Genomic DNA, 57,671 nt, shown 5'->3' with positions numbered 1-57,671 from the left:
GAACAACAGAATACTGAATTCATCCGTCGCCACATTGGACCCACTGAATCTGAAACCCGCCAGATGCTGAAAGCTATCGGCGAAAGCAGCCTCGATGCGCTGATCGATAAAACAGTGCCGGCTGGTATTCGCATGGAGGGAGACCTGAACATTCCGCCTTCCATCAGCGAATATGAATACCTGCAATTGATCAAAGACATTTCGCTAAAAAATAAGGTCTATAAGAACTATATCGGCCAGGGTTATTATGATACCATTACGCCCAGCGTCATTCTGCGTAACGTATTTGAGAATCCGGGCTGGTATACCCAGTATACGCCTTACCAGGCTGAAATTTCACAGGGCCGTCTCGAGAGCCTATTGAACTTTCAAACCATGGTAAGCGATCTTACTGCCCTGCCGCTGACCAACGCGTCCCTGCTCGATGAAGCCACTGCCGCCGCCGAGGCCATGACCATGTTCTTCAACACCCTGAATAAGGATCATGAACATATCACGCGGCCGAAGTTCTTTATCGATATCGATACATTCCCCCAAACGAAAGATGTAGTGGTTACCCGCGCTGAACCCGTAGGAATTGAAGTAGTGTTTGGCGATTACCGAACTGCCACGATCGATCAGCAGTTCTTCGGTGCGCTGGTACAATACCCCAACGACAAAGGCGCCATAGAAGACTATCGCGACTTCATCAATAAAGTACACCAGGCAGGCGCTTATGTAGCCATGGGTACCGACCTGCTGGCCCTCACGCTGCTGACACCGCCCGGCGAACTGGGCGCCGATGTAGCCTTCGGTTCCGCCCAACGCTTTGGCGTTCCTTTAGGTTTTGGCGGTCCGCACGCAGCATTTTTTGCCGCTAAAGAAGAATTCAAAAGGAATATTCCCGGCCGGATCATCGGGGTGAGCATCGATGCGCAGAACAACCGCGCCCTGCGGATGGCCCTGCAAACCCGCGAGCAGCATATCAAACGCGAGAAAGCCACCAGCAATATTTGTACGGCCCAGGCCCTGCTGGCGAACATGGCCGCCATGTACGCGGTTTATCATGGTCCCGACGGACTGAAGAACATAGCCAAAAGAGTCACAGTGCTTGCCAATGCACTGGCCGAAGAACTGGAAGCGGAAGGATATGAGCTGGTACATAAGAACTTCTTCGATACGATCGTATTCAGGGCAAAGAATGCCAGCAGCATTCGCAAAAAAGCAGAAGCCGCTCAGATCAATTTCCGCTATTATGGCAATAACGAGGTAGGGATATCACTCGATGAAACCACTACCCTGAGCGATGTGCTGGATATTCTGTTACTGCTCGATCATCCGAACGATCAAAGTGTAGCCACATTCAGCCTGAGCGAAGACGCCGTACTGTACAATATTCCAAATACGCTTACCCGCACCAGTCATTATCTAACACACCCGGTGTTCAATACCCACCGCAGTGAAACAGAAATGATGCGGTACATCAAACAGCTTGAGAATAAAGACCTGTCGCTGAATACATCCATGATCTCACTTGGCAGTTGTACTATGAAACTGAATGCCGCCAGTGAAATGATCCCCCTGAGCTGGCAGCACTGGAGCAAAATACATCCCTTTGCGCCGGCCGATCAAACGGAAGGGTATAAACAGATCACCGATGAATTGAGCAAATACCTCTGTGAGATCACCGCCTTTGACGCCTGCAGCCTGCAGCCGAACAGCGGCGCCCAGGGCGAATATGCAGGTCTGCTCGTGATCCGCGCTTACCATGAAAGCCGCAACGAATCACATCGCAACGTGATGCTTATCCCCATTTCTGCCCACGGTACGAACCCCGCGAGTGCTGTTATGGCCGGCATGAAGGTCGTGGTCGTGAAGGCGCTGGAAAATGGTTATATCGATGTGGAAGACCTTAAGGCTAAAGCGGAACAACACAGCAAGAACCTCGCAGGGATCATGATCACTTACCCCAGCACCTATGGGGTTTATGAAGAAACCGTAAAAGAGATCACAAAGATCGTTCACCAGCATGGCGGACAGGTATACATGGATGGCGCCAACATGAATGCCCAGGTGGGTTTAACCGCCCCCGGTTTAATAGGCGCTGATGTATGCCATTTGAACCTGCATAAAACCTTTGCTATTCCACATGGCGGCGGCGGTCCCGGCATGGGCCCCATTTGTGTAAAGGAACACCTTGCCAGATTCCTGCCCGGTAACCTGCAAACAGAACATGTTACTATCGAGAGCAGCCGTGGCCGTGATAAATCTACCAGCCTTACCACCATCAATTCGGTAAGTGCAGCTCCTTATGGTTCAGCCTCCATATTGCTTATCAGTTATGCCTATATCAGGATGCTGGGCGCCGAAGGCGTTCGCAAAGCCAGTGAATATGCCATCCTGAATGCGAATTATATGCGGGCCCGCCTGGAAGGACAATACGAGATCCTGTACACGAACCATAATGGTGAATGTGCGCACGAATTTATCGTTGACCTGCGCCCCTTCAAGAAGAGTGCTGAAATTGAAGCGGAAGATGTGGCCAAACGTTTGATGGACTATGGCTTCCACGCGCCTACAATGAGCTTCCCAGTACCGGGCACTATTATGATAGAACCTACGGAAAGCGAAGACAAAGCCGAACTCGATCGTTTCTGCGATGCGCTGTTAAGCATCCGCGAAGAGATCCGCGCGATTGAAGAAGGCAGGGCCGATAAAAAAGACAATGCATTGAAGAATGCGCCGCATACGCAACATGTTGTGATCAGTTCCCAATGGTCACACAGTTATACCCGCGAACAGGCAGCATTCCCGTTACCGTATATACGTGAGAATAAATTCTGGCCCAGTGTGGCAAGAGTGAATAACACCCATGGTGACCGGAACCTGATCTGTACCTGCGAACCGGTAAGTTCGTATGTTGAAGCAGAAGCTTAAATAATTACCCGTGCCGCGGTTTAAAACCGTGGCACGGGTTTATCGTTAATCATTCTGCGCCTGGTCAAGCGCACTACGCAGGTCTTTAATATCGTCTATAAGCCATTTCCCGTCCTGTTTGGTGATCCTGTACTTCAATCTTCCTGCAGAAGGCAGTCCAACCGTAATAGAGCCCTTATCTTCGGCAACGCTCACATATTCCACCGTTGATCTTTCGATACCCGTAAGGTCTTCTTCATACTCTTTCGCGAGCATTACCAGGTCAAAATCGAGTCCCTGAACCGGCGCTTCGCTTTGCGGGCTCTTACGCAGGTTCTCGTTACATTTTCTGAAATACGCGCGCCAGTTGGTAATGTAGGTATCGCTTACAAAACCGCTCTGCTTCAATGCCTCCAGGTATTGTTCCGTTCCGGCATCATTCACAACATAATAGTTTGAAGAATCAGGATGGGAGGAATGTTTCACCATATCGATCTTTTTAAGCTGCTGCACATTGGAGCGGTACCATTGCAGAAAATGGAGGATCGTGCCCGCCGGTTGTTTTTTAAATCCTTCGTCTGTGGGTTGTGGTGCATTTGCTGCATATTGATTGCTGATGGGCGGTATCTTGGTTTTATCGGCCGATGAGCAGGCTGCCAATAATGACCATACGCAAATACTGAGGTGTGTGTGGAGTTTCATATGGTAGGGGGTTTTAGGAATTGTCGTATGTGAATATAACGATCTAAAAACGGAGATGCAAACACCCGTTCGTTTTATTTTAGTATGCAGACAGGCCTATTTTCCTGATTAAAATCATAAATTGCTCTGTTCAAGCAGCTTAGGGGACAATATTTTTGACCAGCTCTTGCAATATCCCTACATTAGCTGCTTTGAGCCTCTTCCTTTTAATCCCGCTAAAGGTTCTGCAAACAGGTCCACTCCCATTTTTTAACCCATAAACGATTGATTTATGAGAAACATCTTTCTAGGAACGCTCATCCTGATGCTGGCTGCTGCCTGCCAGAACGAAGCAGAAAAAAGTACTCAGTCTGTAGTCGCCGGTGAATCCACCAAAACACCCCCGCCCGTAGAATTTGCCGATCAGAAATATATTGACATCGGGAAAAAAGCCTGGGATCAGTTTGCCCGTGGAGATATCGAGGGCTGGGCCAGTAATTTTACAGATAATGCCGTATACCGCTGGTCTTCGGGCGACAGCCTTGCCGGAAAAGCCGCCATCATAAAATATTGGAAAGAGCGCAGGATGAATGTCATTGATTCGCTTCGCTTCAGTAATGATATCTGGCTGCCCGTGACCGTTAATGAACCACAGGGCCCGGAAAAGAAAGGCACCTGGCTCTTATATTGGCAAAAGGTGAATGCAACCTATAAAAATAAGGCGAGTCTTACATTCTGGGTGCATACCGATCTGCACTTTACAAACGAGAACCAGATAGATGAGCTGATACAATATATCGACCGCGCGCCGATCAATGCTGCTCTTGGGAAGAAGTAACTATACGATTTTCGATTCGGGATTTTGAGATTTTGTGATTTTGCGATTTTGAGATTTTGCGGTTTATCAGACGTCAAATCAAATGAGATCTCGAAATCTCGAAATCTCAAAATCAGAAATCAGAAATCAGAAATCAGAAATTGCCCTGGTCATGAACCAGCGGCCAAAGCCTTTGTATAATACTGGTTCGCCCTGCGCACCGGAGAGCGTCGTTATGATCTCCCATTCTCCTTCAAACCGGCCATCGATGAATTTTCCTGAATAACAAACTTTCTGGGAAGGTAATTTAGGCAGAAAACGCGGTCCGCCTTTTTCGTGTTGCCAGTAGTGGGGATACTGTTTTATAAAACTGATGGAATTGTCATGCACTGATCCTTCAATGGTGGCGGGTTGCTGAAAATGAGCAGCCGCTTCGGCGTCGGTACACGCTCCTTTTAGCAAACCATTAACAACTGTCAGCTCCATTTCAAAAGAAACCGTTTTGCCTCTTACAGGTTCATCATATTCCTCACCATACGTATACGCACCCACCCATTTGCCACTGATATGCTGGTCGTTCATAGAACTCAAATTAAATTAATTTGACAGACGATAAAAATAACCATAAACATCCTTTATAAAAAGATAAAATCCAACCGGTTGATGCAACAGCTTCCTGATCCTGGTCCTCCGGTGCCATTTGTTATTGAAACGTTATACTTAATATTTCAGATTAACCTTTGCGTACTATTTGACGTCTTATAGATGAAACTTTAAAAATTAGTAAGATGAAAACGGTATCATTAATAGCAATCTTTGCATTGGGATTAACCCTCCATGCATCGGCCCAAAAGGTGATACGACCAGTGCCCCGGTTTTATCCTCGATCCCATGTCGCTGTTGGTATTGGATTAGGCGGCTGGGGACCCTATGCTCCTTTCTACTATAGTCCATGGTATGCTTATCCTCCGGGATATTATTATCATTCGCGGCCTAGTAAACTGGACCTTGAGATCCAGGATATTCAAACCGATTATAAAGACAGGATCTGGTCGGTACGTCATGATGAAAGCCTTACGCGGAAGGAAAGAAGAAAACAGGTGCATGCACTGAAGATCGAACGTGACAGGGAGATATTGCAGGCAAAGAAAGATTATTACAATAGTCGCAGACGGTAATAGTGGATGTTACTGGTAGTTGTATAACTTTTCTACAAAAGATTGCGAAGTACGAGATAGGAAGCAGGAAGTAAGAAACTCGCAAATTTCTTACTTCCTGCTTCTTTTTTAACCACAATTTATTGAAGAAGTATTTGTGGCAGAATCAAGAACACACAATATTCAATAAAACAAAGTGACAGTACTAAATAGCAGGGTCTGGTAAAATTTTAGGTTCCATAATGCTACGCGTATCTACAGGCGTTATATTCAACCGGCCGCACCACTGCGTAAAACTATCGTAAATACCTTTTAAAACGTCTTTCTGCGCCGGCGTCAGTTCCTGCACGTAGGCCCGGCTGATGGTACGAACCGGTAAACCGCGCAATTGCAGGAAATATTTGGCGCTCATCGGGTAAGCCTGGTGAATGAGCGGATCAACCCGCGTAAGCTCCGACTGCAGCCATTCTACCTCTGCCTGTTTAGCCGGATCATTGGCGTTATTACACATCCATACCAGTATCTCGGGATAAAAATTACCGCTGATAGATGACATACCGCGGGCGCCCATTTGTAAACTATGCATGGCATTAGGCGTATGCGCATCGAAAAAGTCGAAACCCGGCACATTCGCTATCTGCAATTTTTCTTTTACTTTTTCCAGATCGATGCTCGTGTCTTTGTGATATTTCAATCTGCCGGTCGCCAGCAGTGTTTTAAACACATCGGCAGATAAAATACGCTTATAGGGCGCCGGGCACTCATAGGTACCCATCGGAATATTGGGCGTTAATGAGAACATCTTTTCGAAACGTTTCAACAGCACATCGTCCCCATCATCCACATTGGCATAATGCCCGGTGATGAGCACCACGGCATCGATGCCAGTATCATAGATCTTTTTACTGAATTCGGCTTTATCTTCAATGGTCAGTCCAAAAGACCCGGTAGCCACCACCGGCACCCGGCCATTTACATAACGCACAATGTGGGCTGTTAATTCAAGCCGCTCATCTTCGCTGATGCTGTACATTTCACTGCTCAGGCAATTGGCAAAAAAACCACTTACACCGGCTGCCAGGTAAAAATCGATCAATCGTTCCACCATATCGAAATCGATCTTTGCCTTCAGGTTGAACGGTGTGATCATTACCGGAACAAATCTTTTTTCCATCCGATTTATTTTGATTGTTGTAGTTAAAAATGTCAGGCCTTTTCGCCCTTTAAAATTAAAAAGGAAATATTGTTTTACAGACAATTATCGCATAAAATCTATTATTTAATACGATGTTGGTAGTCTCTTGAAAATGAGGATTTAATCTGCTCTGATCGGCGGGTCAGCTGCTTTTTCGCAAACCGGCCAGGAACTTGCCTGTTAAAAAGATGGTGAGGGTTCCAATGACGATGGTCATGTTTGCATGCAGGTTGGTGCGCAGCCAGGCATAGTTATCGGGCAATTGCCGCGAAAAAGTGATCCAGATGATCACCAGCACCCCGATAATGACCGCAATGGCCGCTTCCACATTTTTAGCTTTCCGCGCCAGCAATCCCAATAAGAATAGCCCCAGGATGCCGCCGGAAAATATGCCTGCCAGTTTCCACCAGGCATCCAGCAAACTTTTTACCCCTATCATGCCAATGCCAAAACTGATGGCCAGGATGCCCATGACCCCTGTAGCAATATAGAGCACCCTCATTTGCGCTTTTGCCGAAGCATCTTTGTTAAAATACCGCAGGTATATATCTTTCAAAAAGACCGTAGCGGAACTGTTCATGCCACTGCTCATGGTGCTCATGGCGGCAGATAAAATGGCGGCAATGATCAGTCCCAGCAAACCGCGCGGCACTTCATGGCGCATGAAAAAAGGCAGTACCCGGTCGCCATAATCAGCAGGCGTCAGGCTGGCCAGCGGAATGTTCTTCTCTGCCGACACCTGTTGCTGTAAGGGCATAATGAGATCGGGATGCTGTTGATAATAAGCATATAAGGCAGTGCCGATAAAAAAGAACAACATGCTCACCGGTACATAGAACCAAACACACATCCAAATGCTGCGGCTGGCATCGCGGGTATTACGGGCAGTGTGGTAGCGTTGAATGTAATTCTGATCGATCCCGAAATTATTCAGGTTTATAAAAAAGCCGTAGAGAAAGATCACCCAGAATGTTGACATCGAAAATTCAGATACTTTAAAACTGCCCAGGCTGAATTTATCGTGGGCCCTGCCGGTTTCAATGATATAGTTAAACCCACCGTCGAGCTGCGAAACGATCAGGTACAGGATCAATAAAGCGCCCACGGTTTTGATCACAGCCTGTACGACTTCCGTCCAGATCACCGCCTTCATGCCACCCATCATGGTATAAACAACGATACAAATGCCGGTGGTGATCATGATGGCCGGCATTGAAAATCCGGTAAGGGCTTTCAGGGTAAGGGCAATGGAATAGAAAATGGTTCCCATGCGGGCCAACTGGATCAATACAAAACAGATCATGGCATAGGTGCGTGCCCAGGCGCCGAAGCGTTCTTCCAGGTGGGTATAGGCGCTGATGGCTTCGCTGTTGCGGTAAAAGGGAACAAAAAAACGGGAAGCAATAAAGGCGGCAAACGGCATAGAGAGACTGAATACAAAAGAATTCCAGTTGGCGCCGAAAGATTTGCCCGGATCGCCTAAAAAAGTGATGGCGCTTAGAAAAGTAGCGTAGAACGACATACCCAGGGCCCAGCCCGGAATGGCGCCGGAAGCTACGGTATATTGTTCGGATCCTTTATTTCTGCCGCTTAAAAAGATACCTACGGCGATCATGGCCGCAAAGTAGATGAGAATAATTGTTAAATCTACAGTTGGTAAATGATTCATAATACAAGCAATCTATCCCTTCAGGTAAATGTATAAATAAATCAGCAATAACCAAGTTTGCAGTTCGCAGTTGGCAGTTGGCGGTTCGCAGTTCGTAGTTCACAGTTCGCAGTTTGCAGTTGGCAATTCGTAGTTCACAGTTCACTGTTCACAGTTCAAAGTTCACAGCTCGCAGTTGGCGAAATGGAATACTAATAGAACAAATGTAAAACGGACAGTTACAGATGCATATACTGTCCGGGCGGTTGCATGCGGAACGAAAACCAGCAATCTTAAAATGCCATTAAAAGCTGGTGAATATGTTGAGAATGGTCCATGGGTAACCGGAAACCAGCAATTGGCGACTGGTAACTGGCAACTGATGCAACTGGTAACTGGCAACGGGTGACTGGTAACCGGTAACCGGTAACTGGTAACCGGTAACCGGCAACCGGCAACCGGCAACTGGTAACCGGTAACCGGCAACTGGTAACCGGCAACTGGTAACTGGTAACCGGTAACTGGTAACCGGCAACTGGTAACCGGTAACCATCCCAACAATCTGCTTTTTTGTCTATTATTTCCGGGCTTTCGCAGATTATAACGTTTCCCATGAATGTCCGGCAAATACATTTGATTCGACCTTCACATTATGCTATTCAAACCATCACGTTATATGACAAACAAGCCCTTTATCAAATTCCGTATTATGAAATGTATTATGCTATGCACCATCTTGTTGTTTACCCTGTTAGTCCATGCACAGAAATTTCATTTTGGTGCCAAGCTCGATGCCAGTTATAGCGCCCTGGACGGTAAGGGCGTGCAGAACAAATATTCGCCCGGTTTCCAGGCCGGTGGATTTTTCGAATATAATATTACTAAACACTGGGCCATTCAACCGGAACTGTTATATACCTGGTCGCAATACAAAAAGAGCAGCGATTTCATGACCTATTACAATAACTATGGCAGGAGCTCGGCGAATGAAAAAATTAAACTGGCTTACATTAGTATACCGCTGCTGGTTCGATTCAATCTGAATAAATTGATCAGTGTAATGGCCGGCCCGCAATACAGCCATCTTGTGTTCGATGACGAGAACCTGTTAAAGAGTGGCCGGCAGGCTTTCAAGAATGCAGCATGGAGCGCTAACCTGGGCGCCCAGGTGAATTTGAGCAGTGTAGGATTTTATGCACGCTATAATAGAGGATTATCTGACATCAACAATATAGATAACCGTTATGAATGGAAATCAGATCAAATCCAGGTAGGAGTAGCGGTGAGGATAATGTGATAATGGTGATAATGTGATAATGTGATAATGTGATAATGTGCTAATTAGCTAATTGGCTTTAATTAGCACATCAGCACATCAGCTAATTAGCTAATCGGTTAAATTAGTTGCCAGGCAAAGGCGGGTCGTCCTGAGCAAAAGACGCCCACCCTTTGCACTGGCGATGGGTACGAATCACAATAGGATAAGATAATGTGATAATTTGCTTATGTGCTAATTTGCTAATTGCCTTTAATGCACAATGTCCTTTATAATTTAAGTAATACGATATGCGATCACTAACGTTCGCATCAGCGAATTACTTAATGCAAAATGTTCTTCATAGTTCAAGAAGTGATTATGCGATTTACATCGTTTCCCATCAGCACATCAGCTCATCAGCACATTAGCACATTAGCTAATTAGCCAATTGACCATTGGTGAGTACAACATCACTGAAATAACCGGAGCAGATCCCTTTAACAGTGATCTTATCACCGGGTTTTACAGATAAATTATGTTCTTTATTAAATCTGCAAGAAACGGTGCAGGTCGGATCGCCGGTATATAGAACAACGGTGCTGCCTGCATATCGGCTGTTCTTAATGTTTAGTACCCGCCCGCTCACCTGCAACACTTTATTCAAATAGGCCTGGTTAGCCTGAAGCTGATCGGAAGTGAATTGAGCATATAATTCAGTAGCAGTAATTGGAATGCCGGTTTCAGCAGCCAGGTTCCTGGGTTTATTATAGAAGTAAATTAACAGGCCGGCCAGAAATGCTACAAGGCCGCATCCCAGGGTGAATACGATGTTCCTCATAAGGCGAATATTACGGTTACAAATAGGCCCTACGATTGTAAAGTAAAGGGGAATATATAGGAATACTGGTAAAAGCGGTTACTTATGGCCGTTCAACAACAACCATACTGTAAGGATAAGGTAACATCATGAATTCAGACTTATCAAAGGTGAAAGCACCTTTCAGGTGCGTATTGGAAGTGATAGGAAAAATTCAAAAATAATGCCTGAAAAATCCATCCATTTATTCATGAATAGCTATAGCAGTTATAATCAGCCAGTAAAATATTATAAGTGGGGATAACTGGGCCTGGTGATAAAAAATAACTACAAACCTGTAAGCCGGATTCTGTATCCCGGTCATAAACCGGGAGGCTATCATTTATCTTGTCCAGCCATTACTGACTGGATCATTCTGCCTACCCACCCAACGTTCCTGCCCGGTGAACCGGGAAGGATCGGACGAGCCGCCCTTCAACGCTGGTATACATGGCATTTCAGCATGCAAGGTTTACCCGCCCTGCCGGTCACCCGGTCAGAGCCGTGGGCTCTTACCCCACATTTTCACCATCACCCTCCCGAACTTAATCGGGACTAATCCGGCCGGTGGCCGGAATGCAGGCTGTAATTTTCTGTGGCACTGTCTGTTCCCATGCTCCCGGTTGGCCGGAAGAACAGGACCCGGCTATTCACCGGTACATTGCCCTATGCTGTCCAGACTTTCCTCCCCGAAGATCGAGGCGATAGCCCGGTTTGTAGTTATTGCAAAGTTATGAAATAGTTATCAGGACTTGGCAGGCGGCGGGTGGGTCAATGGTGAATGGTCAATAGTAGAAAAAAAGCCGCTCTTAAAGTTATGCATGTTGCAGTTGGGCTTTATGGTCAATGGTCAATGGTCAATAGTAGAGAAAAGCCGCTCTTAAAGTTATGCCTGTTGCAGCTGGGCTTTATGGTCAATGGTGAATAGTCAATGGTCAATGGGCAATGGTCAACTGCCACCCGGCAACCGGCAACTGGCAACCGGCAACTGGTAACCGGCAACTGGTAACCGGCAACTGGTAACCGGAAACTGGTAACCGGCGACTGGTAACCGGTAACCGGTAACTGGTAACCGGAAACTGGTAACCGGCAACCGCCCTGTAACTTGCAACCTGAAACCTGGAACTCCATAATACTGCAACCGGTAACTGGTAACTGACACCCGGCGACTGGTAACCGGTAACTGGTAACTGGTAACCGGCAACCGGCAACTGGTAACCGGCAACTGGTAACCGGTAACCGATAACCGGCGACTGGCGACTGGTAACTGGCACTCGGAAACTGGTAACCGGTAACCGGAAACTGGTAACCGGAAACCGCCCTGTAACTTGCAACCTGAAACCTGGAACTCCATAACACTGCAACCGGTAACTGGTAACTGACACCCGGCGACTGGTAACCGGTAACCGGAAACTGGTAACCGGCGACTGGTAACCGGTAACCGGCAACCGGCAACGCTGTATTAATATTGAAAATAGATCTCCGTAGCCCCATACCCATAGGCGGGATGATAGCGATTGGCAAAGCTCTTGACCTCTTTACGCAAGCGCAGCACTTCATGTATTTCGTCACGAAGTTTACCACTGCCCACGCCATGGATCACGATCAGCCAGGGCTGGTGGTGCGCTATCGCCAGATCGAAATACTTTTCAAAGGTTTTCAACTGTAATGATAATATTTCCAGGTTGCTCATCGACTCCCAGGCAGGTGTAAGCTTTTCAATATGCAGGTCAAGCTCCTGTTTCGCGGGCTCCAGGTGTTGCCGCACTTTGGAAGCATCATAGATCTTAAAACCGGCTTTCGACAGACCCGAAAGGTCAAGTCCTGCTGGTTTATCCTCATACGGCCGCGGTGGGTACTCTTCGAACAGCTTATAGGAAAAAGTAGCTTCTCCTTTTTGCCGCACCTCTTCGATGCGATTGAACACCTGCTTTGGCTTCAACTTAACGGAAGCCTCAAAATATTCAGCCTTGTTCTTATCAGGCGTAGCCAGGGAAAATTCGAACCAAAACACCGGACTGTCATTCAAATTCTCAAACGGCACATCATGCAGGTAGAAATCTTCAAATGCATGGATCTGGTTCACCAACTCAAAATCAGTATTGCCAAAATAGGTGAGTTTATACGTGAATTTATAGCCCTGTTCAGTCCGGTTAACCAGGTGAACTTTTAGCTCGGTCACAATATCGTCGCCAAATTCATCATTTACGGTCACGGGAATGAAGGTGATCCAGACACCATCCACCACCCGCTGGGTGATCTTTTTCTTTTCCCGCGGCACATCGTCAACGAACTTTTTCTCTTTTTTGGGCGGGAAAAGCTTTTTCTCCGTAAACCGCTTAAAGTATGGAAAATCCAACTGATCAACGTAGGCGGGAAATTTCACACCCCGCACGTCTATCATAACCATTTTATTATTAATAATATCAATCACCTCCCCTTCTTCATTGGTCTGAATGACCACAACCTTATCGCCGACCTCAAATTTCATGGATAATTATTTGATTGCTAAATCACAGCATATTGCTGTTTTAATTTTTATCAGCTGCAAAGGTACGGTTGGAAAAGGAAGCCATAAGCACCGATCACACACCTTTTTTGATCATTTGACCCCAACCTGCTCAGTTTTCTCATTCCTACCTGAACAGCCTTGCCCCACCCTGGCCGGTTTTTCCAATAACCGCATGGAACGCCACATGCTTAGACAGATAGGGCATAAAAGAGCCATTACCGTTACCCTTTCCTCGCTTCAACGGCCTTTACTCCGGCCTGGGTCAGTTTTCTCACATCCCTGCCTGGCTGGCCCTTTCCGGGCCCTGCCTTATCGATATTCCGACTTTGCGGGGCTCTGCTTGCTATCGCTTCATTAGTCTCGTACTATACCCAGTACTACATCTGGATCGGGTTTGTTCCGGACCAGCTGCAGGGATTTCCCGTAGATATTCCGTAGATGTCTCGTATATCTCCCGTATATAAGCCGTTCCTTTAAAGGGACGAGACATCCTCGTGACATGTATGAGAGTCCTGCCTGATATCGGTGAAAAATTATCGGATCTGACCCGCCACTGGGGTGATACTGGTGTATTCCTGCGGTAGTCCAGGTAGCACTTGGGTAGCTTTAAGTTGCCGTTCGGTAGTCCTCGGGTAACTGACAGCCCTCAGGTAGCCGCGCGGTAGCGGTGGGTAAATCTGCGTTAGCCCGGTAGCGTTGGGTAGTTCTGGGATTGCAGTTCAATAGTGCTTAGATGGGCCGTGGAATAGCCCTGGGAAAACTGTGCGGTAGCAAGTGCGTAACTGTTCGGTAGGCCGTAGCCCTGCGGTAGCCCTCAGGTAGCCGCGCGGTAGCATTGGGTAAATCTGCGGTAAGCCGGTAGCGTTGGGTAGTTCTGGGATAGCAGTTCGATAGTGCTTAGGTGGGCCGTGAAATAGCCCTGGGAAAACTGTGCGGTAACCATGTGGCTAACTGTTCGATAGGCCGTAGCCCTGTGGTAGCTATTGAGGTAGCCCTGCTGTTATCTGGAGGCGGATAAAACCTGAAGGATTGTATAATTGGATGGGTAAAGGGGTGAGAAACCAGCTTACAGTTCAAAGTTCACGGCATAAAGTTGTGAAAACCACAAACAATAAACTACAAACAAAAAACCATAAACCACAAACCGTAAACCATAAACTACAAACCATACTTGTCTAATTCCCGGGCCATATTTGTTCTGGCCTTCGCCTCATACAATTCCTGGAAAATGGCGGTTTGAAAAATATGTTCGGCTGCTAAACATGATTGCAGGAATTGCTTGCGGCCGGGATAATACAAGTTATCTGGATATATGCGGTATTCCCGGCGCACCTGGCGGGCATAGGCTTCATACTGATCCAAATCAGCGGCGAGGATCGACATATCGAAATCCAGGAAGAATTGCAGGTCCCTGGGATGGGTAACCGAAACAGTAAGCGCATGTGTTTTGGTAGCTTCGATATATATTTTAACCTGCTCCATTTTATCAGCAGGAAACTTCAGCGCTTCTAACCGCTTCACCGCCACGCCTGCACTGCGCAATTCATTGTCTTTTCGCAGTACGTTGTAAATGATATCATGGTAAAAAATGGCAAATTCCACCACATCGCGGTCATTCAACTGAGCCGCATAGATTTCACAAAATTCCAATAAAGCCTGTATGTGCTGCAGGTTATGGTAGTGCCGCCGGGAGCTTGTGTATTTTTTGACTATTTCCTGGAAAAAGCGGTCAGCCAGATCGCGACCGCCAGCGTACTTAGCGGTCAATTGATCCCATCCAGCGCGTACCTTATTTGGTACGGGCGAGTTTGCTTTTTCTATAACCATAAAAAATATAAATAACCAGTCCCAATAAGAGCCAGCCGAGGAACCAGGCCCAATTGCTTTTTGTCATTCCCGTTAACAGGTACAAACATGTCGTAACGCCCATTAAAGGGATCAAGGAATACTTTTTAACAAGGGCCAGCAAGCTTAAAATGATACAGGCGATCCAGAAAACGATCGCTGAAATTTTGGGTGTGGCCAGATCCATAAAACTGACCGTATTGGCTGAATAGCCAGGATCAGCGGAGAAATCAAAATTGAACATATCTGTAAAATATCCCGGCGCCCATACCGTCAAAACGGTCAATGAAGCCAGTATCAACAAGGGAAAGATAAACTGGGCATTGATGTAAGGCATATTAAACCGTCCGGGTACTTTTTCTTTACGGGGGATCAACAACACACCGCCACAAACAAGTACAAACGCAAATAAGGTGGCAATGCTGGTAAAGTCGAGCACAAATGATTTATCGGTAAATAATATAGGCAATCCTACCACCATACCGGTAAGAATGGTAGAAAATGAAGGGGTATTGTATTTTTTATGAATGCGCTGGAATACGGGCGGTAATAATCCATCGCGGCTCATGCTCATCCAGATGCGGGGTTGGCCCATTTGAAAGACCAGTAAGACACTGGTCATGGCTATTACGGCACAAACGGAAACCAGTAATTGCATCCAGCCTACATTTTTCACTTCAAAGATCTTGGCAAGCGGATCGCCTACATTTTCAAATTGCTTGTAATGTACCACACCGGTCAGTACCAGGGCCAGCAGAATGTACACTATGGTGCAGATCACCAGGGAATAGGTCATACCCCGGGGCAGGTCGCGCTGCGGATTTTTACTTTCCTCGGCAAGTACGCTTACCGCATCGAAACCAATATAAGCAAAGAATACACCCGACACGGCCGCCATTACACCGCCAAAACCATTCGGCATGAATGATTTTGTACCGGCTTCGTTAACCGGTACCCAGTTGGCCGGATCGATATAATAAGCGCCCACAATGATCACCAACGCTACCACGGCCAGTTTCAGCACCACCATGGCATTGCTGAAATTGCGCGATTCTTTTATACCTATATATACGAGGGTGGTAATGAGAATATTGATGATGAGCGCCGGCAGGTCGAAGATGATCTTCAGGGAACCCAGGACCGGACTGTTATTCCACGCATTTAATAGTTCTGCATTGGCCTGGTTCTTCACAAATTCAAGCTGATCGGCTGGCGCCTGCGCCGCATAATTGAGAAATGTTTTTTTCGCTTCCTGGTAACTGCAGCTCAGGTAATCGGGTATATGTACATTTATTTTGTGCAGAAAAGAGGTAAAATAATCGCTCCAGGAAAAAGCTACATAAATGTTCCCGATGGAATACTCCATGATCAATGCCCAACCGATGATCCACGCAAACAATTCGCCGAAGGAAGCATATGCATATGTGTAAGCGCTACCCGCTACAGGGATGCGGCTGGCAAATTCTGAATAACAAAAAGCTGTAAACGCACAGGCAATCCCGCACATGATGAACAATACTACCACGCCGGGACCACCTTTAAAACAGGCATCGCCTAAACTGCTGAAGCTGCCTGCGCCAATGATGGCTGCAATGCCAAAAAAGGTAAGATCACGTACATTCAACACCCGCTTTAGCCCGGTTCCATGTCCCTCATCACTTCCTTCTTTTAAGATCGATTCTATCTTTTTAGTGCGAAACAGAGAATTTGGCATGCTGACGGGGTTTTTAAGCGGGGAAAATTATGCAAATTCTCTAAAAATACCATCGGGGATCTTTGATTTCTGATTTTGCGATTTCTGATTTCGGGATTTCTGATTTCGGGATTTCTGATTTCGGGATTTCTGATTTCGGGATTTCTGATTTCGGGATTTTGAGATTTTGAGATTTATCGGAACGCTGAACCATTAAATCTCAAAATCAGCAATCTCTAAATCAGAAATTGCCTTCGCGTTAGTGTTCTCTTTGAACGAGGAAATGCGCCAACTGGCGCAATGGCTCTTTGCGGGTAGACACCACCGCTATTTCTTCCAGGTGCTCAAATGCTTCGGCAATATATTTTTCCTTCAGATCAGCGGCCCATTTATTAACCCCACAATCATCAAAAACCGATAATACCCTGGCCACTTTATCGTCAGGGTTTTCCTGCATCAGCCGCTTCAATTCCTTTAACTGCGCCGGGTTTGCCGACTCCATGGCTTTGATCATTAAAAAGGTTTTTTTATTGGCCATAATATCGCCACCGGGTTGCTTACCAAACTTGGCAGGATCGCCATAAGCGTCGAGGTAATCGTCCTGTATCTGAAACGCAATGCCCAGGTTGCGGCCAAAAGCGTAGAGGTGTTCCTGGTTGCTTTGTCCGGCCCCGCCTAAAATAGCGCCCAGGCGCAAGCTGGCGGCAAGCAGAACGGAGGTCTTCAATTCTATCATACGGATATAAGCATCCATTTTCACCTGTTCCTGCTTTTCAAAATCCATATCCAGCTGCTGGCCTTCGCAAACCTCTTTGGCAGTTTGGTTGAATAACCTGATCACTTTATGCAGGTAATCGGTGCTGATCTTGTTCAGATGATCATATGCTACAATAAGCATTACATCCCCTGCAAGCAGGGCGGTTGACTCGCCATATTTAGCATGAACGGTTGGCTGATTCCGGCGCAATGGCGCCTTATCCATAATGTCGTCGTGAATGAGGGTGAAATTGTGGAACAGTTCAATTGCGGTGGCTACCGGCCAGGCGTCTTTGTTGATCTCATCAAATAATTCATTGCCCATTAAACACATTACCGGCCTCACGCGCTTTCCACCAAGGCTCAGGAAATATTCGTCGGCATCATATAAACTGGCGGGTTCGTTGGGAAAATGCCGAACGTTGAAATACTCAGTGAACTGTTTGGATAGATCTTGAAAGCTTTGCATATATTGATAGAATACGGCTTTGATTTAGAGATCTCGGGATTTCGGGATTTTGAGATTTAGAGATTTTGGGATTTCAAAATTATTGAAAGGTTGAAGGCGCAACAAACCTCGAAATCCCGACATCAAAAATCAGAAATCATTTTTTGCTTCCTTTCTTTTTAGCAGGAACATTTTTTCTGGCTCCAGGCTTTTTAGCGCTGCCGGTCTCTTCTTTCATACTGGCAGTGATCACCCACTCATAATCCAGCTGGCGTTTGGTAAGGTTGGCCGCCACTACTTTTATGCGCACTTTATCGCCCATCGCAAATTTGCGGCCGCTGCGCAAACCAACCAAACTGTAGTCGCTTTCTACATGGCGGAAATCGTCGTATTCGAGCAGACTATTAATGCTTACCAATCCTTCACACTTGTGCTCGATGGTCTCTACCCAGAAACCAAAAGAAGCCACCCCGCTGATCACCCCTTCAAATTCTTCCCCCAGGAATTCTTTCATATATTCCACCTGCTTGTATTTATTGGCAGCGCGTTCCGCTTCCATAGCGGCGCGTTCCTTTTCACTGCAGTGTTTACATTTCGATTCCAGCTTTTTCTGCGGCTCGGGATCACCATCTATCACTTCCTGTAAGATCCGGTGCACCATCACATCGGGATAACGGCGGATCGGAGAGGTAAAATGGCAATAGTGTTTAAAGCCCAGTCCATAGTGACCAATATTCTCCGTGGTATAAATGGCTTTCGCCATGGTGCGAATCCCCAGCTGTTCCAGCACATGCTGTTCGGGTTTACCCTGTACGTCGAGCAGCATCTGGTTAAAGGAAGCAGCAATTCCCTCCGGTGTTTTGGTATCGAAGGTATGTCCGTATTTCTTGGCAAATTCAACAAAGGGCAGGAGTTTCATTTCATCGGGCGTATCGTGTACCCGGTATGGGAAGGGCAGGTCCTTTTTATTGACCTTTACCTTACCTACGTTTTCTGCCACCACGCGGTTGGCCAGCAGCATGAACTCTTCGATCAGTTGATGGGCTTCCTTGCTTTCCTTGACCATGATGCCAATTGGCTTTCCTGATTCATCGAGCTTGAAGCGCACTTCCTGTGAAGAAAAATTGATGGCGCCTTTCTTGAAACGTTTGGCCCTAAAGCCCTGCGCCAGTTTATTCAACAGCAATATTTCATCGAGGTACAAGCCCTCGCCTTTTTCAATGATCTCCTGCACTTCTTCATACGTGAAGCGGTGATTGGAATGGATCACCGTTCTGCCCAGCCAGTATTGTTTTACTTCGCCGGTATCGGTTATCTGAAAGATCGCTGAGAATGTAAGCTTGTCTTCGCGCGGCCGTAAAGAACACAATTCATTCGAGATGCGTTCGGGCAGCATGGGTGCTACACGGTCGGGCAGGTATACGGATGTAGCGCGGTCATAGGCTTCTTTGTCAAGCGCTGAATCGGGCTCTACATAATGGCTTACGTCGGCAATATGCACGCCTATTTCATAAATACCGTTCTTCAGCAACCGAATACTAAGGGCATCATCAAAATCCTTCGCATCCACCGGGTCGATGGTGAATGTCAACACGTCGCGGCAATCTCTTCTTTTATTGATCTCGTCGGGTGAAATAGTATCGGGAATACGTTCTGCTTCTTCCAAAACATTCTCCGGGAAAAATAAGGGAAAGCCGTTTTCCATGAGGATCTCTTTCATGGCCATATCACCTTCGTTACCCGGCTCCATTACCTGTACAACAGTACCTACAGGTTTCTTTTGCTTTTCCCATTCGGTGATGCGTACAATTACGCGGTCACCGTCTTTAGCGCCATTCAATGCCGATTCGGGAATGAAAATATCGGGCATGGGCTTTTCGGTATCTGCGGCGAAAAAAGCGGCAGTCTTGCCTATTTCCAGTTTTCCGAGGAATTCCGTTTGTTTACGCTGCAATACGTCAACGATCTGTCCCTGCTGGCGGCCGCTTTTTTTACCGGAGCCGCCGAGTACGCGAACGCGCACGGTATCGCCATGTAACGCAGTATTAAAATCCGCAGGCCGCACGAGTATGTCACTGGGAAGATTTTCAACAACTACATACCCGATGCCTGAGCGGGTAATATCTAAAACACCTTTGAGCGTATGTGGCTCAGCAGCTCCTTTTTTCTTTTTCTTCTTGGCTTGTTTTCTGCTCATTCAAACATTTTAATTCGTGATACTGAATTCAGTAATGAATTTACTGATTATATCAGTAAACTGATGCCCCTCATTAAAAAGGAATTGGATCTCGATCGGAATTACATATACGGGGTAATCTTGCAAGGTCTGTCCAAACTTTATCAGGCGAACGGCATCTTTTTCAGTAGTAAGTATGATTTTATTTTGGGTGGGGATGTTCTTGAACCGGTTTACGATATCCTTCCAGTCGTCGATGGAAAAGATATGATGATCGCTGTACAATATTTCATAGTAGGTTTTTGTAGCATCCTGCAAATATTTTTTCAGGGGCAGCGGATTTGCAATACCGCTTACCAATAATACTTCAGTGCTTGTACTCAGGGAAATTTCTTTTTTACTGATAATGTGGTAAGGAAATCCATACCGGATGGTGGAGAAAAACACCTGCTGGTGCGGCAGCGGTTTTATTTCCCGTTTAATGGCTTCTTTTTCTTCTACCGGCAAACCGGCGGGGCATTTGGTAACAACAATCACATCTGCCCGTTTATAGGATCTCCGTTCATCGCGCAGGTCGCCTGTAGGCAAGGTCCAGTCGCGGGTGAACAAATTATCATAATTCGATAGTACGATGTTCAGCCCTGCTTTAATGGAGCGGTGCTGAAAAGCATCATCCAGGATAATGACCTTTGTGTCGGGCCGGTCGTGCAATAATTGCGGAACCGCCACGATCCGTTCTTCGCCCACGGCTACTGCTACATCCGGAAATTTAATATGGAATTGCATAGGTTCATCTCCAATATCAAGGGCAGTTGTATTTTCACCAGCGAGTGCATACCCCCTGGTGCGGCGTTTATAGCCCCGGCTTAATACAGCCACCTTCATTTCACTATGCAAGTATTTTACCAGCCATTCGACCATGGGCGATTTACCGGTACCGCCTACAGAGAGGTTGCCGATGCAGATGATGGGCAGGTTAAACCCGGTAGATCTGAGGATACCTTTGTCATACAATCGGTTACGTATCCAAATCGCTGCGCCATATAACAGGGAAAAAGGGAACAATAATATGCGGAAAGGCCGCAGCAACGGAGCATTAAAATTCATATATACGATGCGGTGTAATGCAAAAGTTTAAAGGTACATCAAATTCGTCGATGTCCTCAATGTAATTGACTGCATCGAAAAAGGAGAAACCGATCTTGATAGCAGCCGGGCGGCACTGCGCCAGGTAACGGTCGTAATAGCCTTTGCCATAACCAACCCGGTACCCGCGTTCATCAAATGCTACCAGCGGTACAAAAATGACATCGAAGTGTTGGGGCGGAATTATGGCCCCTGCGATCGGTTCCAGTATATTGTATTTGTTCTTGATAAAAAGGCCGTCTTTTTCAACCTGTACGGCCTCCATATCATGCAGGTCGATATGGATCTTTGGCCATGCCACGCGCAGCAGCAGATGCCGCTCCTTCAGGATGTCTTCACATACTGAAACGTCAAATTCATTGCGGCTTGCGAGTGGATAATACGACAACAGATAATTTACCTGGGGAAGGGTCAGTTTTTGGAAGTTAGCGGCCATTAATGCGGTTAGCCGTTGCAGCTCTTCTTCCTGAATGTTCATCCTGCGTTGCAAAAACTCTTTTCTAACGGTATTTTTTATCATAATAATTCTTTCAGTTGCGCTCTTATAGCAGCTGCCTGAGTGTTGATAAATGTCCCGTTTATATTTTCAGAATAGGGAATTGATGCTATCCTGGGAAAGTTGCTCCATTGTACGATCTCTTGCTCATAATCGAGGTACTGGTCATTGAACACCCATCCGATCACCGGTATTTGCATTTCCTTACAAACGCGTGCCGTTAATAATGAATGATTTATGCTTCCCAGGTAATTTCGGCTGACGAGGATCACCTTAGCGCCGATCGCTTTGATGAGGTCTGCCACAAAGGTGGAATTGTTCAATGGAACCAATAATCCCCCTGCGCCTTCAATGAGTAAGGTACGATTATTTATGGGAATACGCTTAACAATATTTTCAATATCAATGGTTATGCCTTCCTCCCGGGCAGCAATATGTGGGGATGCGGCTTTGGCCAGGCGGTATACTTCGGGATGCACAACCGAACCGGTATCTTTCAGCCATTGCGCCACGAACTCACTGTCGGTGCCATCGGCAAAACCTGCCTGTACCGGTTTCCAGTAATCGGCATCCAGCGCTTTCGTCAGGATCGCTGAAACGACCGTTTTTCCTATACCTGTTCCTATACCTGTGACAAATATTCGTTCCACCCTCTAATAATTTCGGATTTTGGGATTTTGAGATTTTCAGATTTTGGGATTTCAGGATTTTGAGATCTATCATTAAGCTGAAGGAAAAGAGATCTCAAAATCTCTACATCCCGAAATCAGGAATTTTTATTTACGAAAATGCTGAAGATAGTAGTTCCATAATTGCGCGAAGTGGCGAACAACGGATATGTTTCGTAACTATTCCTGGGCGTATGTTCCAGCACAAACCAGCCGCCGGGTTGCAGCAATTGTTTTTCTACAATCAATTTGGGCAGTTCATCAATGGTGCCCAGGGCATAGGGCGGTCCCGCAAAAATGAAATTGAATTTGCTGGTGCACTGGTTAATGAATTTGAAAACATCCATCTTCACCACGTTGAAGTTTTCGAGTTGCAGAGAAGCTGCCGTTTTTTTAATGAATTCATACATCGCAGCATCTTTCTCCACGATGGTGCAGGCGACAGCGCCGCGTGATTTAAGCTCATAGCTGATGCTGCCGGTACCGCCAAACAGATCGAGGGTATGTAAGGCAGTTATATCAAGATTGTTCTGGATGATGTTAAAAAGTCCTTCCTTGGCAATATCCGTGGTAGGCCGGGTATGCGGCATCTTACCTGGCGGATTGATCTTTCTTCCTCCCAGTTCCCCTCCTATTATACGCATAATGCCATTTTCAAAAGCGGTGAAAAGTAATGCGATGGAAACGTATTGAACGTTGCGTCGAGTTTGACCGTCTCAGGCAAACGATCCCATTGTACCTGCAGGAAATATTTCAGCAGCTCCTGGTACAGGCGCGACTGCTCGTCGAGCAAACCGGAAACGATCAGGGTAACTTTATCCTGGCTTATATTAAAGCGGTTACAGATCGCCAGCAGGTAGTATGATACATCATCGGGTGTTTGATAGGCATAAGACTGTATCAATTGAATGGTGGCGCCTTTATAAACGGCCACCAGGAACTGATCGGCCCGCATAACCATTTTAATTACCTGTTCATCTTCGGAAGGCTGCACTTCATTATCATAGAGCAGGAGCGTATAATAATGCCAGTAGTTCCCGGAAGAGAATTTCCGCTGCAGCAGCGCATGGATCTCGCGGGGAACGCGGTAAATGTTATACATTTTCCAGCCGATCACTTTCTCACTTAAGAGCAGCCCTTTTTTGGCATTTCCATATACCACCTCTGTTACGGGCTGGGTTAGTTCAATATGAAATACCTTTTCGGGTAAAAAGTTGCTGTCGGTATAATTGTAAATGATAAATGCTTCTTTGAACTGGGTTTGCAACACCTCGTCGTTGGTAATGATCTCCAGCAGGTTTTCGAGCATGGTTTTACCAGGCGTATAATCGAGATTGTACTGCCGCAGTCCTATAAAACGGCGTTGCTCTTTATGGTAGATCACAAAGCTGAATGTCTTTTCCCCCACTTCAACCAGCAACTGACTGTTTCGAAGCTCTTCCGAATCTCTCGTTTCAGGAACAATATCAAAATTAGCCTTAAGCATATGTTATCAAAAGCTGCAATGTTACGAAATAAGTTACAAGTTTCAGTCAGTTGCCGGTTGCCGGGTACCAGTTGCCGGTCAGTTTCCGGTTACCGGTTACCAGTTACCGGTTACCAGTTGCCGGTTACCGGTTACCGGAAAATACAGTTACAGGCAATCATAAGACAATGTTCGCCACGCGCCTGGCAACCGGGAACTGGCGACTGGTAACTAATTTAAATATTCCCAGTTACCATTTACCCTTCGGCATTCATCACTAGCTCGTATCTTTGCCCCCTTTTTATGACCGCCTTATCTAAAAATACAGGATTTCAGGTAGAACTTTCCAACCGCCAGATCATTAAAATGGCTGCTCCCATCAGCTTTGCCATTTTGATACCACAGATCAATTTTGTTACTAATAATATCTTTTTAGGGCATTACAGCAAACAGGCGCTGGCCATTGCCGGCCTTACGGGTGTTTATTATCTGATCTTTTCTGCCATCGGTTATGGCTTGAACAATGGCTTGCAGGCGCTGATCGCACGGCGCGCCGGCGAGAACCGGCCTGAGGAAATTGGCAAATTATTCAGCCAGGCGGTATTTATCGGCCTGTCGATATCCCTGCTTGGCATCCTGATCACCTATACGGTCACCCCTCATCTATTCGGATATTTTATCACCGACCCCGATCGTTTACAACAGGCCGTTTCTTTTTGCAAGATCCGCATCTGGGGCCTGCCCTTTTTATTTGTTTACCAAATGCGCAATGCGCTGCTGGTAGGCACCAATCAAAGCAAATACCTGGTGGGCGGCGCTTTTGCCGAGGCGGTCACCAATATCCTGCTCGACTACCTGCTGATCTTTGGCAAAGCGGGTTTCCCTGAAATGGGCCTGAACGGGGCTGCTATTTCTTCGATCATTGCCGAGATCACCGGCCTGCTGGTGATCTACCTGGTGATCCTGCAGAAAGGCATCGGCAAGCAATTGCATCTGTTCAAGAACTTCAGGTGGGACACCTATAATTCGCGGCTGATATTTTCGATGTCGGCCCCGCTGATCTTTCAGCACGGCATCAGCATTGTAAGCTGGGAATATTTTTTCCTGCTCATCGATGCGCATGGTGAAATAGCGCTGGGGGTTTCCAATACCATGCGCAATATCCTTGGTCTCGCGGGTATTGTAACCTGGGCTTTTGGCTCCACTACGAATGCCATGGTGAGCAATATCATTGGCCAGGGGCGGCAGGACCAGGTTTGGGTGCTTATCCGCAAAATGATCAGGTTGAGCCTGGGCTCGGCCATTGTCATTGCCATACTGCTTAACCTGTTTCCCGAATGGTTGTTTTCGTTGTATGGCCAGTCGGGCGAATTTGTGGCTGCGGCTGTACCCGTTGTACGGGTGATGTCGCTGGCGATCATTATCATGTCGTTCTCCGTGGTATACCTGAATTCCGTTACCGGATCGGGTAATAGCCGGGTTTCTTTACTGATCGAACTATTCGCTATTGTTCTTTACTGCGTGTACATATACCTCGTATTAGATAAATTCTTCTTATCAATAACCTATGGCTGGATGAGTGAGTGGCTGTACTGGGTGTGTTTGTTCTTACCGTCGTTTTTGTATATGCGGAGCGGGAAGTGGAAAAACAAAGTAATTTGATAATTAGCTGATGTGCTAATGTGCTGATGTGCTAATGAAATCCCAATTAGCTGATGTGCTGATGTGCTGATGTGCTGATGAAATCCCAATTAGCTGATGTGCTGATGTGCTAATGAAATTTTGATAATGAATTAATCAGCTAATTAGCACATTAGCAAATTAGCACATTGATTATTTGTATTCCTCCAGTAATTTCTTCCCCTTTGCCTTGATATGTCCATCGTCACCGATTTTGTTAGGCATTTTAAGCATGGTCTCGAGCAGTTCCACGGCTTTTTTATCGTTGTTCTTACGATGGTAGGCTTTAGCCAGTTCGAGGTAATTCAATAAAAAGGAAGGATTGAGCGAGCGGCTTTTCTCATACAATCTGATGGCATCGTCTAAACTGGCTTTTGGCAGCGCTTCATAGGCTACTTTTACCAGCCATTTTTCAACGGAAGTGAGATCGCTCACTTCATAATGCCATCTGGCCAGTACATGGTAACCCTTAAAATTGGTGGGATCGAGCTGGATACTTTTTTCGGAATAGGATTTTACGTCCTTTACCGCTTTGATCTTGTCTTCGCCGGAAGCAATAAGCGCCATACGGCCCATGGCCAGCGACATGACCACATTGGCGTCGGAACTGTTGGGATTCACCTGCAGCGCTTTCTGAGCATATACGCGGGCGTTACGATAATATTCACGCTGTTTTTCTTTTGTGCCCTGGTGTTTTCCTAAAATGCTGTATAATTCGCTTGTTTTAATGAGGGCGGTCAAATTATTGGGCTGGTGGCGGATGACGGCGAGGTATTTCTGTAAAGCTTCGGGTTCCTTAAATGCGCTTTCCAGCTGTTGCGCTTCCTTCAACAGCGTATTGATATCCTGTGCATTGTTTTCGAATGGCAGGATTAACAAAAAAAGCAACAGCCCTATTGTACTTCCTATTTTACCCATCAAACTTCTTATGCAATGTAACGCCTATTTTCCCCTGAAAATTTTCAACAGGGGCTTCTAATTTATAGATCGAAAAATTGATCTCTGTGGTGAAAGGATACTGGTCCCGGATCCTGCGGATAATATCATTGGCCACCTTCTCTAAAAGACCCGACGGTATCCGCATTCGTTGCTTTACAATTTCGAGTATTTCAACGTAATTGATCGTATTTTTTAAATCATCAAATGTACTGTCACCTTCTTCATAGGCTACCCGTACATTGATCTCGTAGGCACTTCCGGTAAGCTTCTCGCCCTCATAAACACCATGAAATGCATGCAGCCTTACCTGATTTAATTCAATAACAACCATAGCTCTGTTTTGTTTTGCTAAAATAATGCCACAAAAGACGTTAAAAGCTGAACGCTAAACCCCTAAGGCTGGTCCACGGAAACCGGAGACCTGCATTAAGTGTTCAGCGTTCTGTTTATACATGCGCACCGCAGTTCGGCGATGCTTTTCTTATTCCTGTTTTAGTGTAAGCGTTCCGCCTTAAAGCCCGCTAAGCGATAAGCTTTATACGAGGCCTTTGGCCGAAAGGTACCTTTCGGCATCCAGGGCCGCCATACATCCGCTGCCGGCTGCAGTAACCGCCTGGCGGTAGATCTTATCCTGAACGTCACCGGCGGCAAAAACACCTTCGATATTTGTTTTGGAGGTACCGGGGATCGTTTTCAGGTAACCGGCTTCATCCATTTCGAGCCAGCCTTTGAAAATCTCCGAGTTAGGCTGGTGGCCGATGGCTACAAAAAAGCCGCTGATGGGGATCGTTTGCAACTCGCCGGTCCTGGTATTCTTGATGCGCACTGATTCTACCTTGTTCTCACCAATTATTTCATCAGTGGTCGTATTCCAGTACACTTTGATATTCGGGGTGCGTTGTACCCTCTCCTGCATCACCTTGGAGGCCCGCATTTCATTACGGCGAATGAACATATGTACGGTAGTACATAATTTAGACAGGTACAAGGCTTCTTCGGCAGCGGTATCACCGGCGCCTACGATCGCCACTTCCTTGCCGCGGAAAAAGAACCCATCGCAAACGGCACAGGCGCTTACGCCAAAGCCATTGAGACGTTGCTCGCTTTCCAAACCGAGCCATTTGGCCGATGCTCCGGTTGCAATAATAACCGAATCTGCTTCTACCAGCTTCTCTTCGTCTATCCAGACTTTGAAGGGGGGTGCTGAAAAATCGACCTTGGTAGCCAGCCCAAAACGAATATCGGCGCCCATGCGAACGGCCTGCTTTTCAAAATGAACCATCATTTCGGGTCCCTGTACCCCATCGGGGTAACCGGGGTAATTTTCCACTTCCGTAGTAATTGTTAACTGACCTCCGGGCTGGATTCCCTGGTATAATACCGGTTTCATGTTTGCTCTGGCTGCATAAATAGCGGCGGTATATCCTGCGGGTCCGCTTCCAATAATCAGGCAATGTATTTTTTCGATTTCCATATTGTCTATATTCTAAAGAAAAGTTGACAAATTTACCTGAAAATGAGTTACGAAAATGATAAAGGCGGGATACCTGCATTGAGTGTGAATAACAGCAGCCGAAGAAGGGGCCTCACCAAACTATTTAGGAATCACAATTGTTTTGTACTGCGCCGCATAACCGCCAAAATAACCCAGGCCGCCGCCTTCAATATTACTAAGCACCTTATTGGGCGCGGCAAAGGGATTGCCGATATTGGCGTAACTGTATTCCATGGTGCGCCAGAAGTCAAAAGTGGCTTTATCGATATTACAGTACTTCACTACTACCGAATCGCCATGGTCGAAAAAAGCATATTCTTCGAGGTTGATGCCATTATTGCGATCAACGCCTTTTTCTATTTGCAGGTTATAAGTAACTCCATCTGTTAACTGGTCATCAAAGACCGAATTGAAACCGGGATAGAATTGCAGTCCGTCTACCTGGGTGTAATAGCGGGTATAGTTTCCTAGTCCGGGCGGGTCAACGAAACGTCCCATCAGAATGACCTTAACCGGATCGGGATTGTTAGGCGCATCCTGCCACCATAAGGAATCTATTTTTTTGGTGAGCATGGGAATGGTGGTGGTAGCCGTGTATTCCCGTTCGTCGACCTTTATACTTAACGAATAGGTCTTACCGAACTCCCCTGCAAAGGCGGTATTCTGGTTCGTTGTGGAGTCGTTGGAATAGTAATAAATGGAATACCCGTTGGCTACGGGTTGTGCATATTCTTTCAGGATATGGGTTCGGCTGCCGTTGGAAATGGTGACTACTGCATTGCGCACAAAAGAATTGGCCAGCAGCTCGGCGCTGATCTGGTTGAAGTAATTAAAACTCCGGGATAATATAACTACCGGCGCCTGGCCGTTCTCAATAGAAGCTTCCACAACCAGAACAGGCTCCGCATTATCAGGCCTGAACGTAATTGTTTTTTCGCAGGAAGCAAAAATCATCCCCATGACGATTGCTACTAATCCGATACGTTTCATTATTGACCATCACCAGCATTCAAATAACGAACCAGATATATGATGGTTCGATTATTTATGTGTGTAATCAACAAAAAACCCCGGCAGGCGCTAAGCCAACCGGGGTTCGTTTCTTTTTATAGTACTGTACTAACCTAAATAAGCTTTTAAAGCATTGCTGTAGCGTGCTTTCTGCAAACGCTTGATGGCTCTTTCCTTGATCTGACGGATACGTTCTTTGGTAAGATCGTATTTCTGACCGATCTGCTCAATGGTAACGCCATTTTCGCCATCGAGGCCAAAGTAGGCATTCACGATCTCTGCTTCGCGGGGGCTGAGTGATTTCAATACGCGGCGGATCTCGTTACGTAAAGAATCTTTCATAACATCATCATCGGTATCATCTCCACCTTCCAACAGATCACCCATTGCCACGTCTTCCGCTTCGTGCACCGGAGCGTCGAGCGAGGTATGACGGGTATTGCTCTGGAATATGTTATTGATCTCTGTTTCACTCATTTCCAGCAACTCGGCCAGTTCTTCTGTACTTGGCTCACGCTCATGTTCCTGTTCAAAAGCCATGTACGCTTTATTAGCCTTGTTATAGGTGCCAATTTTGTTTTGAGGCAGGCGGACTAATCTACCCTGCTCTGCCAACGCTTGTAGAATGGACTGGCGGATCCACCATACGGCGTATGAAATGAATTTAAAACCCTTGGTTTCATCGAAACGCTGGGCAGCTTTTATCAAACCGAGGTTACCCTCGTTGATCAGATCGCTAAGAGAAAGACCCTGGTGCTGGTACTGCTTAGCAACAGATACCACGAAACGCAAGTTGGCCTGCACTAACTTATCCAATGCCTTCTGATCACCCATTTTGATCCGCTGGGCCAGTACTGTCTCCTCTTCGGGAGTGATCATCGGAATTTTAGATATTTCCTGAAGATACTTTTCTACTGCCTGCGAATCTCGATTCGTGATCTGGGTCGCAATTTTGAGCTGTCTCATATTACTTTATAAAAATGACTTTAATCGTCGATTATAAATCGCCTTTCTGTTGTTAAGGGTACTATACTAACATTTGCAAGACTAACTATGTTCGGGGGAGGTTGCAAATCAGGTGCTAATAACCTGTTAATCCATCCGGTACTGTCTGCAAAAGTAACACTCAATCTCCAAACCTCATAGCTTTTGTGGATAAAATCGAAGCTGTAATAGACAATAATTGATTAGTAGTTAGTCACGAATACATATTTTCTATTATCGTTTACCGGCCCCTGACCGCTCCCATTGGCTAAAATGCCCGCCAGCACAGCATGTCCTTCTAATATTAGTACCATTTTTCATACCAGCGTAACCTTTATTAGAAATATTTTGAAAAAAATCAAGGCAAATACTCTGCAACTAAATAATTAGTTATACATTTGACGAACAACTAAAAGATTAGTTATAATGAAGTCCCTTACAAAAGCCGAAGAACAGGTCATGCAGATCCTGTGGCTGTTAAAACAAGGTTTCTTAAAAGAGATCATGGACAAGATCCCCGAGCCAAAACCGCATTCGAATACGGTGGCCACTATACTTAAGATATTGATTGAGAAAGGTTTTGTAACGTATGAAGTGCAGGGCCGCAATAACCTGTATAAAGCTGCCGTAAGCAAGAGCGAGTATGGGAAGAAAAGCATCAATCAGCTTGTGAAAGGATATTTTGAAGGTTCGCCCGCCAAATTGTTGTCGCATTTCGTAAGCGAAAACAAATTGAGCCAGGAAGAGCTCGAAGCTTTGCTGGAACAGATCAAAAACGCCAAAAACCAACAACAATGATCTTTTTGCTGTACCTGGGGAAAGTTATGCTGTGCTCCGGCATCCTGCTGGGCTATTATTGGCTCTTCTTACGCAACAGGCGGTTCCACCATTATAACCGGTTTTACCTGCAGGCCACCCTGCTGCTCTCGGTGATCCTGCCTTTTATCAGGATCCCGGTATGGTATACACCGAAAAACCGCGTGAACCAGGTCATGTACCAAACCCTGGAAGTACTGACGGTGGATTATGGCGAAACAGAGGGCCTGCAAGCCGGCCCGGGCGTATTGGCAAAACTGTTTACCCTGGAAAACATGCTGTACCTGCTTTACGGCGCCGGTATCATCGTGCTGCTTTGGACGCTGTTGCGGTCGCTTATCTACATAAAAAAGATCTCAAAAAAATATCCGTTTGAACGCATCGGTGACCTGAAATTCTTCAGTACCAGCGAACCCAACACACCCTTCTCCTTTTTCCGCTCGATCTTTTGGAATACTGACCTGCCCTTCAACAGCCGCGATGGGCAGCAGATCTTCCGTCATGAACTGTTCCATGTACAGCAAAAGCATACTACCGATATAATACTAGCCGAGATCATTACCGCTTTCTTCTGGTTCAACCCTTTTTTTCATTTGCTTAAAAAGGAATTGAAAGCTATTCACGAGTTCCTGGCCGATCAATACGCCATCTCTGATAACGACCGCTATGCTTATGCCGAATTACTGGTGCTGCAAACACTGCGGGCAAAACAGGTTTCCATTACCAACCATTTTTTTCAAAACCATATAAAAAGACGTATAGCCATGATCACCAACAACCAGTCAACCCGTTCCAGTTATCGCAGCCGCCTGATGGCTCTGCCCGTATTGGCCCTGGTATTCTGCACCGTTGCCTTATATGCGCAACGGTCGGCCAACACCTTTGCCAACTTTAGGCTTTCCGATCCGGAGCGGAAGCCTGTAACCGTAATTATCGACGCCGGTCACGGCGGACCGGATGCCGGCGCTTACAGTAAAGACGGAAAGGTGGCCGAGAAAGACCTCACCTTACAAATAAGCCGGAAGATCCAACAGCTTGCCCCGGCGTATAATGTAAAGGTTGAAATGACCCGCACCGATGATAATCTGCCCGGCAGCACAGGCGATAAAAATGAAGGCCTGAAAGCCCGCACTATGATCGCAGAAAAGGCAAAGGCTGACCTCTTCATTGCCATTCATATAGCTGCTGCAGAAGAACAGCAAACTGCTAATAAAGGCTTTGAGGTTTATGTGTCGAGAAATGAGAACAATAACACCGAGGTGGCCCGGCAATATGGTACAGGCATTGTGCAGGAACTGGGTAAATTATACGAGACGAATACAGCTTTATTGCAACGGAAAAGCAAGGGCATCTGGGTGCTTGACAACTCCCCTTGCCCGGCCCTGCTGATCGAATGCGGCTATATTACCAATGAAAAAGACCTGGCCTTTGTGAGCAAGAGCAGCAACCAGGAAGCCATTGCCAAAAAGATCCTGGAAGGCATTGTGAACAGTAAGCACAAAACAACTGCTGCCGTTAGTGAGCCGGCGCCTTCGCCACAGCCACATGCCTAGGCTGCACCGGCTGCCACCAGGCAGACAGCCAGCAATGCAAGGCAGGCATTGCAAACAAACAAACACCTGACAGCAAACACGGGTAAGGATTCAAAACACATTGACGAAGATTCCACTCTTTTCAAAATTGCATGGCATTACCGCCGCAACGCCCGGTACCCGAAAAAAGCCATGGACAATCATGTAGAAGGCGTTGTTTATTTTTCGCTGGCCGTAAATAAAAACGGTGAGGTGAATAATATAAAATTTTATGATCAGGCGCCCCATGAAATAAAGACCATAACAAGTTTCACTTCCGTAGGACTGGAAGCAGACAAAGGTGCCGCCATTGGTGAACCGCTTACCCGGGAAGAAATGCGAAGACTACTGGAAGACGAAGTGAAACGGGTTTTTGATAAGAAATTAAAACTGTCCAGCGACGAACGGCCACCGGCTCAATACTATTTTGAGGTTGATTTCCGCATTCAAAAAAAGAAACAGCCAGCCGTTTAAATAATGAAATTAACATATAAGCAAAAGGGCCTTCTATAAACAGTAGAGGCCCTTTGTTTTAATAGTGGCAGCACTTGACAGTTTCAGCGAAATTTTTGCAAATTTTATACAGGATTTTCTATAGCTTTCCCATTTTAACCGGCACCGGAAATATTATACCCTTCAACGAACATGTTAAAGAAAGAACGACAAGCTTACATCCTGCACCAGGTGAACCTGCACAATAAAGTAATGTCATCGAATCTCAGCAGGGATATGAATGTGTCGGAAGACACGATCCGGCGCGACCTGCAGGAACTGGCCGATGAGGGAAAGATCATTAAAGTACATGGTGGCGCCCTGTCACACTCCTTCAGCCAGGTGCATTATTCCGGTTCCCATATCTATTCACACGACCATAAAAAGACCATTGCGCGTAAAGCTGCGTCGCTTATACATGACGGCATGTTCGTGCTTACTACGGGCGGTACCACCATTATAGAAATGGCGCGGGCTTTACCACCGCGGTTGAAAGCTACTTTTGTTTCAGGCAGTATACCGGCCATCCTGGAATATATGCAGCACCCTTCCGTAGAGGTGATCGCCATTGGTGATAAAGTATCGAAAAACGCTAAGATCACCACCGGTGGCGAGGCCATTACCCAGATCAAAAGGATCAGGGCCGATCTGTGCTTTTTAGGCGTTAACGCCATCAGCCTGAAAGACGGTATTACCGATAGCGACTGGGATGTAGTTCAGTTGAAAAAAGCCATGATCGAATCTTCCCAAAAAGTGGTTTGCCTGAGTATAGCGGAAAAGATCAATAGCCTGCAGCCTATACATATTTGTGAGATCGGTAAAATACAAATGCTGATCACCGAGCTGCCGCCCGATGATCCTATCTTAAAACCTTACCGGGATGCGGGGATTGACGTTATTTAGTTCACAGTTCAATGTTCATAGTTGACAGTTGTTGGTTAGAAGTTATTCAGTTCGCAAGTTGTCGCGAGACCTAATGGTTGAATAACCATAAACGATAAACCACAAACTCTAAACTATAAACAGTATCAATAAACTATTTCTTCACCGTCTACTTTCAAAATCAGTTCTTTTTTATCACTTGCTTCTACGCGGCCTACGATCTGCGCTTCAATGCCGAGCTTTTGAGCCGCCTCGATGAATAAGGGTGCAGAAGAGGCATGGGTAAATAACTCAAGCCGGTGGCCCATGTTAAACACCTGGTACATTTCGCGGTTATTGGAACCGGAGGCTTTTTGAATGAGCTGGAAAATAATGGGTGGTTCGAACAGGTTGTCTTTCACTACGCGGAAATTGCCGGGGAGGTATTTCATACATTTGGTTTGCCCGCCGCCACTGCAATGAATGAGGCCATGAATGGCATCAAAATAATTATCGAAGAACAGGTTCAATAAAGGAGCATAGGTGCGCGTGGGCGATAAGAGCAGTTTACCCACCTGGTGCTTTTCAGCGCCCACTGTATCTGTCAAACGATGGGGCCCGATATACACTACTTCATCGGCCAGGCTGTTCTCATATGATTCTTTAAATTCCTTTGCGTAAAACTTGCTTAACACATCGTGGCGGGCGCTGGTAAGTCCGTTGCTGCCAATACCGCTGTTGTATTCCGTTTCATACACGGTTTGTCCAAAGCTGCTGAAACCCACTATTACATCGCCTGCCTGGATCTTTTCATTGGTCACCAGCCGGTTTTTGGGCCAGCGGGCCGTCATGGTGCCATTCACCGCAATGGTGCGCACTACATCGCCTACATCGGCTGTTTCGCCGCCCAGGTAATGGATATTCACCCCGAACTGTTTCAGGGAATCGAAGAGTTCCTGTGTTCCATTGATCACTGTTTCCAGCACTTCGCCGGTCACGAGCTTTTTATTGCGGTCGATGGTTGAAGAAAATAAGAGGTTGTCAGTGATGCCTACACACAACAGGTCGTCGAGATTCATCACAACGGCATCCTGGGCAATACCTTTCCAAACAGAAAGATCTCCGGTTTCCTTCCAGTACAAATAAGCCAGGATGCTTTTGGTGCCGGCGCCATCGGCATGCATTACATTCACCCAATCGGAGTGGCCGGTAAGGTAATCAGGATAGATCTTGCAGAAAGCATGGGGATACAACCCTTTATCCAGTTTTTCCGTTGCCTTGTGAACTTCCTCTTTCTGGGCAGAAACACCCCGTTGTGAATATAAACTCATTACTGAAAATTATCTTATGACTGTCTTATGAATCGGCAAAGGTAAGGCGGAAATTTCTGATTTCTGATTGCGGGATTTCGAGATTTACACCAATCCCAATTTTTGCGTAAATCATGGAATCTCCCATTTCAGCGGAAATTGCTGATTTCTGATTTTGGGATTTCGAGATTTACACCAATTCCAATTTTTGCGTAAATCATGGAATCGCCCATTTCAGCGGAAATAGCTGATTTCTGATTGTGGGATTTCGAGATTTACACCAATCCCAACTTTTGCGTAAATCATGGAATCTCCCATTTCAGCGGAAATTGCTGATTTCTGATTCAGGGATTTAAGGATTTACCAGCTCAATCTCAAATTCTGAAATCCCGAGATCTCAAAATCCAAAATCCGGAAATCCCAAATCGATTTCAGATTGTATTTTCGCACCGCATTTATGAAAGTTTACTTTTCAACAGATACTATCCCGGCCTTTCAAAAGGCAGTAGTGACGATCGGCACATTCGATGGCGTACATACCGGCCACAAAAGCATCCTGGAGCAATTGAAGCGGGAAGCAGCACGCATCGGTGGCGAAACGGTCATAATCACTTTCCATCCGCACCCGCGCAAAGTGATCGTCAGCGGCCAGCCCGGCATCCAGCTGATCAATACGATCGACGAAAAAATTGAACTGCTCGATAAGAACGGCATCGATCACCTGGTGGTTGTTCCCTTTACCGATGTTTTTGCACAGCAAAGTCCGTCGGCCTATATCGAACAGTTCCTGGTTGAAAAGTTCCATCCGCACACCGTTATTATCGGCTACGACCACCGTTTTGGCAAGAACCGCGAAGGCGACTACAAATTACTGGAAACATACAGCGACCGGCTTGGCTTCCGCCTCATGGAAATTCCAGCCCATGTGATCAATGATAATACCGTAAGCTCCACCCGCATCCGGGAAGCTGTTCTGCAGGGGAATATCGATAGGGCCAACACCCTGCTGGGTTATGATTTCTTCTTCGAAGGCACTGTTGTAGATGGCAATAAACTGGGCCGCACGCTGGGTTACCCTACCGCTAACCTGCACATCGAGAACGAGGAAAAACTTATTCCGGGCAATGGCATTTATGCTGTCAGGGCAGAGATCAGAAGCCGGAGACCGGAACACGGAAGTCAGAGGCCGGAAGGCGGAGCTCAGAAGACGGCCGAGGCCGGAGGTCAGAATACCGGAGATAAGACATCAGCCCTCGGACTTCAGGCCTCAAACTTTGCCCCTCAGACTTTAACCCTCCTTGCCGGCATGATGAGCATTGGCATAAGACCCACTATCGGTGGCACCGACCGGGTGATCGAAGTAAACCTCTTTGATTTCAACGAAGATATTTACGGCAAATCGCTGCGGGTGTATGTTAAACAATACCTGCGCCCTGAAGTAAAGTTCAATGGGCTTGAGGCATTGGTAGAACAACTGGCGAAGGACAAAGAGGATACATTAAAAGTACTGGGCCTTAAATAGTTCAAAGTTCTAAGTTCAAAGCGTTTAATCAGCACATTAGCTAATTAGCACATTAGCTAATTAGTTTACCATTTTCACCACCATTTCTTTTAACAACGAGGCATCGGGTGTTCCTGTATCGTTGACCCCAACACTGCGCAGGTTGTAATGATGCAGCAGCAACAACGCTTTCTCTACACCGTTATAACCATAGTTACGCGCCACTAACATATAATCTTTCACAAACCAGGCGTTCACCCCGATATTGGCGGCAATGGTCTTGTCATCCTTTGCACTTTGGCCAAAGATCATATACGTCTTACTGAACAGATTGTATAGTGTAGGTAATACCAATTGTATGGGAGCCGCTTTGGGATTCGCCTCAAAATACTGTATTATACGCATGGCTTTGGGCAGGTCTTTGGCAGCCATGGCAGCTTGTAATTCGAATGGATTGTATTCCTTGCTAATGCCCACATACTTTTCAATATCATCTTCGGTAATGTTGGTCCTGCTGCCCAGGTTCACCAGCATTTTATCTACTTCATTATCGATGCGGCTAAGATCATTACCGATATGATCAACGAGTAATAAAACTGCTTTCTGGGATATCGTGTATCCCTTGCTTTTAACCAGTTCATTTGTCCATTCAGGTAACTGGCTATCGTACATTTTCTTGGTAGTAAATAACTCAGCCTTCGACTTAAGCAGCTTGGCCAGCTGCGTACGGCCATCTACCTTTTTTTCTTTGTAGGCTACTACGAAAACGGTGGATGATAAAGGCTGTGAAATATACGATTCCAATTTGTCGATATCACGCATATGTTGCGCTTCCTTTAGTAAAACTACCTGCCGCTCGGCAAACATTGGATAACGCTTACAGGCGTTGATCACCTGGGTCCAGTCTGCATCCCTGCCGTAGAAGACGGTGAGGTTAAAACCGGCCTCAGCCTCCGTTAAAATGTTATGCTCGGCATAATGCACAATTTTATCGATAAAATAATCCTCTTCACCCTCCAGCCAGTAAACAGGTTTAAAGAGCTTTTTCTTCCAATCGGATATAATTTTTTCTGCAGACATGAATAAAATCGTGGTTTAAACTTTGCAATATTACCACAAAAAAAGCGGTGACATATAATGAATTATACACAACTGTAACACAATACTATACTACGTTTCATCGTTTTTCCCCGTCCTATGGAAAGGATAATTGCCAAATTCTGGCATGCTTTTGGTAAAACCCATATGCGAAACCCAGTTAGGAAAGTACTAACCCTTTAATATCACGAATACTGAACCCGATTTTATAACCTTTCAAAATAAACATACACTTATTATGAGTACAACCAATTATCCATCCGCAAGTCCACAAGGAACACCCCCAAAACGCGATTCAAAGAACCTGATCATCGGTTTACTGGCCGTAGGTATTCTTGGAACATGGGGATACTTTTTATGGGACAAAAACAAATCTGATCAAAAGATCACGCAACTGCAAACACAATACGTGGCAGTAGATTCATCAAAGAATGAATTACAAAAAAGCTTTGATGCTGCTTTGACCCGTTTAGATTCTTTAACCGGTTATAACAACGAACTGGAAGGAAAAGTAAACGACAAAACAAGCGAAATTCAAAAGCTGAAAGGTCAGATCGGAAGCATCCTGAAAAAACAACGTTTGTCTGAAGGCGAGAAGAAAAAAGCCCAGGCTTTGATCGGTGAGCTGAATGACAAGATCGCTAACCTGGAAGCAGAAGTAGCTCGTTTGACTCAGGAAAATCAAACCCTGACTACTGAAAAAACACAGTTGACAGCAGACAAAGAAAAACTCACCAGCGACCTGCAAACTACTACTCAACAAAAAGATGAGTTAGCCGGTAAAGTAGATATCGCTTCTACGCTGAATGCATCTAACATCTCTGTTACTCCTGTTAACGAGAGAAAAGGTGGCAAAGAATCAGAAACAACCTCTGCAAAGAAAGTTGACAAACTGGTAATTGCAATGGATGTAAGCAACCGCATCGCTCAAACAGGCTCTACTGATGTTTACGTTTGCATCACTGGTCCTGATGGCCAACCAATCGCTGTTGAAGCTTTAGGTTCTGGTAAATTCACTACTCGTGAAGAAGGTGAAAAATTGTTCACTGCTAAAGTTCCTGTTGATTTCGAACAAGGCAAAACCAAACATGTTGAATTTGCCTGGAAACAAAACAGTGCTTTCAAACAAGGTAACTACAAGATCGAAGTATACCACAACGGTTTCAAGATCGGTGAAGCTACCCGTTCACTGAAAAAAGGCGGAATCTTCGGATAATCTTTCATTATACTATATTCGAAAAGGGACTGACCCAAAAGGTTGGTCCCTTTTTTATTTTCCTGATGGCCGAGTTGGGGTCAATGGTCAATGGTGAATGGGCAATGGTGAATGGTCAATGGTGAATGGTCAATGGTGAATGGTCAATGGCTCGCCGATTCTGAGAATAATAGCTGACTTGCGCTGCTTACAATGCTGCCTATTGCATATTGCTTATTGCCTATTGTCTTTTTGCCTTTTCCCTTTTGCCTCTTGCCTCTTGCCTATTGCCTATTGCCTGATTTGCCTGTTGCCTTTTATAACAGCGCCCGTATGGCAGCCCTGCCTATATGAACGATCCGCGAGGTACCCGGTTTACGGCCCTCATACTGCATGCTGAATTCAAGATTGTTCGAAAGTCTTTTGGTAAGATCAAGCGTCCACAAAAAGTTTTTTCCCGGCATTAATCCTTCCAGTATTATATACCCCGACGATGAATTCACATTCGGTATACTATCAAGCGATGTAAAACTGATATCGGTATACGTGAATTTAGCCATGATGGACGTGCTCTGTAAAATGTTATATTTTATATCGCTATTCAATGAGTTGGCCCTGGATCTTTCCTGGCTGCCCTGGGTATTTTCCTTATCGCTGTATTTGTAACCTACCCCCACCCTGAAATTGGATCCCCTGGTAAACGTAAGCCGTGGTTCAGCCGAATACTGGTTGATCCTGTAATTGCGGTTATTGAATTTCGGATTGGAGGAGGTCAGCTGATTGACACCGGTGCGGCCGGTTGTTTCAATCGCAAACATTTTGGTGATATTCCAGCGGGTGCGCAGGGTCCAGTCGTCGAGCTTATGACTCTCATAACCATAGGTGAGCAATGATTTCGTTTCATTGCGTGCATTGGTTATATCGAAGCCCCATTTTGGACTGAACCGGTTAAATGAAAAGGTATTTACAAAATTAGCAGTAAGGGTGATCAGGGAGGTGTCGTTTAACGGCGACTTGAATGGGTTGAACTGAACGATCTTATCGGCCACTTCTTTTTTACTGATCTGTAAGGATGATTGCAAATTCATCTTCGAAATAAACCGGGGAAGGCTTTTAGCCCTGGCTGCATTTATTACAGCGCGGGGATTAACGTTTACACTATAGTTAAAGGTGTTATAGTTGGCCTTTACATAAACGTTCGTAGGTGTGAAAATACGAATGAACTTGGCCTGGTCCTGGAACAGCGCCACTTCAAATTCGTTGAGCTGCTGTATGCCATCATTATTATAATCGATCCAGGTAAACTCCCCCTGCCCTGCCGGCACTTCCAGATAGGAATAATCTCTTTTCTGCTCCTGTCCGGCCCCCACTTCATACAGCAGGTTCCCGCTCACTAATCCTTTCAGGATATTGATCTGGTATTCGGCCCGGCCCAGTAAACTTTCTTCCGGCATTTGCCGGTTCAGGGTACTGTCGAGGATCTGCAGCTTACGATAGGTGCTCGTAAAGCGCACCTGATGCCGGGGATCTTTCGCTAATTCACCGCTTACCGTTACGTTCTGGCTTCTGTCGGCTTTTATCAGTTCGGTGCCCATTGGGTATGCATTGGTTCTGGTGAACCAGTTAATTCCCCAGCGGTTGGGTTTGTTCTGATCTGATCGTAGAAATGCCGAGGTTTGGCTGAATGAAAAGCTTTGCACGGCCATACTATCGGTGAACTTATTGCGAATGGCATTATGCTCAACTGCATAGGAACCGCCAATAGTATAATTGTTCAGCTTTTTAAACTGCCGGGAAAGATTGAGGGTTGGCCGCCAGAAATATCCTTTATCATCGGTGGCGTCAATATCCGATAAAGTGAATTGGTTATTGATGATCCATTCCCTGATATTTTGCACATGGGTAACGCTATGGCGAAAACCGGTAAAGCTGGTTCCCCGGTTATATTCCGTGAACTGGTAACGCAGGGAATTGTTTTTACCGTCTGACAACTGTAAACCTGCCGTTACAATATTTTCATGTTCGGGTACATTCAGCAGCAGCGGCAGCCCCCAATCACGGGTAAACTCTATATTCCTTAACCGTTCCAGCGGTTTAAAGCGGGCGTCAACATACTCATACCCAAGATCGGTCGTTAACTTCAAACCTTTTTTTGAGCTTTTAAATGGCAGGGTATTTTTGAAATCTACTTTGGCAGCATACCCCCTGTCATTGCTTTTGTCGATATCGGAGAAGGTATTTACGTCATAATTACTCATGGCCACTTCGGTATTCAGCACCGTATTCTTTGAAATGTTGTATTCGACACCCAGGTTGGCTATCTGCTGTTTTTTAGGGGTTACCAGGAATACTGCCGGCTCAAAGGACCCCTGCCTTACGCCGCCCACCGGTTCTACCCAGCGGTATACTTTCCCATTGGCTCCGTTCAGATCAGGCACGTAATTCCCGTTATTAACGCCTACATCGATAAACGACAGGGAATACAGGGCTTCATCGGGGTTGGTAGAATACACAAAGATGGAATCATGGGCGCCGCCATTATATACTGTATCGATCTTTTTATAGAGGATAGCGCCGGTTGAAAATGTATCGATGGTTGAATAGGGATAAAATGCCCTTGCTATGCTATCACCCAGATTCCGCAGAAAGTTCTTTTGTTCGGGGTCGAGGCTTTGATTGATGGGCGAGCTTTTGGCGTCGGCATTACTGAAATAACCCAGCCGCAGTTTTACTTTTTGATTGAAATTGGTTTCATTGGTGAGATAGATATTTGAATTGAGGTAATTGCGGTCGGCATATTCAAATTCAACCACGATCCGTTTGTCCTTGGTGACCATTTGCCGGGGTGTAAAGGAAATTTCCGCCGTATTATAATTGATCACGTAGTCGCGGTCTTCACCCCGCTGCATTAACACCCCATCGATATATACACGTTCGGTATTGGCCAGCACTACAAAGTAAAATTCATTATTGGCTCCCTGCAAGCGGTAAGGTCCCTGGTTTCCTTCCAGCGGGGTCAGGATATAACGGGTGAATTTTCCCTTGGCAATAGAACCGCTGAGCAGGGATTTATTGGAGATCTTATCTGTGAAGGCGGTCGTTGTTTCAAAGGCAATGCCCTGCAGGCGTTTGTAGAAGTTGAGGAAATAACTTTGCTGCTGCTGGCGGATATCGATATCACCCAGGCTTAACTGCCAGTTCTTTTTTCGGAACTGTAAAAAGATGCGGTCAAACTCGTTTAGCTGCTGGGTGGTGCCATCAGGCTGAACCGGTATATTATTATCGGTTATGGCGGCCACGATCTCGATACTGTCGGCCAGGTAACCGCTTAACTGCAGGTTCAGGTTGCTGCTGAACACTGCATCCTGGCTATTGCCAAAAGATATGCCCCGGCCAAAACTCCCGCTGTAATTGATGTTGCCGAAGTTAAAAAAGTTATCGCCCACGCTACCCGCCCCTACGTAGTCAGGAATAAAAGGCGCGCCCATGAAATTATTCATGACGCTATCATACTGCATGCGGCTAACCGCGGCGTTCAAACGGGTTTTAAATACGCGGTAACGCACGAGAACACTATCCAGGGGGGGTAATTGCTTCCAGCTAAGGCGGGCATTCACAAAATCAATGTCGTACAAACTATCGGGAATTCCGGTGAGGGAAACGGTGCCGGGAACGATGCTCAGGCTATCGAGCTGGATGGCCTGTTGTCTTACGGGAACCATCTTTTTGCGCAGATTCGAGCCAGCCCCGGGCGGACGGGGCGTTTGGGCAGCGGTCAGCAGCCAGCTTACGGAAAAACAAAAGCACAGTATCAGGTACTTCCCGATCAACAACCTTAGTTTGATTTTAGGTATCTTTTCAAAAGAGGATACTTACGGCATCTTCTGAAAAGAAGTGGTTTGGGTAGCCCCACTGATCGTCACCGGTAAGCGAGATCAGCCATACAGTTAATTAGCGCTTAAAGTTAGCATTTATTGCATGAAATGGCACTTAATACAGCCATACCGGGCTTAAACCGGCGATTTTACGGAGCCATGACCTAATACATAATTTGAGCGGGACTTTTGCAGCGTGAGGCCCGGCACTTTTTCGCAAGTGAGCGCCTGGCGTTTGGCCATATCGCGAATGGCCTGTTCAGAAACATGAAGCAGTTTATTCTGTTTCGAGATCATGCGGTAATCAGAGAACAGCAGGTAGGATATAAAACCAAGAAAGGCGCCCAGCCTGCCTTTTTTAAGGCAATGGATGAAGAGTGAAAATGCATCTTTTAGGGAAGAGGTGTTCTCATCGAGCACATCGGCAATGATCAGCTTTCCCTGCGGTTCCAGGTACCGGCCAAGCAAGCCCATAATTTCTTCAAGCTCCTTTTCATGCGGCAGGTACTGTACAATGCTCAAAACAAGGATATAGTCGAATTTTCTATGCTGCAACTGTTCTTCCAGGATCTTTTTATTGGTTGCTACAGTTGTTGTTATAAGAAAGAATAAAGCCTCAGGGTGATTATGGCGGCATTGCTGTATAAAGAACTCATTGATATCCGCCCCGGCGATGCGGTTGTTTTTACCAGCCAGGGAGTCGGCCACAAAACCCGGACCGCATCCGTAATCGAAGATGGTATCATTTGGCTGTAGCCGGTACTTTTTTTCGAGCTGGGTTACGAAATAGCCCGTAGCCATTTTCATGACCGCATAGAATGACTGCCGTTGATCTTTCCAGAAATTATCCCAGCCTTTTTTGCTCATAATTGAACGTTGATAAGTGTGTGATCCCGGTGTGAAAGCCAAGGGCGATAAAGATAAATATTTATCGCTACTGCCAAACAAAAACCCCGCCCTGGCAAAACCTGGACGGGGCTAACATATCACCTATTAACTGAGTTACACTAATTGTAATTTATTTGCCTGTTTCTTTTCAAGGTATTCGTCGAAGGTCATCAGCTTATCGATAGCGCCGTTCGGCGTAAGCTCGATGATGCGGTTGGCCACCGTTTGCATGAAGGTATGGTCATGCGAAGAAAGCAATACGATACCGGTAAAATTGCTCATGCTTTCGTTGAACGATTGAATGGATTCCAGGTCGAGGTGGTTGGTAGGCTCATCGAGGATCACCACGTTGGGGTCCTGCAACATCATGCGGCTTACCATACAACGTACCTTTTCACCTCCACTCAATACGCCTGTTTTCTTCATGATCTCATCACCGGTGAACAGCATTTTACCCAGGAAACCACGCAGGAAAGGCTCATCCACATCTGTAACATGCGGCGGCACATACTGACGCAGCCAGTCCATCAGGTTCAGATTGCCCTGTTCTGCGAAATACTTGGAGTTATCGTTGGGCAGGTAAGCTTTTGTTACGGTGCCGCCCCATTCGTATTTACCGCTGTCGGCAGCCATTTCGCCATTGATGATCTCAAAGAATGCGGTAATAGCCAGGTGATCGTCTGCTACGATGGCAATTTTATCGCCTTTATTTACAGTAAAGCTGATGTTCGAGAACAGGGGTTTACCTTCTATTGATTTCGATAATTTTTCAACGTTCAGGATCTGGTTACCCACTTCACGCTGCTGTTTGAAGATGATACCCGGATATTTTCTATTGGAAGGCGTAATGTCTTCGATAACCAGTTTCTCCAGGGCTTTCTTCCGCGAAGTTGCCTGTTTCGATTTGGAGGCATTGGCGCTGAAACGGGCGATAAACTCCATGAGGTCTTTCCGCTTCTCTTCCATCTTCTTGTTCTTATCGCTCAATTGGCGGGCAGCCAGCTGGCTACTTTCGTACCAGAAGGTATAGTTACCGGTGTAGATCTTGATCTTTTGACGGTCAACATCGGCCACATGTGTACATACGGAATCGAGAAAGTGACGGTCGTGCGACACAACAATTACGATGTTCTCATAATCGGCCAGGAAGTTCTCCAGCCATGAAATGGTCACTACGTCGAGGTTGTTGGTAGGCTCGTCGAGGATCAGGATATCGGGGTTGCCGAACAATGCCTGTGCCAGCAGCACCCGCACTTTCATAGCCCCGCTAATATCTTTCATCAACAAGGAATGTACATCTTCTTTAACGCCCAGTTCGCTTAGCAAAGTGGCGGCATCGCTTTCGGCCGTATAACCGCCCATTTCGCCGAACTCGCCTTCCAGCTCACCAGCGCGAATACCGTCTTCTTCCGTGAAATCGGCTTTGGCATAGATCGCATCCCGCTCATGCATCACTTCCCACAATTTGGTGTGCCCCATCAATACCGTATTCAATACGGTGCACTCGTCAAATTCAAAATGGTTCTGCTTCAACACAGCCATACGTTCGCCGGGCGTTACGTCAACACTTCCCTTATTGGGTTCAATTTCACCCGATAAGATCTTCAGAAAAGTAGATTTGCCGGCTCCATTGGCGCCAATGACGCCATAGCAGTTGCCTTTACTGAAGGAAAGGTTTACCTCATCGAATAATACCCGTTTTCCGAACGATAGGGTCACATTATTCACTGTAATCATACGTGCGCAAAAATTTTGAAGCGGCAAAGGTACGAATCAATAAGCAATTGGCAATATGCAGTTCAGGGTTCGCAGTTGGCATTTCGCAGTTCGCGTTCACAGTTCTCAGTTCGCAGTTCGCGTTCACAGTTCACAGTTCACAGTTGGCGGTTGCATTTTAACAATTGCGGCCCACTGTGCCGGGTCAGGGCTTGATGGAATTCATAAGCGCCGGAACATCAATGAGTAAGGTATTACTGTTCAATGTTTCGCCCGAGCGGATGTATTCTTCTTTGCTGGCCCAGTGTTTTACGACAAGCTGTGCGGCCTGCTGCCGGTTCCCGGTTTGCTCATACACCAGCTGCTTCACCAGGGATTCCGGCACCCACGCAAAAGAGCTGGAAGCTACCCCGAACTCGTCCATAGACTTATGCACCTTGTATTTCTCAGCCACAAACTGGTCGGAAGGCCTGATAAAATGAAAGCTTTGAATACCCTTGTGATAATGCTGTTGAATATGTGTTTTGATGGCTGCCAGTTCATCTACCTGGGGCCGCAGGAATGCTTCCTGGAAGTTATACCGGGCGCAAAAAATGCAAAACAAGGATCCGGCCACGCCCACAACCAACAGCAGGCGCCTGTTCTTGATAAAGTACAATGCCATTTCGAGCCAGACAATGAACACACACATATTCAAGGCCATGAGCGTGCGGTTGGAGGGAAAGCGTTCTTCGATCAACAAGGATGGTAAATAGGAAAACACAAAAAATGCCCCTATGACACCCAGGTATTTAATTGCCTGCAGCCATTTGGCTTTGCCAAACCTGACAAAAGCGAGTATTACCAGCGCCAGCAGCATCACAGCATAGAGTTTCTTCGAAAGAGCACTCTCCTCGTGGGTTAACAAGGTGAACCGGAAACTCCTTTCGAGGGGGCGGGCCAGGAAATACTTCATTTTTTCGAACAGGTCGAAATGCAGGGCATTGCGGGGATCCGGCACGATGTTCTCGAAAAAACGGAAACTTACCTTATAGGCTATATAATAAACGGCATTTACTAAAAAGTACACCTGCGATCCTATCATCAATACCCTGTCTTTTTTATAGTTCATAGGATTTATAAAATACAATAACAGGGGGAGCAGGAAACAGGCCCATGATCCCTGGTACAAAAAGAGAGCAGGAATGCCTAATAGCAGGGGAACGATAAATGCCCTGAAGGCCATTCGTAATTTAGCATCGCCCGAACGAATACTTTGTAAGACCAGGGCGCCGGCCAGTAAACAGGCAGTATCAGCAATGAAGAACTGCAAACAGGTGGCCCATTGAACCGCTACGATAAACGGCAGGCTGGTGATGAGGTATAAACAGGTGAAAAAGGGAAGGTATTGGTAACTGCTGACATTTGCCACCTCCCTTTTAAAGATAAGATACCATATTGGTAAACAAAGCAGCCACCCGAACAGGGAAAATAATCGCATGTAGATGACCCCATGTATGGTATCGATCATATTGAAAAGCCAGCGTTGCAGTACTTCTGTTAACCACCGCCCTTCATCAATGAACATGTAAAAGCCGGGGATCGACCGGTAGCCCCAAAGCTGCCAAACCTCATCCATGAACAGGTAATCACTGTAAAAAAGGGGCAGGAATATAAATAATGCGCAAAGCCATAGAGTCCCTAAGAGGTAAAGATCATTACGTTGCATATATGGCAAGCCTATTGGCAATAGAAGCCGCCATCGGTTAAGTTCGATTAACCAAGCGCTTTCTGGTTTTATAAAATTGTTGGCACTTATAAAACCAGGAAATGCCGATAACCCCTATGTCATGATAAATTTCTTTCCGGGCTGCCCGGAAAATTAATGCGGCTCTAAGATCATTCTAATGTTTGGTATTTTCCGCATCAATAAGCGCAGGTGCATTTACCACCAGTACATTACCGGTTACAGTTACACCGGATGCAGCAAAACGCGCTGTATCGGGCCAGTGTTTTACGACCAGTTGTTCAGCGATCCTGCGGCTGCCGGTCATTTCAAATACCATCTGCTGTACCAGGTTCTCGGGCACCCATTCGAAATAAGTGGAAGGCACTCCAAATTCGTCCATGGATGATGGCAGCTGATATTTCCTGCTGAAAGCATCTTCTGCCGGCCTGATAAAATAAATGGTGGTGGTTCTCCTCGTGTACTGTTGTTGAAGGTAATTTCTGATTGCACGGTATTCTTCCCGTACCGGCTGTAAGAACAGCTTATTGAAATTATACCAGCCAAATGCCAGCAGTAAAATAGCCTGACCAATGGCAATGGTTCGGCATAACGCCGTTGTTTTCACAAAATGCATGACCATATCAGCACACACGATCCATACACTCATGTAAAGCCCAAGCATAGTCCTGTTGGATGCATAGTTCTCTTTCACCACGAGGGAAGGCAGTTGCGAAATAAGAAAGACCAAGAGCACGGCTGCCAGGTATTTCCCCGCTCCCGGCAGGTTCTTTTTACCAAAGCGAAGAAAAGCCAGCAGGATCCAGCCGGCAAACAAAGCCAGGTAGATAATTTTTGCCACCCTGCTTTCATCATTTACAATAATATTGAACCAGAATGCCCGCTTCAACGGTTTTGAAAGGAAATAATATAATTTATATGGCGGGTTGATATAAATACCGGTGCGGGGATCACTTGCCACATGGGTAACCGATACATACAGCTTAAACGCTATAAAATAGATAGCATATATCAGGAAGTAAACGGCCAGTCCTTTTATAAATACCAGGTCTTTCCGGGTGGTAAAAGCACTTACATAATGAAATAAGAAAGGAATGAGAAAGCAGCCGAAGCCACTTTGATAGGTACACAATGATACAAATCCGGTTAGGATGGCGCCTAAACCGGCTGTCAAGGGGATCTCTCCCTTCTTTTTCTCCCTGATGCCCAAATACCAGATGGCTCCTGACAATAATCCAGCCGTATTGGCGATGGCCATTTCCATACAGGACGCCCACTGAATGGTGATCGCAAACGGTAAACTTGTTACCAGGTACAGGCAGGTTAAAAAAGGCAGGTATTCGTAACCGGGCGCAGCTGCCACTAACCGCTTTACAATGGTATACCAAAGTGGTATGCACAAGAGCCAGGAAACCAGGGCAAAGACCCTGAGGTATGTTAATTCGCGAATGGAATCTACTGCTGAAAATAAGGTTGACATAAGCCACTCGGTGATCCATCTGCCCTGCTGGGCGAACATGCTGAAATTACTGCCAGGCCGGTATAACCAGAGTTGATTTACTTCATCGGTATAAATGTATTCAGCAGAAAAGAGTGGATAAAAGATCAGCATCACTACCAGGAATAGTAATGCCAGTAAAAAGCTGTCTTTCCGTTGAAGAGCGTTCATAAGATTATAAGCTATCGCTCCCTTATTGTTGATTGATTATAGTAACCGGATCGACCACCATGATATTGTTTGCGGTTGTGTCGCCACCCGCTTTTACAAAGGCTTCCAGGGCATCCCATTTTTCTACGCTCAGCTGTTCGGCGGTTTTGCGGCTGCCGGTGATCTCCCATACCAATTGCTTAGGAAGGTGTATCATGGTCCACTCAAAGGTGGATGAGGGCACGCCGTATTCATCCATGTTCTGGTGAATATTGTATTTCTTTACAAATGCATCTACCGGCGTTAAATTCACATAAATGGTATTGATACCCGGATGATAGTTTTGCTGAATATATTTTTTCAGCGCAGCATATTCATCCGTAACCGGTTTCAGAAACTGAATGCGGTGATTATAACAGGCGGTTATTACCAACACCAGGCCTACCACTACTCCACCAATTGCCAGCACCATCCTGTTCTTTATAAAGTACAGGGCCATTTCCAAACAAACCAGCCAAACACAAATATTCAGGGCCAACATGGTCCTGTTAGAGGCAAAATTTTCTTTAACGATCAAACCTGGAAAATAGGCCAGTAAAAAAACGCCCAGCACAACCAGTATGTATTTGATCGCTTTCCCGTATTCCTTCCCAAACCGTACGAAGGCCAATACCATCCAGCCGATGAGCATTACTTTATAAAGGGCTCTTGCTACTTTGCTGTATTCATACACATTGGCATTGAACCAAAAGCTTCTTTCCAATGGATGCGAGAAAAAGTAAGCGAGTTTATTGATGGGATCGATGTATATGTCAGTACGGTCGTTATGCCCCAAATCATTCATGGCCATGCTCAGCTTAAACAGGGGAAAATAGAGCGCATATACCAGGAAGAAGCAAATCATACCGGCAATTATTACCCGGTCTTTATTGCTGGAATGAGGGCTTATATAATGAAGGAGGAATGGGATCAGCAAACAACCCAGCCCGGTTTGATAAGTAAATAAGGAAATAATGCCCAATATCAAGCCTGCAAGAGCATGTATGGACCTTATGCGTATTTTTTTGCCATTGAATTGAACGGCATTGTATACAAGAGCGCCAGCTGCCAGTCCGCTCGTGTTGGCCAGCCATAATTCAAGACAGGAAGCCCATTGAATGGTAACACCGAAAGGTAAACTGGTCACCAGGTATAAACAGGTAAAAAATGGCAGGTATTGATAGGCAGGTTCTTTTGCCACTCCCTTTTTTAGAATGATATACCAAAGTGGTAAACAAAGCAGCCAGCCAGCCAAAGAGAAGACGCGGATATATGTTACTTCGTTTATTTTATCAATTGCGCCAAAAAGCCATATGAACATCCATTCTGTGATCAACCGGCCCTGATCGATGAACATTTTAAAGCCAGTGCCTGGTTTATAGGCCCACAACTGTAAACACTCATCTGTATATAAATACCGGGCAGAGAAGATGGGAAAGAAAATGATGAGGGTAACCAGGATCACAATCAACAAAAGATAATAATCCTTCCGTTGCAGGGCGGTTTTCATGTTAATGGACTGATAAAAGGTTTATGATAGAGCTGTTTAAATAAGACTTAATAATCCCTGCACGTCGAGTGCTTCGGTCACCATTTGCAGGTTCCCTTCTTCATCGAATGGCCAATTTTCCTTCGGCCGGTCGTAATACAGTTCCACACCGTTGCCGTCGGGATCGTTTAAATAAATGGCTTCAGACACTCCGTGATCGGCGGTGCCGGTAATAGGATAACCCGCATCGAGTAAACGTTGCATTACAACTGCCAGATCCCTTCGGGTGGGATACAAAATAGCGGTATGGAACAGACCACAGGCCCGTTGTGGCGCCGGTGGCGCATTTTTACTGTACCAGGTGTTGAGTCCGATATGGTGATGATAGCCGCCGGCAGCAATAAATACCGCCTGGGCGCCATAACGTTGCGTGATCTCGAAGCCTAACAACCCCTGGTAAAAGGCAAGCGCTTTATCCAGGTCAGACACTTTCAGGTGAACATGCCCGATACGTGCTCCGGATGGTACTGTATATTCCATGTTATGATGTTTTCGGTTAAAAAAATAAGGTTGATAAGTTAACCTGTCAATATACAAGGGCACATTAACATGTTAACTTATCAACCCTAACAACCTTTCAACTAAAAAGACTACTTGTCGACGCTTAAACCGGCAGCAAGATATTCTTTATTGAGACGTGAAATATTCGTTACTGAAATTTCTTTCGGACAAACCGCTTCGCAGGCTTCTGTAAAGGTGCAGGAACCAAATCCTTCCTTATCCATTTGCTGTACCATGTTCAGCACACGGGTCTTGCGCTCGGGCTCACCTTGTGGCAGCAATGCCAGGTGCGATACCTTGGCCGAGAGGAACAACATAGCGGAGCTGTTCTTACAGGCAGCCACACAGGCGCCGCAACCAATACAGGCGGCAGCAGCGAAGGCAGCATCCGCTTTTTCTTTTTCAACAGGCATGGCGTTGGCGTCAACGGCATTCCCGGTATTTGCAGAAATATATCCACCAGCCTGGATGATCCGGTCGAATGCGGCACGGTCAACCACCAGGTCTTTTAAGACCGGGAATGAATTGGCGCGCCAGGGTTCTACCACAATGGTATCGCCATCTTTGTAAGCCCGCATGTGCAACTGGCAGGTTGTATTGGCATGCCAGGGACCATGAGGACGGCCGTTAATGTACATGGAGCACATACCGCAAATACCTTCGCGGCAATCGTGATCGAATGCAATAGGGTCTTTTCCTTCTTTGATCAGTCGCTCATTCAGCACATCAAACATTTCCAAAAATGACATTTCAGAGGAGATATCACTTACCTGATAAGTCTCAAACCTGCCCTTATCGTTGCTGTTCTTTTGTCTCCAGACTTTCAGCGTAAGATTCATTGTATAGTGCTCCATTATAATCGTGTTAATTTGAGAATTTGTGAATTTTATTTATAGCTGCGCTGAGTTGGTTTAGCTACTTCAAAGATGAGGTCTTCCTTATGCAACTGCCAGTCGCTTTCGCCTTTGAATTCCCAGGCAGCCACATAGCTGTACAAGGCATCTTTACGATCGGCTTCCCCATCCTCGGTTTGCGATTCTTCGCGGAAGTGACCGCCGCAGCTCTCATTACGGTTCAACGCATCTTTACACATCAATTCACCCAGCTCAATGAAATCAGCCACCCGGTTGGCTTTATCCAGCTCGGGATTCATTTCATGGATGCCGCCGGGGATGCGCACATCACTCCAGAATTCTTTTTTCAGTTGTTGTATTTCTTTGATCGCTTCCTGCAGGCCCTTTTCATTTCGGGCCATACCGCATTTATCCCACATGATCTTACCCAGGCGTTTGTGGAAGCTTTCTACTGATTGCGTTCCTTTAATGCTCATCAGCTTTTCAATGCGATCGCGTACATCCTTCTCAGCCTGTACGAAGGCTGGATGATCTGTAGGGATGGCATTGGTGCGAATTTCATCGGCCAGGTAGTTACCGATGGTGTAAGGAATTACAAAATAACCATCGGCCAAACCCTGCATGAGGGCAGAAGCACCCAGGCGGTTGGCGCCGTGGTCGCTGAAGTTGGCCTCACCCAGTGCATATAAACCAGGCACAGTGGTCATCAGTTCATAATCCACCCACAAACCACCCATGGTATAGTGCACAGCGGGGTAAATACGCATGGGCACTTCATAGGGGTTTTCGCCGGTAATCTTTTCATACATATCGAAGAGGTTACCGTATTTCTCTTTTACAACATCCACACCATGCTTGCGGATCACTTCTTTCGAAGGATTGCTGATGCCCAGTTTACCGCATTCTATTTTACCATAACGCTCAATGGCGGCAGCATAATCGAGGTACACCGCCTGTTTGGATGACCCTACGCCATAACCTGCATCGCAACGCTCTTTGGCAGCACGGCTGGCCACGTCGCGTGGCACCAGGTTACCGAAGGCAGGATATCTTCTTTCGAGGTAATAATCTCTTTCTTCTTCAGGGATCTCACTCGGCTTGCGGTTATCGCCCTGCTTTTTCGGCACCCAGATGCGTCCGTCGTTACGCAGCGACTCCGACATCAGGGTCAGTTTCGACTGGTGATCACCGCTCACCGGGATACAGGTGGGGTGGATCTGGGTAAAGCAGGGGTTTCCAAAATAAGCGCCTTTGCGGTGGGCTTTCCAGGCAGCGGTCACATTGCTGCCCATAGCATTGGTACTTAAATAAAATACGTTGCCATAACCACCGGAACATAACAACACAGCATGGCCGAAATGTCTTTCCAGCTCACCGGTGATGAGGTTACGTGCAATGATACCACGGCATTTTTCTTCCCCGGTCTTTTCATCCTTGATCTTAACGATCTCGAGCATCTCGTGGCGGGTATACATGGCAACGTTACCAAGGGCAACCTGGCGTTCGAGGGCCTGGTAGGCGCCGATCAGTAACTGCTGGCCTGTTTGACCGGCCGCATAGAATGTACGTTGTACCTGTGTACCACCGAATGAACGGTTACTGAGCAGGCCGCCGTACTCACGGGCGAATGGCACACCCTGCGCCACGCACTGGTCGATGATATTGGCGCTCACTTCAGCCAGGCGGTGTACGTTGGCCTCACGGGCACGATAGTCACCCCCTTTAATAGTATCGTAGAACAAACGGAAAACAGAGTCACCGTCATTTTGATAGTTCTTTGCAGCGTTGATACCGCCCTGTGCAGCGATGGAGTGTGCACGGCGGGGAGAATCCTGAAAACAGAATGCTTTTACTTTATATCCCAGTTCGCCTAATGAAGCGGCAGCAGAAGCACCGGCCAGTCCGGTTCCGATGATAATAACTTCCAGCTTGCGTTTATTAGCGGGGTTTACCAGTTTACAATGTCCCTTATATTCGGTCCACTTCTGATCTAACTGCCCTGCGGGAATTTTTGAATTAAGCATATCGAGCGTTTCTTTTTTTAAAATTTCGTGAATGTGGAAGATGCTTGTCTGGTGTTGATTAGTTATTATTAACCCAGCCAAAATAAAAACTAAGGGGCATTAAAGCAAAGAGTAAAGGAACTATGATTGAAAACCCTACACCCACGCTTTGTACAAGCGCTAACCATTTTTTATTGTGCACACCCACAGTTCTGAAAGAACTCTGAAAACCATGCAGCAGGTGCCAGGCCAGTGAAAAACAACCTAACAGATATAATATGACCCATATGGGCTGACTGAATACTTCGGCCATTTTACTGAACACATCGTGCACTTCAACACCATTGTAAGTGGCCTGATTCAAAGTTTCAGCATATGTGATACGGGAAGGAACCCAGAAGTGCGAAATGTGAACGATCAAAAAGAGGAGGATCAATGTGCCCAGTAATGTCATTGACTTTTTGTACCAGGCGCTTCCTTTGCTGCCCATGCTTACTGCGTAGCCCTGCTTGCGGCGCGACCTGTTCTGCACTTCGAGCATATACCCCTGAACGATGTGAGCTAGAATTCCAATGAAGAGGCCAATTTCCATTAAACGGATCACATAAGAAGAGCCCATAAAATGAGCCGCTTTGTTGAACATTTTACCGTTGTCAGTATCATCGTAGATGTCGGCGAAGACACAGGCGTTGATCCCTACGTGAACGACCAGAAAGGAGATCAGGAACAATCCGGTAAATGCCATTACTAACTTTTTACCTACCGAAGACGTGAAGAACTCAGACCATTTCATGCGAAAATGAATTAATTGCGATTTTAAGGCCACACTGTAAGCCTGCCAGCCAACAGTGATCGCGCCCGGCAAAATTTTCATTGCCCTTTATATATAATGAAATTTGCCATGGACGATGCATCTTAAAAAATGTTAAGGGCACAGGTATTATTCATTCCACCAAGGAGCATAAATAAGCACCTGTATTAAATAAGATAGGTTAAATAACAAAGAGCTTTTCAAAATTCATCGCTGAATACAGCCATCAAATTTGCCGCAAATTTAACGCAGCAAGCTTAAAAATCAACATCCTGTTAAAATTTTCCTGCAAAAGGCAGTAAAGTTTAACAGGCCCTTGAAAACGATGAAATCATTTTCTATCCTATATACTACGCACATACTTTGTACGTTCTGGTGGTATAAAAGACTGAGTTTCGGACTCATTTTGTTAAAATCCCTATCTTAGCCCCTTTAAATCTACTGAATGAAACAGGAAGAGGATTTTGAAGCCAACTTAGCAGGTGAAGATGGTCAGGGTGAAGAAGCCAAGAGAAGCTGGTTCAAACGCATTAAGAAAGGCATCCTTACCAGTACTGCTGAAAAAAAAGAAACACCGGAAGGGTTATGGAGCAAATGCCCTGAATGCGGTTATATATGTACCATGACCGAACTTCGGGAGAACTTATTTGTTTGCCCCAAATGCAATCACCATCACCGCATCGGCAGCGCCGAATATTTTGAGATCATTTTCGACGACAATAAGTACGACGTATTGTTCGAGAACATACGGTCTAAAGACTTCTTGAACTTTACCGACCTGAAGTCGTATGGAAAACGTCTTGATGAAATTTGGTCGAAGACCGATATCACCGATTCGATTCGTATAGGGAAAGGTGCTGTAAAAGGAATTGACCTGATGGTGGGTTGTATGGATTTTGAATTTATCGGCGGCTCCCTGGGCAGTGTTATGGGGGAACGTATCGCCCGCGCTGTTGACGTTTGCCTGCAAGAAAATATTCCCCTGATGATCATTTGTAAATCAGGTGGGGCCCGCATGATGGAAAGCGCCTTCTCGCTGATGCAGCTGGCCAAGGTATCGGGTAAACTATCGCAGTTAACAGATGCAAAAATTCCTTATATCTCTTTACAGACGGACCCCTCCTTCGGTGGTATTTCTGCATCCTTCGGTATGCTCGGTGATCTGAATATCGCCGAACCGGGAGCCCTTATCGGTTTTGCCGGGCCGCGGGTGATCAAGGAAACCATTAAAAAAGACCTGCCGGAAGGTTTTCAGCGAAGTGAGTTCCTGCTGGAACATGGCTTCCTGGATTTCATTGTTCCGCGTAAGGAACTAAAAGAGAAGCTCGCCACCGTACTTTCATTGTTTAAAAATTAATACACGAATATTTCTGATTTCGGGATTTTGAGATTTTTGGATCTTCTTAGTTCAGACTTTCCGATAAATCTCAAAATCCTCCAAATCTCAAAATCCCGCAATTCCTCCATGGCTGATATCAGGAACCGCTCGGCTTACCACGATTATTTCATCGAAGATAAATACGATGCGGGGATGGTATTGCTAGGAACCGAAGTAAAATCCCTGCGCGACGGGCGGGCCAGCTTTAACGACAGCTACTGCTATTTTCATAAAGGCGAATTGTGGATCAAAAGCCTGCATATTGCAGAATACTCGCATGGCACGGTCAATAATCATGACCCGGTTCGGGAGCGTAAGTTGCTGCTTACAAAGAGAGAATTGCGAAAACTGGAATCGAAGATCAAGGAAAAAGGCTTTTCCATCGTGCCGCTGCGCATTTTCTTCAGCAGCAAGGGACTTGTTAAGATGGAGATCGGCCTGGGCAAGGGTAAAAAGCAGTACGACAAACGCGAGACCATCAAACAACGGGATACCGAGCGGGAAATGAAGCGATATCTGAAATAGTTTGTGGTTTGTAGTTTGTGGTTTGTGGTTTGCTCATTCGCGGCTCTTAATAAAGTTTTAAGTTGCTGATTATGCACAGGCTGGGCTTACAATTTATGCCGGTATTTCCCTGATTATTACCCTTTTACCATCGGCCTGACCTATTAGAAAAATTTATTTTCCACAGCAGTTGCCAATTACTCTGAGATATGGAAACTGCGATATATTTTTGTGACTATCTGTACCCTTCCCGAACATTATCCAATGGAAAAACACCCACCCGGAAACAAGCCATAGGCCGTTCAGAAAATCGTTAAGTACCCTGCAACTGGTTCTACTTAACAGACATTCGTATTATGAAATTTGCAATTTATTGCTTGGCTTGATTTTTCTACTTAAATTAACATATGCTACGCTTTATTTTAGTTCTCTCTTTATTAGTTAGCGGAAGGTTTGCATTTTCCCAGTCCATATCGGGTTCCTGGTTTGGCAAGGCTGATGTAGTGGTACAAGGTGTATACAATAACTACCTTACCGAGCTAGTCTTAAAACAAAGAGGCAATGAAGTAGAAGGGGTTTTCGGCTACTATTTTAAAGATACATACCAGAGCTTTTTTGTTCGCGGCACCTACAACAAGGAAACCCGGGCAGTGCGGATCAAAAACTTGCCTTTTATCTTCTACCGAAGCCGGTCAACGGTGAACGGCGCAGAATGTATGATGGATTTTGAAGGCACTTTGCGGGTAAGCCAGGTCAAAAGCTCTTTAAACGGGTCGTTTGTGACCATCGACAAATACAAGTACACCTGTCCCGAAATGCGGGTAAGCTTCAACCTCGATGTATCTACGAAAAACCTCGACAGCATGCTGAGCAACAGCATTGTAGGGAAAAAATTCTGGATGCCGCAACGGGAAGATGTGGTGGTAAAAGCCAGCGCGCCCCTTGTGAACGGCAGCCCTAATACGACGACCATTGCGCCGGCCAAGATCACCGACAGCGCTATCGATTTCAATGAACGGAACCTGGTAGCCCAGTTCACCCGCAGAAAGATCGTTTACATCAAGGACCTGGAAATAGCCAGCGATTCCATCCGCGTAAGCCTTTACGACAATGGCGAAATTGACGGTGACACGGTTACCGTCTTCCTGAATGGCAAGCCGGTAATAGCACACCAGGAGCTCACCGCCCGGGCCATGAATATTTACCTGACCCTCGACAACAGTAAAGATGTAAATGAGGTGAGCCTGTTTGCCGAGAACCTGGGCCGCATTCCGCCGAATACCGCTTTAATGGTGGTTACCGATGGGATCTCGCGGTTCGAGGTCTTTCTTTCGAGCAGCTACACCCAAAACGCCACCGTGCGTATTAAGAAACGAATCTCGCGGCATTAATGTGATGATGTGATAATGGAAATGCAACTTATCGAGTAGGAAGTAAGGGATTACTTCCCTTACTGTCCTCTCACACCACCGTACGTGCCGTTCGGCATACGGCGGTTCATTAAACATAAACAG

General features: G+C 46.1%; 48 protein-coding genes and 1 other RNA gene (1 of these 49 running past the window's edge). 14 read left to right on the top strand and 35 right to left on the bottom strand.

Annotation, left to right across the window (positions count from 1 at the left end; all coding sequences use genetic code 11):
* A protein-coding gene (gcvP, locus tag JT717_RS27075) for an aminomethyl-transferring glycine dehydrogenase (RefSeq protein ID WP_205514431.1) crosses the window boundary here: on the top strand, nucleotides 1-2,916 show its 3' portion. 12 nt of this gene lie to the left of the window's left edge; 2,916 of the gene's 2,928 nt are visible here — the last part of the coding sequence; its start codon lies off the left edge, out of view; it ends in the stop codon at nucleotides 2,914-2,916.
* Between the two features lie 45 nt (nucleotides 2,917-2,961).
* On the opposite strand, the gene JT717_RS27070 is transcribed toward gcvP, so the two are convergent.
* Nucleotides 2,962-3,597, bottom strand: a complete 636-nt coding sequence (locus JT717_RS27070; RefSeq protein WP_205514430.1) for a hypothetical protein — start codon at nucleotides 3,595-3,597, stop codon at nucleotides 2,962-2,964.
* Between the two features lie 271 nt (nucleotides 3,598-3,868).
* On the opposite strand from JT717_RS27070, the gene JT717_RS27065 reads away from it, so the two are divergent.
* Complete coding sequence (locus JT717_RS27065) at nucleotides 3,869-4,414, top strand: nuclear transport factor 2 family protein (protein ID WP_205514429.1); 546 nt, start codon at nucleotides 3,869-3,871, stop codon at nucleotides 4,412-4,414.
* A 126-nt stretch (nucleotides 4,415-4,540) separates the two neighbouring features.
* Here the strand turns inward: JT717_RS27065 and JT717_RS27060 are convergent, their stop codons facing one another.
* Entirely contained in the window at nucleotides 4,541-4,975 is a 435-nt protein-coding gene (locus JT717_RS27060; protein ID WP_205514428.1) for a hypothetical protein, read from the bottom strand.
* Between the two features lie 206 nt (nucleotides 4,976-5,181).
* On the opposite strand from JT717_RS27060, the gene JT717_RS27055 reads away from it, so the two are divergent.
* A complete protein-coding gene (locus JT717_RS27055; RefSeq protein WP_205514427.1) occupies nucleotides 5,182-5,571 on the top strand; it encodes a hypothetical protein in 390 nt (129 codons plus the stop codon).
* 184 nt (nucleotides 5,572-5,755) lie between these two features.
* Here the strand turns inward: JT717_RS27055 and JT717_RS27050 are convergent, their stop codons facing one another.
* The 3 genes from JT717_RS27050 to JT717_RS27040 form a co-directional block, all read right to left on the bottom strand.
* A complete protein-coding gene (locus JT717_RS27050) occupies nucleotides 5,756-6,724 on the bottom strand; it encodes a dihydrodipicolinate synthase family protein (protein ID WP_205514425.1) in 969 nt (322 codons plus the stop codon).
* 163 nt (nucleotides 6,725-6,887) lie between these two features.
* The gene (locus JT717_RS27045; protein WP_205514423.1) at nucleotides 6,888-8,414 is read right to left on the bottom strand and encodes a sodium:solute symporter family protein; all 1,527 of its coding nucleotides are present in this window, start codon (nucleotides 8,412-8,414) and stop codon (nucleotides 6,888-6,890) included.
* A 272-nt stretch (nucleotides 8,415-8,686) separates the two neighbouring features.
* Complete coding sequence (locus tag JT717_RS27040; protein ID WP_205514421.1) at nucleotides 8,687-9,007, bottom strand: hypothetical protein; 321 nt, start codon at nucleotides 9,005-9,007, stop codon at nucleotides 8,687-8,689.
* A gap of 95 nt (nucleotides 9,008-9,102) precedes the next feature.
* On the opposite strand from JT717_RS27040, the gene JT717_RS27035 reads away from it, so the two are divergent.
* The gene (locus JT717_RS27035; protein WP_205514419.1) at nucleotides 9,103-9,690 is read left to right on the top strand and encodes a porin family protein; all 588 of its coding nucleotides are present in this window, start codon (nucleotides 9,103-9,105) and stop codon (nucleotides 9,688-9,690) included.
* Between the two features lie 397 nt (nucleotides 9,691-10,087).
* Here JT717_RS27035 and JT717_RS27030 read toward each other — a convergent pair whose 3' ends face one another.
* The 13 genes from JT717_RS27030 to JT717_RS26970 form a co-directional block, all read right to left on the bottom strand.
* Nucleotides 10,088-10,489, bottom strand: a complete 402-nt coding sequence (locus JT717_RS27030; protein WP_205514418.1) for an OB-fold protein — start codon at nucleotides 10,487-10,489, stop codon at nucleotides 10,088-10,090.
* A 301-nt stretch (nucleotides 10,490-10,790) separates the two neighbouring features.
* Nucleotides 10,791-11,228, bottom strand: an RNA gene (rnpB, locus tag JT717_RS27025) — RNase P RNA component class A.
* 122 nt (nucleotides 11,229-11,350) lie between these two features.
* Complete coding sequence (locus tag JT717_RS27020) at nucleotides 11,351-12,001, bottom strand: hypothetical protein (RefSeq protein ID WP_205514417.1); 651 nt, start codon at nucleotides 11,999-12,001, stop codon at nucleotides 11,351-11,353.
* Complete coding sequence (locus tag JT717_RS27015; RefSeq protein ID WP_205514416.1) at nucleotides 11,970-12,998, bottom strand: Smr/MutS family protein; 1,029 nt, start codon at nucleotides 12,996-12,998, stop codon at nucleotides 11,970-11,972. The genes JT717_RS27020 and JT717_RS27015 overlap by 32 nt, the downstream gene beginning before the upstream one ends.
* 1,179 nt (nucleotides 12,999-14,177) lie before the next feature.
* On the bottom strand, nucleotides 14,178-14,846 hold the full coding sequence (locus JT717_RS27010) for an HD domain-containing protein (RefSeq protein ID WP_205514415.1): 669 nt from the start codon (nucleotides 14,844-14,846) through the stop codon (nucleotides 14,178-14,180).
* Entirely contained in the window at nucleotides 14,809-16,578 is a 1,770-nt protein-coding gene (locus JT717_RS27005; protein ID WP_205514414.1) for an APC family permease, read from the bottom strand. The genes JT717_RS27010 and JT717_RS27005 overlap by 38 nt, the downstream gene beginning before the upstream one ends.
* 238 nt (nucleotides 16,579-16,816) lie before the next feature.
* Nucleotides 16,817-17,782, bottom strand: coding sequence for a polyprenyl synthetase family protein (locus JT717_RS27000; protein ID WP_205514413.1), 966 nt, complete (start codon nucleotides 17,780-17,782; stop codon nucleotides 16,817-16,819).
* Between the two features lie 136 nt (nucleotides 17,783-17,918).
* On the bottom strand, nucleotides 17,919-19,958 hold the full coding sequence (rnr, locus tag JT717_RS26995) for a ribonuclease R (protein ID WP_205514412.1): 2,040 nt from the start codon (nucleotides 19,956-19,958) through the stop codon (nucleotides 17,919-17,921).
* A gap of 9 nt (nucleotides 19,959-19,967) precedes the next feature.
* On the bottom strand, nucleotides 19,968-21,044 hold the full coding sequence (gene lpxK, locus JT717_RS26990; protein WP_205514410.1) for a tetraacyldisaccharide 4'-kinase: 1,077 nt from the start codon (nucleotides 21,042-21,044) through the stop codon (nucleotides 19,968-19,970).
* Nucleotides 21,034-21,603: a 5-formyltetrahydrofolate cyclo-ligase gene (locus JT717_RS26985; protein WP_205514409.1), complete on the bottom strand. Its 570-nt coding sequence runs from the start codon at nucleotides 21,601-21,603 to the stop codon at nucleotides 21,034-21,036. The genes lpxK and JT717_RS26985 overlap by 11 nt, the downstream gene beginning before the upstream one ends.
* On the bottom strand, nucleotides 21,600-22,229 hold the full coding sequence (gene bioD, locus JT717_RS26980; protein WP_205514408.1) for a dethiobiotin synthase: 630 nt from the start codon (nucleotides 22,227-22,229) through the stop codon (nucleotides 21,600-21,602). The genes JT717_RS26985 and bioD overlap by 4 nt, the downstream gene beginning before the upstream one ends.
* Before the next feature lie 116 nt (nucleotides 22,230-22,345).
* Nucleotides 22,346-22,891, bottom strand: coding sequence for an RsmD family RNA methyltransferase (locus JT717_RS26975; RefSeq protein WP_205514407.1), 546 nt, complete (start codon nucleotides 22,889-22,891; stop codon nucleotides 22,346-22,348).
* Complete coding sequence (locus tag JT717_RS26970; protein WP_205514406.1) at nucleotides 22,882-23,733, bottom strand: DUF3822 family protein; 852 nt, start codon at nucleotides 23,731-23,733, stop codon at nucleotides 22,882-22,884. Before JT717_RS26970 ends, JT717_RS26975 begins: the two co-directional genes overlap by 10 nt.
* A gap of 282 nt (nucleotides 23,734-24,015) precedes the next feature.
* Between JT717_RS26970 and JT717_RS26965 the strand changes: the two genes are divergently transcribed.
* Nucleotides 24,016-25,374, top strand: coding sequence for an MATE family efflux transporter (locus tag JT717_RS26965; RefSeq protein ID WP_205514405.1), 1,359 nt, complete (start codon nucleotides 24,016-24,018; stop codon nucleotides 25,372-25,374).
* Nucleotides 25,375-25,545: 171 nt separating this feature from the next.
* Here JT717_RS26965 and JT717_RS26960 read toward each other — a convergent pair whose 3' ends face one another.
* The 5 genes from JT717_RS26960 to JT717_RS26940 all read right to left on the bottom strand — a co-directional run bounded on the left by JT717_RS26960 (nucleotide 25,546) and on the right by JT717_RS26940 (nucleotide 29,803).
* Complete coding sequence (locus tag JT717_RS26960; protein WP_205514404.1) at nucleotides 25,546-26,280, bottom strand: tetratricopeptide repeat protein; 735 nt, start codon at nucleotides 26,278-26,280, stop codon at nucleotides 25,546-25,548.
* A 22-nt stretch (nucleotides 26,281-26,302) separates the two neighbouring features.
* On the bottom strand, nucleotides 26,303-26,662 hold the full coding sequence (locus tag JT717_RS26955) for a dihydroneopterin aldolase (RefSeq protein ID WP_205514402.1): 360 nt from the start codon (nucleotides 26,660-26,662) through the stop codon (nucleotides 26,303-26,305).
* A 204-nt stretch (nucleotides 26,663-26,866) separates the two neighbouring features.
* Complete coding sequence (trxB, locus tag JT717_RS26950; protein ID WP_205514400.1) at nucleotides 26,867-27,805, bottom strand: thioredoxin-disulfide reductase; 939 nt, start codon at nucleotides 27,803-27,805, stop codon at nucleotides 26,867-26,869.
* Nucleotides 27,806-27,925: 120 nt separating this feature from the next.
* Nucleotides 27,926-28,816 (bottom strand): DUF4249 family protein, encoded by an 891-nt coding sequence (locus tag JT717_RS26945; protein ID WP_205514398.1) that lies wholly within the window; start codon nucleotides 28,814-28,816, stop codon nucleotides 27,926-27,928.
* A gap of 129 nt (nucleotides 28,817-28,945) precedes the next feature.
* A complete protein-coding gene (locus JT717_RS26940) occupies nucleotides 28,946-29,803 on the bottom strand; it encodes a sigma-70 family RNA polymerase sigma factor (RefSeq protein ID WP_014217201.1) in 858 nt (285 codons plus the stop codon).
* A gap of 444 nt (nucleotides 29,804-30,247) precedes the next feature.
* Between JT717_RS26940 and JT717_RS26935 the strand changes: the two genes are divergently transcribed.
* The 4 genes from JT717_RS26935 to JT717_RS26920 all read left to right on the top strand — a co-directional run bounded on the left by JT717_RS26935 (nucleotide 30,248) and on the right by JT717_RS26920 (nucleotide 33,603).
* Entirely contained in the window at nucleotides 30,248-30,619 is a 372-nt protein-coding gene (locus tag JT717_RS26935; protein WP_205514396.1) for a BlaI/MecI/CopY family transcriptional regulator, read from the top strand.
* On the top strand, nucleotides 30,616-32,190 hold the full coding sequence (locus JT717_RS26930; protein WP_205514394.1) for a M56/M15 family metallopeptidase: 1,575 nt from the start codon (nucleotides 30,616-30,618) through the stop codon (nucleotides 32,188-32,190). The genes JT717_RS26935 and JT717_RS26930 overlap by 4 nt, the downstream gene beginning before the upstream one ends.
* Before the next feature lie 48 nt (nucleotides 32,191-32,238).
* Complete coding sequence (locus JT717_RS26925) at nucleotides 32,239-32,682, top strand: energy transducer TonB (protein ID WP_205514392.1); 444 nt, start codon at nucleotides 32,239-32,241, stop codon at nucleotides 32,680-32,682.
* Between the two features lie 171 nt (nucleotides 32,683-32,853).
* Entirely contained in the window at nucleotides 32,854-33,603 is a 750-nt protein-coding gene (locus tag JT717_RS26920) for a DeoR/GlpR family DNA-binding transcription regulator (RefSeq protein WP_205514390.1), read from the top strand.
* A gap of 125 nt (nucleotides 33,604-33,728) precedes the next feature.
* Here JT717_RS26920 and JT717_RS26915 read toward each other — a convergent pair whose 3' ends face one another.
* On the bottom strand, nucleotides 33,729-34,892 hold the full coding sequence (locus JT717_RS26915) for an AIR synthase related protein (RefSeq protein ID WP_205514388.1): 1,164 nt from the start codon (nucleotides 34,890-34,892) through the stop codon (nucleotides 33,729-33,731).
* 436 nt (nucleotides 34,893-35,328) lie between these two features.
* On the opposite strand from JT717_RS26915, the gene JT717_RS26910 reads away from it, so the two are divergent.
* Complete coding sequence (locus tag JT717_RS26910) at nucleotides 35,329-36,393, top strand: bifunctional riboflavin kinase/FAD synthetase (RefSeq protein ID WP_205514387.1); 1,065 nt, start codon at nucleotides 35,329-35,331, stop codon at nucleotides 36,391-36,393.
* 60 nt (nucleotides 36,394-36,453) lie between these two features.
* On the opposite strand, the gene holA is transcribed toward JT717_RS26910, so the two are convergent.
* Nucleotides 36,454-37,452, bottom strand: coding sequence for a DNA polymerase III subunit delta (gene holA, locus JT717_RS26905; protein ID WP_205514385.1), 999 nt, complete (start codon nucleotides 37,450-37,452; stop codon nucleotides 36,454-36,456).
* A gap of 256 nt (nucleotides 37,453-37,708) precedes the next feature.
* Between holA and JT717_RS26900 the strand changes: the two genes are divergently transcribed.
* On the top strand, nucleotides 37,709-38,686 hold the full coding sequence (locus JT717_RS26900) for a DUF8428 domain-containing protein (RefSeq protein WP_205514383.1): 978 nt from the start codon (nucleotides 37,709-37,711) through the stop codon (nucleotides 38,684-38,686).
* 296 nt (nucleotides 38,687-38,982) lie between these two features.
* Here JT717_RS26900 and JT717_RS26895 read toward each other — a convergent pair whose 3' ends face one another.
* The 10 genes from JT717_RS26895 to JT717_RS26850 form a co-directional block, all read right to left on the bottom strand.
* On the bottom strand, nucleotides 38,983-42,495 hold the full coding sequence (locus tag JT717_RS26895) for a DUF8818 domain-containing protein (protein ID WP_240348449.1): 3,513 nt from the start codon (nucleotides 42,493-42,495) through the stop codon (nucleotides 38,983-38,985).
* 180 nt (nucleotides 42,496-42,675) lie between these two features.
* Complete coding sequence (locus tag JT717_RS26890) at nucleotides 42,676-43,407, bottom strand: class I SAM-dependent methyltransferase (RefSeq protein WP_205514380.1); 732 nt, start codon at nucleotides 43,405-43,407, stop codon at nucleotides 42,676-42,678.
* A gap of 135 nt (nucleotides 43,408-43,542) precedes the next feature.
* Nucleotides 43,543-45,165 (bottom strand): ABC-F family ATP-binding cassette domain-containing protein, encoded by a 1,623-nt coding sequence (locus tag JT717_RS26885; RefSeq protein ID WP_205514378.1) that lies wholly within the window; start codon nucleotides 45,163-45,165, stop codon nucleotides 43,543-43,545.
* 184 nt (nucleotides 45,166-45,349) lie between these two features.
* Nucleotides 45,350-46,852 carry a hypothetical protein gene (locus JT717_RS26880; protein ID WP_205514376.1) on the bottom strand — a complete coding sequence of 501 codons (1,503 nt, stop codon included), beginning with the start codon at nucleotides 46,850-46,852 and terminating at the stop codon, nucleotides 45,350-45,352.
* 175 nt (nucleotides 46,853-47,027) lie between these two features.
* Nucleotides 47,028-48,539 carry a glucosyltransferase domain-containing protein gene (locus JT717_RS26875; RefSeq protein WP_205514375.1) on the bottom strand — a complete coding sequence of 504 codons (1,512 nt, stop codon included), beginning with the start codon at nucleotides 48,537-48,539 and terminating at the stop codon, nucleotides 47,028-47,030.
* A gap of 22 nt (nucleotides 48,540-48,561) precedes the next feature.
* A complete protein-coding gene (locus JT717_RS26870; RefSeq protein ID WP_205514373.1) occupies nucleotides 48,562-50,067 on the bottom strand; it encodes a hypothetical protein in 1,506 nt (501 codons plus the stop codon).
* A 36-nt stretch (nucleotides 50,068-50,103) separates the two neighbouring features.
* A complete protein-coding gene (locus JT717_RS26865) occupies nucleotides 50,104-50,586 on the bottom strand; it encodes a VOC family protein (RefSeq protein WP_205514372.1) in 483 nt (160 codons plus the stop codon).
* Nucleotides 50,587-50,696: 110 nt separating this feature from the next.
* A complete protein-coding gene (locus tag JT717_RS26860) occupies nucleotides 50,697-51,461 on the bottom strand; it encodes a succinate dehydrogenase/fumarate reductase iron-sulfur subunit (RefSeq protein WP_240348448.1) in 765 nt (254 codons plus the stop codon).
* A 32-nt stretch (nucleotides 51,462-51,493) separates the two neighbouring features.
* Nucleotides 51,494-53,485 carry a fumarate reductase/succinate dehydrogenase flavoprotein subunit gene (locus JT717_RS26855; RefSeq protein WP_205514371.1) on the bottom strand — a complete coding sequence of 664 codons (1,992 nt, stop codon included), beginning with the start codon at nucleotides 53,483-53,485 and terminating at the stop codon, nucleotides 51,494-51,496.
* A gap of 58 nt (nucleotides 53,486-53,543) precedes the next feature.
* Nucleotides 53,544-54,338, bottom strand: a complete 795-nt coding sequence (locus JT717_RS26850; protein WP_240348447.1) for a succinate dehydrogenase cytochrome b subunit — start codon at nucleotides 54,336-54,338, stop codon at nucleotides 53,544-53,546.
* 382 nt (nucleotides 54,339-54,720) lie between these two features.
* On the opposite strand from JT717_RS26850, the gene accD reads away from it, so the two are divergent.
* The 3 genes from accD (at nucleotide 54,721) to JT717_RS26835 (ending at nucleotide 57,548) form a co-directional block, all read left to right on the top strand.
* Nucleotides 54,721-55,632: an acetyl-CoA carboxylase, carboxyltransferase subunit beta gene (accD, locus tag JT717_RS26845; RefSeq protein WP_205514370.1), complete on the top strand. Its 912-nt coding sequence runs from the start codon at nucleotides 54,721-54,723 to the stop codon at nucleotides 55,630-55,632.
* A gap of 27 nt (nucleotides 55,633-55,659) precedes the next feature.
* Nucleotides 55,660-56,178, top strand: a complete 519-nt coding sequence (gene smpB / locus JT717_RS26840) for an SsrA-binding protein SmpB (protein ID WP_439650919.1) — start codon at nucleotides 55,660-55,662, stop codon at nucleotides 56,176-56,178.
* Between the two features lie 386 nt (nucleotides 56,179-56,564).
* The gene (locus tag JT717_RS26835; protein WP_205514368.1) at nucleotides 56,565-57,548 is read left to right on the top strand and encodes a hypothetical protein; all 984 of its coding nucleotides are present in this window, start codon (nucleotides 56,565-56,567) and stop codon (nucleotides 57,546-57,548) included.
* The last annotated feature ends 123 nt before the right edge of the window (nucleotides 57,549-57,671 follow it).

The sequence above is a fragment of the Longitalea arenae genome, assembly GCF_016924755.1.
Taxonomy (GTDB): Bacteria; Bacteroidota; Bacteroidia; order Chitinophagales; family Chitinophagaceae; genus Niastella; species Niastella arenae.
Note: the sequence above shows the minus strand (reverse complement) of the source record. Positions and strands in the feature narration are given on the sequence as shown.

Coding starts and splice junctions, on each gene's coding strand:
- JT717_RS27000 (WP_205514413.1), bottom strand. CDS start 17,782: ATGCAAAGCTTTCAAGATCTATCCAAACAGTTCACTGAGTATTTCAAC.
- JT717_RS26870 (WP_205514373.1), bottom strand. CDS start 50,067: ATGAAAACCGCCCTGCAACGGAAGGATTATTATCTTTTGTTGATTGTG.
- JT717_RS27050 (WP_205514425.1), bottom strand. CDS start 6,724: ATGGAAAAAAGATTTGTTCCGGTAATGATCACACCGTTCAACCTGAAG.
- JT717_RS26945 (WP_205514398.1), bottom strand. CDS start 28,816: ATGAAACGTATCGGATTAGTAGCAATCGTCATGGGGATGATTTTTGCT.
- lpxK (WP_205514410.1), bottom strand. CDS start 21,044: ATGAATTTTAATGCTCCGTTGCTGCGGCCTTTCCGCATATTATTGTTC.
- JT717_RS27060 (WP_205514428.1), bottom strand. CDS start 4,975: ATGAACGACCAGCATATCAGTGGCAAATGGGTGGGTGCGTATACGTAT.
- JT717_RS26875 (WP_205514375.1), bottom strand. CDS start 48,539: ATGAACGCTCTTCAACGGAAAGACAGCTTTTTACTGGCATTACTATTC.
- JT717_RS27065 (WP_205514429.1), top strand. CDS start 3,869: ATGAGAAACATCTTTCTAGGAACGCTCATCCTGATGCTGGCTGCTGCC.
- JT717_RS26985 (WP_205514409.1), bottom strand. CDS start 21,603: ATGATAAAAAATACCGTTAGAAAAGAGTTTTTGCAACGCAGGATGAAC.
- JT717_RS27040 (WP_205514421.1), bottom strand. CDS start 9,007: ATGGGAAACGTTATAATCTGCGAAAGCCCGGAAATAATAGACAAAAAA.
- JT717_RS26955 (WP_205514402.1), bottom strand. CDS start 26,662: ATGGTTGTTATTGAATTAAATCAGGTAAGGCTGCATGCATTTCATGGT.
- JT717_RS27015 (WP_205514416.1), bottom strand. CDS start 12,998: ATGAAATTTGAGGTCGGCGATAAGGTTGTGGTCATTCAGACCAATGAA.
- JT717_RS27070 (WP_205514430.1), bottom strand. CDS start 3,597: ATGAAACTCCACACACACCTCAGTATTTGCGTATGGTCATTATTGGCA.
- holA (WP_205514385.1), bottom strand. CDS start 37,452: ATGTCTGCAGAAAAAATTATATCCGATTGGAAGAAAAAGCTCTTTAAA.
- JT717_RS26835 (WP_205514368.1), top strand. CDS start 56,565: ATGCTACGCTTTATTTTAGTTCTCTCTTTATTAGTTAGCGGAAGGTTT.
- JT717_RS27030 (WP_205514418.1), bottom strand. CDS start 10,489: ATGAGGAACATCGTATTCACCCTGGGATGCGGCCTTGTAGCATTTCTG.
- JT717_RS26915 (WP_205514388.1), bottom strand. CDS start 34,892: ATGAGTTTATATTCACAACGGGGTGTTTCTGCCCAGAAAGAGGAAGTT.
- JT717_RS26975 (WP_205514407.1), bottom strand. CDS start 22,891: ATGCGTATAATAGGAGGGGAACTGGGAGGAAGAAAGATCAATCCGCCA.
- trxB (WP_205514400.1), bottom strand. CDS start 27,805: ATGGAAATCGAAAAAATACATTGCCTGATTATTGGAAGCGGACCCGCA.
- rnr (WP_205514412.1), bottom strand. CDS start 19,958: ATGAGCAGAAAACAAGCCAAGAAGAAAAAGAAAAAAGGAGCTGCTGAG.
- JT717_RS26855 (WP_205514371.1), bottom strand. CDS start 53,485: ATGCTTAATTCAAAAATTCCCGCAGGGCAGTTAGATCAGAAGTGGACC.
- JT717_RS26865 (WP_205514372.1), bottom strand. CDS start 50,586: ATGGAATATACAGTACCATCCGGAGCACGTATCGGGCATGTTCACCTG.
- JT717_RS26850 (WP_240348447.1), bottom strand. CDS start 54,338: ATGAAAATTTTGCCGGGCGCGATCACTGTTGGCTGGCAGGCTTACAGT.
- JT717_RS27045 (WP_205514423.1), bottom strand. CDS start 8,414: ATGAATCATTTACCAACTGTAGATTTAACAATTATTCTCATCTACTTT.
- JT717_RS26940 (WP_014217201.1), bottom strand. CDS start 29,803: ATGAGACAGCTCAAAATTGCGACCCAGATCACGAATCGAGATTCGCAG.
- JT717_RS26935 (WP_205514396.1), top strand. CDS start 30,248: ATGAAGTCCCTTACAAAAGCCGAAGAACAGGTCATGCAGATCCTGTGG.
- JT717_RS26885 (WP_205514378.1), bottom strand. CDS start 45,165: ATGATTACAGTGAATAATGTGACCCTATCGTTCGGAAAACGGGTATTA.
- JT717_RS27010 (WP_205514415.1), bottom strand. CDS start 14,846: ATGGTTATAGAAAAAGCAAACTCGCCCGTACCAAATAAGGTACGCGCT.
- JT717_RS26970 (WP_205514406.1), bottom strand. CDS start 23,733: ATGCTTAAGGCTAATTTTGATATTGTTCCTGAAACGAGAGATTCGGAA.
- accD (WP_205514370.1), top strand. CDS start 54,721: ATGAAACAGGAAGAGGATTTTGAAGCCAACTTAGCAGGTGAAGATGGT.
- JT717_RS26965 (WP_205514405.1), top strand. CDS start 24,016: ATGACCGCCTTATCTAAAAATACAGGATTTCAGGTAGAACTTTCCAAC.
- JT717_RS26930 (WP_205514394.1), top strand. CDS start 30,616: ATGATCTTTTTGCTGTACCTGGGGAAAGTTATGCTGTGCTCCGGCATC.
- JT717_RS27020 (WP_205514417.1), bottom strand. CDS start 12,001: ATGGGGCTACGGAGATCTATTTTCAATATTAATACAGCGTTGCCGGTT.
- JT717_RS26890 (WP_205514380.1), bottom strand. CDS start 43,407: ATGAGCAAAAAAGGCTGGGATAATTTCTGGAAAGATCAACGGCAGTCA.
- JT717_RS26900 (WP_205514383.1), top strand. CDS start 37,709: ATGAGTACAACCAATTATCCATCCGCAAGTCCACAAGGAACACCCCCA.
- JT717_RS27005 (WP_205514414.1), bottom strand. CDS start 16,578: ATGCCAAATTCTCTGTTTCGCACTAAAAAGATAGAATCGATCTTAAAA.
- JT717_RS26910 (WP_205514387.1), top strand. CDS start 35,329: ATGAAAGTTTACTTTTCAACAGATACTATCCCGGCCTTTCAAAAGGCA.
- JT717_RS27035 (WP_205514419.1), top strand. CDS start 9,103: ATGAAATGTATTATGCTATGCACCATCTTGTTGTTTACCCTGTTAGTC.
- JT717_RS26880 (WP_205514376.1), bottom strand. CDS start 46,852: ATGCAACGTAATGATCTTTACCTCTTAGGGACTCTATGGCTTTGCGCA.
- JT717_RS26860 (WP_240348448.1), bottom strand. CDS start 51,461: ATGGAGCACTATACAATGAATCTTACGCTGAAAGTCTGGAGACAAAAG.
- JT717_RS26920 (WP_205514390.1), top strand. CDS start 32,854: ATGTTAAAGAAAGAACGACAAGCTTACATCCTGCACCAGGTGAACCTG.
- JT717_RS27055 (WP_205514427.1), top strand. CDS start 5,182: ATGAAAACGGTATCATTAATAGCAATCTTTGCATTGGGATTAACCCTC.